50 protein-coding genes and 2 pseudogenes (1 of these 52 running past the window's edge) are annotated in these 57,671 nt (G+C 60.3%); 28 read left to right on the top strand and 24 right to left on the bottom strand.

Annotated elements, in window-relative coordinates:
- Nucleotides 1–898 carry the 3' portion of an MFS transporter gene (locus tag HMPREF2878_RS07740; protein WP_070653212.1) on the top strand. Its footprint begins 344 nt before the window's first position, so 898 of the gene's 1,242 nt are visible here — the last part of the coding sequence; its start codon lies beyond the left edge, outside the window; its stop codon occupies nt 896–898.
- Between the two features lie 146 nt (nt 899–1,044).
- Nucleotides 1,045–1,929, top strand: coding sequence for a hypothetical protein (locus HMPREF2878_RS07735; RefSeq protein ID WP_070549903.1), 885 nt, complete (start codon nt 1,045–1,047; stop codon nt 1,927–1,929).
- A 99-nt stretch (nt 1,930–2,028) separates the two neighbouring features.
- Here HMPREF2878_RS07735 and HMPREF2878_RS07730 read toward each other — a convergent pair whose 3' ends face one another.
- Entirely contained in the window at nt 2,029–2,523 is a 495-nt protein-coding gene (locus HMPREF2878_RS07730) for a 2'-5' RNA ligase family protein (RefSeq protein ID WP_049189371.1), read from the bottom strand.
- Between the two features lie 322 nt (nt 2,524–2,845).
- Here HMPREF2878_RS07730 and HMPREF2878_RS11525 point away from each other — a divergent pair, with 322 nt between their 5' ends.
- Entirely contained in the window at nt 2,846–3,169 is a 324-nt protein-coding gene (locus HMPREF2878_RS11525) for an amphi-Trp domain-containing protein (protein WP_049189370.1), read from the top strand.
- A gap of 16 nt (nt 3,170–3,185) precedes the next feature.
- Here the strand turns inward: HMPREF2878_RS11525 and HMPREF2878_RS11520 are convergent.
- Nucleotides 3,186–3,284 (bottom strand): annotated as a pseudogene (locus HMPREF2878_RS11520) (YtoQ family protein); the annotation flags it as partial.
- Nucleotides 3,285–3,478: 194 nt separating this feature from the next.
- Between HMPREF2878_RS11520 and HMPREF2878_RS07720 the strand changes: the two are divergent.
- The 9 genes and pseudogenes from HMPREF2878_RS07720 (at nt 3,479) to arfB (ending at nt 11,872) form a co-directional block, all read left to right on the top strand.
- Nucleotides 3,479–3,787, top strand: coding sequence for a hypothetical protein (locus HMPREF2878_RS07720; protein ID WP_005510705.1), 309 nt, complete (start codon nt 3,479–3,481; stop codon nt 3,785–3,787).
- Nucleotides 3,788–4,075: 288 nt separating this feature from the next.
- Nucleotides 4,076–5,788: a SulP family inorganic anion transporter gene (locus HMPREF2878_RS07715; protein ID WP_049189369.1), complete on the top strand. Its 1,713-nt coding sequence runs from the start codon at nt 4,076–4,078 to the stop codon at nt 5,786–5,788.
- A 189-nt stretch (nt 5,789–5,977) separates the two neighbouring features.
- Entirely contained in the window at nt 5,978–6,520 is a 543-nt protein-coding gene (locus HMPREF2878_RS07710) for a DUF488 domain-containing protein (RefSeq protein WP_049171224.1), read from the top strand.
- A 361-nt stretch (nt 6,521–6,881) separates the two neighbouring features.
- A pseudogene (locus tag HMPREF2878_RS07705) lies at nt 6,882–7,948 on the top strand (LLM class flavin-dependent oxidoreductase).
- Between the two features lie 82 nt (nt 7,949–8,030).
- Nucleotides 8,031–8,390 (top strand): Cd(II)/Pb(II)-sensing metalloregulatory transcriptional regulator CmtR, encoded by a 360-nt coding sequence (locus tag HMPREF2878_RS07700; protein WP_012359887.1) that lies wholly within the window; start codon nt 8,031–8,033, stop codon nt 8,388–8,390.
- Complete coding sequence (locus HMPREF2878_RS07695; protein WP_049189368.1) at nt 8,387–10,279, top strand: heavy metal translocating P-type ATPase; 1,893 nt, start codon at nt 8,387–8,389, stop codon at nt 10,277–10,279. The genes HMPREF2878_RS07700 and HMPREF2878_RS07695 overlap by 4 nt, the downstream gene beginning before the upstream one ends.
- Before the next feature lie 205 nt (nt 10,280–10,484).
- Complete coding sequence (locus HMPREF2878_RS11315) at nt 10,485–10,649, top strand: hypothetical protein (RefSeq protein ID WP_160310014.1); 165 nt, start codon at nt 10,485–10,487, stop codon at nt 10,647–10,649.
- A gap of 157 nt (nt 10,650–10,806) precedes the next feature.
- A complete protein-coding gene (locus HMPREF2878_RS07690; RefSeq protein WP_180950653.1) occupies nt 10,807–11,397 on the top strand; it encodes a putative glycolipid-binding domain-containing protein in 591 nt (196 codons plus the stop codon).
- A gap of 31 nt (nt 11,398–11,428) precedes the next feature.
- The gene (gene arfB, locus HMPREF2878_RS07685; RefSeq protein WP_010187974.1) at nt 11,429–11,872 is read left to right on the top strand and encodes an alternative ribosome rescue aminoacyl-tRNA hydrolase ArfB; all 444 of its coding nucleotides are present in this window, start codon (nt 11,429–11,431) and stop codon (nt 11,870–11,872) included.
- A gap of 54 nt (nt 11,873–11,926) precedes the next feature.
- Here the strand turns inward: arfB and HMPREF2878_RS07680 are convergent, their stop codons facing one another.
- On the bottom strand, nt 11,927–12,187 hold the full coding sequence (locus tag HMPREF2878_RS07680; RefSeq protein WP_049189394.1) for a HigA family addiction module antitoxin: 261 nt from the start codon (nt 12,185–12,187) through the stop codon (nt 11,927–11,929).
- A gap of 34 nt (nt 12,188–12,221) precedes the next feature.
- Nucleotides 12,222–12,503, bottom strand: coding sequence for a type II toxin-antitoxin system RelE/ParE family toxin (locus tag HMPREF2878_RS07675; RefSeq protein ID WP_049189367.1), 282 nt, complete (start codon nt 12,501–12,503; stop codon nt 12,222–12,224).
- Nucleotides 12,504–12,790: 287 nt separating this feature from the next.
- Here HMPREF2878_RS07675 and HMPREF2878_RS11395 point away from each other — a divergent pair, with 287 nt between their 5' ends.
- On the top strand, nt 12,791–13,114 hold the full coding sequence (locus HMPREF2878_RS11395) for a type IIL restriction-modification enzyme MmeI (RefSeq protein ID WP_049189366.1): 324 nt from the start codon (nt 12,791–12,793) through the stop codon (nt 13,112–13,114).
- A gap of 219 nt (nt 13,115–13,333) precedes the next feature.
- Here the strand turns inward: HMPREF2878_RS11395 and erm are convergent, their stop codons facing one another.
- The 3 genes from erm to ychF all read right to left on the bottom strand — a co-directional run bounded on the left by erm (nt 13,334) and on the right by ychF (nt 15,937).
- The gene (gene erm / locus HMPREF2878_RS07665) at nt 13,334–14,188 is read right to left on the bottom strand and encodes a 23S ribosomal RNA methyltransferase Erm (protein WP_070653209.1); all 855 of its coding nucleotides are present in this window, start codon (nt 14,186–14,188) and stop codon (nt 13,334–13,336) included.
- A 153-nt stretch (nt 14,189–14,341) separates the two neighbouring features.
- Entirely contained in the window at nt 14,342–14,785 is a 444-nt protein-coding gene (locus HMPREF2878_RS11515) for a recombinase family protein (RefSeq protein ID WP_223845690.1), read from the bottom strand.
- 72 nt (nt 14,786–14,857) lie between these two features.
- On the bottom strand, nt 14,858–15,937 hold the full coding sequence (gene ychF, locus HMPREF2878_RS07660) for a redox-regulated ATPase YchF (RefSeq protein WP_070653264.1): 1,080 nt from the start codon (nt 15,935–15,937) through the stop codon (nt 14,858–14,860).
- Between the two features lie 94 nt (nt 15,938–16,031).
- On the opposite strand from ychF, the gene HMPREF2878_RS07655 reads away from it, so the two are divergent.
- The 4 genes from HMPREF2878_RS07655 (at nt 16,032) to HMPREF2878_RS07640 (ending at nt 20,511) form a co-directional block, all read left to right on the top strand.
- Nucleotides 16,032–17,582 (top strand): AI-2E family transporter, encoded by a 1,551-nt coding sequence (locus tag HMPREF2878_RS07655; RefSeq protein WP_070605729.1) that lies wholly within the window; start codon nt 16,032–16,034, stop codon nt 17,580–17,582.
- Between the two features lie 79 nt (nt 17,583–17,661).
- Complete coding sequence (locus tag HMPREF2878_RS07650) at nt 17,662–18,816, top strand: DUF6542 domain-containing protein (protein WP_070653207.1); 1,155 nt, start codon at nt 17,662–17,664, stop codon at nt 18,814–18,816.
- 107 nt (nt 18,817–18,923) lie between these two features.
- Nucleotides 18,924–20,159, top strand: a complete 1,236-nt coding sequence (gene xseA, locus HMPREF2878_RS07645; protein WP_049181635.1) for an exodeoxyribonuclease VII large subunit — start codon at nt 18,924–18,926, stop codon at nt 20,157–20,159.
- 61 nt (nt 20,160–20,220) lie between these two features.
- Complete coding sequence (locus HMPREF2878_RS07640; RefSeq protein ID WP_049181637.1) at nt 20,221–20,511, top strand: exodeoxyribonuclease VII small subunit; 291 nt, start codon at nt 20,221–20,223, stop codon at nt 20,509–20,511.
- A gap of 118 nt (nt 20,512–20,629) precedes the next feature.
- Here HMPREF2878_RS07640 and HMPREF2878_RS07635 read toward each other — a convergent pair whose 3' ends face one another.
- A complete protein-coding gene (locus tag HMPREF2878_RS07635; RefSeq protein ID WP_083309521.1) occupies nt 20,630–21,259 on the bottom strand; it encodes a DUF4245 domain-containing protein in 630 nt (209 codons plus the stop codon).
- A gap of 374 nt (nt 21,260–21,633) precedes the next feature.
- Here HMPREF2878_RS07635 and glpX point away from each other — a divergent pair, with 374 nt between their 5' ends.
- The 5 genes from glpX (at nt 21,634) to HMPREF2878_RS07610 (ending at nt 28,222) form a co-directional block, all read left to right on the top strand.
- Nucleotides 21,634–22,659 carry a class II fructose-bisphosphatase gene (gene glpX / locus HMPREF2878_RS07630; protein ID WP_005510610.1) on the top strand — a complete coding sequence of 342 codons (1,026 nt, stop codon included), beginning with the start codon at nt 21,634–21,636 and terminating at the stop codon, nt 22,657–22,659.
- 163 nt (nt 22,660–22,822) lie between these two features.
- Nucleotides 22,823–24,223, top strand: coding sequence for a class II fumarate hydratase (locus tag HMPREF2878_RS07625; protein WP_016423173.1), 1,401 nt, complete (start codon nt 22,823–22,825; stop codon nt 24,221–24,223).
- A 227-nt stretch (nt 24,224–24,450) separates the two neighbouring features.
- Complete coding sequence (locus HMPREF2878_RS07620) at nt 24,451–25,746, top strand: TIGR01777 family oxidoreductase (protein WP_242458682.1); 1,296 nt, start codon at nt 24,451–24,453, stop codon at nt 25,744–25,746.
- A gap of 192 nt (nt 25,747–25,938) precedes the next feature.
- Nucleotides 25,939–26,634 carry a TetR/AcrR family transcriptional regulator gene (locus tag HMPREF2878_RS07615; protein ID WP_049172273.1) on the top strand — a complete coding sequence of 232 codons (696 nt, stop codon included), beginning with the start codon at nt 25,939–25,941 and terminating at the stop codon, nt 26,632–26,634.
- Nucleotides 26,624–28,222, top strand: a complete 1,599-nt coding sequence (locus HMPREF2878_RS07610; RefSeq protein WP_049172271.1) for an MDR family MFS transporter — start codon at nt 26,624–26,626, stop codon at nt 28,220–28,222. The genes HMPREF2878_RS07615 and HMPREF2878_RS07610 overlap by 11 nt, the downstream gene beginning before the upstream one ends.
- Before the next feature lie 30 nt (nt 28,223–28,252).
- Here HMPREF2878_RS07610 and HMPREF2878_RS07605 read toward each other — a convergent pair whose 3' ends face one another.
- Both HMPREF2878_RS07605 and HMPREF2878_RS07600 read right to left on the bottom strand, forming a co-directional pair.
- Nucleotides 28,253–28,885, bottom strand: a complete 633-nt coding sequence (locus HMPREF2878_RS07605) for a GNAT family N-acetyltransferase (RefSeq protein WP_016423177.1) — start codon at nt 28,883–28,885, stop codon at nt 28,253–28,255.
- Between the two features lie 64 nt (nt 28,886–28,949).
- Nucleotides 28,950–29,702, bottom strand: a complete 753-nt coding sequence (locus HMPREF2878_RS07600) for a type 2 periplasmic-binding domain-containing protein (protein ID WP_049172269.1) — start codon at nt 29,700–29,702, stop codon at nt 28,950–28,952.
- Nucleotides 29,703–29,742: 40 nt separating this feature from the next.
- On the opposite strand from HMPREF2878_RS07600, the gene HMPREF2878_RS07595 reads away from it, so the two are divergent.
- Both HMPREF2878_RS07595 and HMPREF2878_RS07590 read left to right on the top strand, forming a co-directional pair.
- On the top strand, nt 29,743–30,135 hold the full coding sequence (locus HMPREF2878_RS07595) for a DUF5997 family protein (protein WP_042389451.1): 393 nt from the start codon (nt 29,743–29,745) through the stop codon (nt 30,133–30,135).
- A 53-nt stretch (nt 30,136–30,188) separates the two neighbouring features.
- Nucleotides 30,189–30,962, top strand: coding sequence for an alpha/beta fold hydrolase (locus HMPREF2878_RS07590; RefSeq protein WP_070653202.1), 774 nt, complete (start codon nt 30,189–30,191; stop codon nt 30,960–30,962).
- 172 nt (nt 30,963–31,134) lie between these two features.
- Here the strand turns inward: HMPREF2878_RS07590 and rplO are convergent, their stop codons facing one another.
- From rplO to rpsH, 6 genes are read right to left on the bottom strand one after another with little or no spacing between them, the layout of a single operon-like run.
- Nucleotides 31,135–31,581 (bottom strand): 50S ribosomal protein L15, encoded by a 447-nt coding sequence (gene rplO / locus HMPREF2878_RS07585; protein ID WP_012359606.1) that lies wholly within the window; start codon nt 31,579–31,581, stop codon nt 31,135–31,137.
- Nucleotides 31,582–31,583: 2 nt separating this feature from the next.
- Complete coding sequence (gene rpmD, locus HMPREF2878_RS07580; RefSeq protein ID WP_048733820.1) at nt 31,584–31,769, bottom strand: 50S ribosomal protein L30; 186 nt, start codon at nt 31,767–31,769, stop codon at nt 31,584–31,586.
- Between the two features lie 3 nt (nt 31,770–31,772).
- On the bottom strand, nt 31,773–32,414 hold the full coding sequence (gene rpsE / locus HMPREF2878_RS07575; RefSeq protein ID WP_012359604.1) for a 30S ribosomal protein S5: 642 nt from the start codon (nt 32,412–32,414) through the stop codon (nt 31,773–31,775).
- Nucleotides 32,415–32,454: 40 nt separating this feature from the next.
- The gene (gene rplR, locus HMPREF2878_RS07570; RefSeq protein WP_035004242.1) at nt 32,455–32,865 is read right to left on the bottom strand and encodes a 50S ribosomal protein L18; all 411 of its coding nucleotides are present in this window, start codon (nt 32,863–32,865) and stop codon (nt 32,455–32,457) included.
- On the bottom strand, nt 32,865–33,401 hold the full coding sequence (gene rplF / locus HMPREF2878_RS07565) for a 50S ribosomal protein L6 (RefSeq protein ID WP_035004244.1): 537 nt from the start codon (nt 33,399–33,401) through the stop codon (nt 32,865–32,867). The genes rplR and rplF overlap by 1 nt, the downstream gene beginning before the upstream one ends.
- Nucleotides 33,402–33,415: 14 nt before the next feature.
- Nucleotides 33,416–33,814, bottom strand: coding sequence for a 30S ribosomal protein S8 (rpsH, locus tag HMPREF2878_RS07560; RefSeq protein WP_034986964.1), 399 nt, complete (start codon nt 33,812–33,814; stop codon nt 33,416–33,418).
- Nucleotides 33,815–34,338: 524 nt separating this feature from the next.
- Between rpsH and HMPREF2878_RS07555 the strand changes: the two genes are divergently transcribed.
- Genes HMPREF2878_RS07555 through HMPREF2878_RS07545 form a run of 3 tightly spaced genes read left to right on the top strand, consistent with a single transcriptional unit; the run spans nt 34,339 to nt 37,384 of the window.
- Entirely contained in the window at nt 34,339–35,457 is a 1,119-nt protein-coding gene (locus HMPREF2878_RS07555) for a FecCD family ABC transporter permease (protein ID WP_005325331.1), read from the top strand.
- Nucleotides 35,457–36,551 (top strand): FecCD family ABC transporter permease, encoded by a 1,095-nt coding sequence (locus tag HMPREF2878_RS07550; protein WP_005325330.1) that lies wholly within the window; start codon nt 35,457–35,459, stop codon nt 36,549–36,551. Before HMPREF2878_RS07555 ends, HMPREF2878_RS07550 begins: the two co-directional genes overlap by 1 nt.
- A 50-nt stretch (nt 36,552–36,601) precedes the next feature.
- Complete coding sequence (locus HMPREF2878_RS07545; protein WP_019176090.1) at nt 36,602–37,384, top strand: ABC transporter ATP-binding protein; 783 nt, start codon at nt 36,602–36,604, stop codon at nt 37,382–37,384.
- A 10-nt stretch (nt 37,385–37,394) separates the two neighbouring features.
- On the opposite strand, the gene HMPREF2878_RS07540 is transcribed toward HMPREF2878_RS07545, so the two are convergent.
- From HMPREF2878_RS07540 to HMPREF2878_RS07530, 3 genes are all read right to left on the bottom strand, one after another.
- Complete coding sequence (locus HMPREF2878_RS07540; RefSeq protein ID WP_005325329.1) at nt 37,395–38,033, bottom strand: DedA family protein; 639 nt, start codon at nt 38,031–38,033, stop codon at nt 37,395–37,397.
- 173 nt (nt 38,034–38,206) lie between these two features.
- Nucleotides 38,207–39,223, bottom strand: coding sequence for an iron-siderophore ABC transporter substrate-binding protein (locus HMPREF2878_RS07535; RefSeq protein WP_005291893.1), 1,017 nt, complete (start codon nt 39,221–39,223; stop codon nt 38,207–38,209).
- A 65-nt stretch (nt 39,224–39,288) separates the two neighbouring features.
- Nucleotides 39,289–40,233, bottom strand: a complete 945-nt coding sequence (locus tag HMPREF2878_RS07530; RefSeq protein ID WP_005325328.1) for a methionyl-tRNA formyltransferase — start codon at nt 40,231–40,233, stop codon at nt 39,289–39,291.
- A 77-nt stretch (nt 40,234–40,310) separates the two neighbouring features.
- Between HMPREF2878_RS07530 and HMPREF2878_RS07525 the strand changes: the two genes are divergently transcribed.
- Nucleotides 40,311–41,297: an alpha/beta hydrolase gene (locus tag HMPREF2878_RS07525; protein ID WP_224784305.1), complete on the top strand. Its 987-nt coding sequence runs from the start codon at nt 40,311–40,313 to the stop codon at nt 41,295–41,297.
- 2 nt (nt 41,298–41,299) lie between these two features.
- On the opposite strand, the gene HMPREF2878_RS07520 is transcribed toward HMPREF2878_RS07525, so the two are convergent.
- From HMPREF2878_RS07520 to HMPREF2878_RS07500, 5 genes are all read right to left on the bottom strand, one after another.
- On the bottom strand, nt 41,300–52,156 hold the full coding sequence (locus tag HMPREF2878_RS07520; RefSeq protein WP_011274123.1) for a non-ribosomal peptide synthetase: 10,857 nt from the start codon (nt 52,154–52,156) through the stop codon (nt 41,300–41,302).
- A 100-nt stretch (nt 52,157–52,256) separates the two neighbouring features.
- Entirely contained in the window at nt 52,257–53,675 is a 1,419-nt protein-coding gene (locus tag HMPREF2878_RS07515) for a lysine N(6)-hydroxylase/L-ornithine N(5)-oxygenase family protein (RefSeq protein ID WP_011274124.1), read from the bottom strand.
- A 79-nt stretch (nt 53,676–53,754) separates the two neighbouring features.
- The gene (locus HMPREF2878_RS07510; RefSeq protein WP_011274125.1) at nt 53,755–55,482 is read right to left on the bottom strand and encodes an ABC transporter transmembrane domain-containing protein; all 1,728 of its coding nucleotides are present in this window, start codon (nt 55,480–55,482) and stop codon (nt 53,755–53,757) included.
- Nucleotides 55,475–57,292, bottom strand: coding sequence for an ABC transporter ATP-binding protein (locus HMPREF2878_RS07505; protein ID WP_011274126.1), 1,818 nt, complete (start codon nt 57,290–57,292; stop codon nt 55,475–55,477). Before HMPREF2878_RS07505 ends, HMPREF2878_RS07510 begins: the two co-directional genes overlap by 8 nt.
- Nucleotides 57,293–57,520 carry an MbtH family protein gene (locus HMPREF2878_RS07500; RefSeq protein ID WP_011274127.1) on the bottom strand — a complete coding sequence of 76 codons (228 nt, stop codon included), beginning with the start codon at nt 57,518–57,520 and terminating at the stop codon, nt 57,293–57,295.
- Nucleotides 57,521–57,671 lie beyond the last annotated feature (151 nt).

Genomic DNA, 57,671 nt, shown 5'->3' with positions numbered 1-57,671 from the left:
CTTCCCATCACTTCTGGTAGGACGTCTTATCATCGGCATTTCGATGGGCATGGTAATGGCCGCCGGTGCCTCGTGGATCAAAGAAATTGCGCCCGTCGCACCTCAAATTTCTGCCCGGCGCGCAACCGTTGCACTCTCCGCCGGATTCTCCCTCGGCCCCCTGGCTTCCGGGTTGGTCGCAGAATTCACCCCGCGCCCTGATGTCATCCCCTATCTTGTTCATCTCGCACTGCTGCTTTTTATCGCACCAATAACATGGAACGCTTCCGGAGGACTTCCAAACGCAGCGCACAACGACTCTCCGCAACGGTTCTTCTCCTCCGCCACGCTTAGCCCGAGGTTCCTGTGGGCAGTCGCCGCTTGGGCACCGTGGGTCTTCGGCGCTGCGTGCACATCCTTCGTCGTCCTGCCAACAATCGCCGAATCCCGCTACCCCATCGCCTTCGCCGGGCTCATCGCCTGTATCACGATGGGCACCGGCGTTTTGGTGCAACCACTGGTCACTCGCATCAGTTCCAGCAGCTTTATCCCGCCAGCTATTTTCGGTCTTGGCTTAACGACGGTCGGAATGCTGCTCAGCCTCATCGTCGTACTCACCCAGAATGTGTGGAGCGTTTTCCCCGCTGCTCTGGCCCTCGGTGCTGCGTACGGCGTAATGATGGTCTCCGGCCTCCGCGAAGTGCAAATTATCGCACCGCCAGCCGAGCTGGGCGCTGCGACTGCTATCTACTATTCGCTGACCTATGTTGGTTTCTTCGCTCCTTTTGTTATTTCTTTCGCGGCACCGAAATTCGGTTTCGTGCCCGTTTTCATCTTCGGTGCGATTATTGCGTTGGTATCCACGTACCCCGTGGCAAAGGTTGCACAGTCTGCGGTGAGGTCCGACGGAGCGTCGTAAAGCAGACGCGACTGAAATTCTTGTTTTTGGGAAGCGTGCCGAGGCGAGCTCTTGTATTCTTTCTTTCACAAAATATTGGCTCCGGCTCAGGACATCTGAGCAGGTTGCATAGGTTGTTGAAATTCAGCTCGATGGAATGAGGAATCATGAAGCAGCGCAGCTCTGGAATGTGGAAGAAAATTGCGACAACCGTCGTCGCAGGTTGTACAAGCGCCGCCCTGCTCACCGCATGCGGCTCGGGGGAAGAAAGCAGCAATGCCGGTGGCGAGGCAGGCAAAGAGTCGACCAGCAAGATGACGAAGGCAGACGGGTCAGCTCCAGCTGCAGCCGAAGATCAGCTCCTGCTCACTAATGAAGTTCAAGGTGTGGACTTCTCCGGAAACAAAATCACCGGGTTCAAAGATGCCATGGAGATGTTTTCGGAAGACTCAATGAAATTTGAACCGGCCGAATGCGCCACTTTCACCAACTCAACTGAGGAATTGGAGAATGCTGCCGGTGCTTACACGGACATTAAGGAAGAGAACGTCGCTGTCAGCGTCTCAGTATTGAAGAACACTGATGCGTACCAGAAGTACGAAGACAGCCTCGAAAAGTGCTCCGACGTGACAGCTACGATGGATGCTTCCGACATTCTGAAAGACTCCATGGAAGGTCAGGAGATTTCTCCTGAGATGCAGGACATGTTTAATGACATGGACATGACGACCACAATGAAACTGCACCGAGAAAAGTGGGAGCCAAATCTTTCCGTCAAGCCAGCTGAATTCACTGCACACGAGACCAGTGCGAACATCAACGCCGGTGGCACGGATACTACGGCCACCAGCTACGACATTGTCGGCATCGTCAACGGCGTAATGGTAATGGTGTCCGCCGCCCCGACTCCGGATGCATCAGCTGGCAACATGGAAAACACGACGGATCCCATGCAGATTCCAGAGGCGACCCCAGAGTCCAAGGAAGCGGCAAAGAAGCGCGCCTTGGAGGTCTTCGATGCCCAGGCAAAGAAGATTATGGATGCCGCTTAGTTTTTCTTCTTAGGCTACTGTTTTCTGAAACCACAGTTTTTGTGAAGTAGCGGGGACGTAATCGCTGAGGCACAGCAGCACACAAGTACTGGAGTCTCCCTAGAACTCCGTTAATTCCTGCACTTTGGGACTCCAGAACGCAGCGCGTGGTGCACTAAGAGTTTTGAAGTGCGGGCTTGTTAGTTCATCAAGAGCCCGGACGTAACCGGGAACCATATCCCGCGGGATTCGCAGCCCCATAGTCAGGTGCGGAATCCAGCGGGAGCCGCGACCTTCAGGGTTAAGACGACTGATCTCGCGAGCAGCTTCTTCCAGCTCATCGCTTGTTTCTAATAACCATGCGACAGTCTGTTTACTCTTTGTCCCGAACACCACCGTTCCTACCCTGCGAAATTCCGCAGGCATCAGCGGTGGGAGAATTTCGGCTGCTCGTTGGATTACCTCCGGGCTCATGGTCGGTGCGAAAGTAACGGTGATGTGGGGCTTTTGATTCTGCTGCGGGAATCCACGCTCTGCCAGTTGCACAAAGATCTCTTTAATCTGCGCCTCTTGCTCAGGCAGAAGGTACATCAGGATGTTGTCGGGTGACACCATGTGACGTTTACTCCTCCCCTATTGCTGTCGGTCGACACGTTTGAAGCACTTTCCAAGGGCGCCGTTACTAAAGCTCCTCACCTAAGGCACTTAGGACCTTGCACCCCAGAGCATAGCGTAGGGATTTTCCACAATTTATAACCTACCTATAGACATTTCTAGCCTCTTATTATTTCTCCTGGTAATAACTACTTTTATTGGGATAATGGAGATGGATAAGCTTCCTGAAAGCTTTCTAGACCATCTTCAAAGACAGTGTGGAGTGACGGCCAATTCTCCGCACTGCACAAATACCGACACGGCTGGAAAGGTAAGTAAAGACATGGCACCGAAACCTAAAAAGATTACGCCCCCGAAGAATCAAAAGCTGGTGAAGAGCAAGGCAAGCTTCAACCGCGATGAGCTCGCGGATCTACTGGAGACGCTGGCAGCTCGCATCCGCGCCGGGGAAATGACTCTCGGCACTGGCGAGTCCGCGGTGACGATGACCATGCCGACATCGTTTAATACCACGATGGAAGTCGTCGATTCTCGAAAGCGTGCTGGCATCGAGCGCGAGCTGGAGCTGGAAATTGACTGGATGGTCGACGAGGCTGGCGAGCCCGTTGAAAAACCTGGACCAGCATCTGGCTTCGCAATCTCCTAGCGGGCTTGTTGCTGTCCGGTTTGTTCCGCGCAGCACAGTAACCTGCATCGAAGGCGGCGTTCCACTGTTTGTACTGGTCGCCGAAACAACTCACTACCGCTCGCCATTTCCGCAGGTCACAGTAAACAGACCTGAGTCGTTTTGGTCGGTTTTGCGTCCTTTGGCTGTCATTTACCGCTGCGGCACTGGCCGACAAGCAAGCCGTCGTCAAGCAACACCCAATTACACCCGTCAGGCACCCACGCCTCCCCACATCGCATGAGGTGACGCTAACCTAATTCAGGAAAATTCGCGACGAAGGGAACGCGCATGGCCAAGGGCAAGAAAGGCGACAAGGGCAAGAAGAAGGACGCCGCCAAAGCCAAGAAGAAGGCTGCGGCAACGACCTCGCTACGCCTGCCCGAATACTCGAAGGCCGAGGCCAAAGCCGCGAAAAAGCTCGCCGGCAAGGACCCCTTTAAACTGGCTGCGATGACGCCGAAGAAGAAGTGCTGCAAATCCGGCATCCGCTGCCTGCGCTGCCCCGTGGTGCTACACAAGCTCAATCGCGAGATCAAAAACGGCGAAGTCGACCATGCCGCCCTGCTGCTCGTCGCCGCGAAAGCCCGAATCCGGTAGCCGGTCCTCGGCCCCCCCCCAGCCCGCCGTCGGGCCCGTCCTATGAGCAGTGGTGTCGCGCACTGTATGGCACTGGTACCGATTCTCCCGGGCTGTCTGCTCTTCGGACACCGGCTCACACGCGTCACTCCAAGCACCGCGACAACGCTCCAGCGAACTCCCGCCAGGTCAGGAAGTTTTATTCCGTCGACATGAGGCCTCGGCCAGAACCGGGAATGCGGCCGTCGGAGGATGATACCTTGTGTATCCTTTGAGTGTCATTGAGCCCTGAAGGAGCAAGAAAGTAGCATGACCCGCCCCTCCTCCGCCGCCTCTACGGTGGGCTTCCAATCTCGTGCCCTGCGTTTCGCACCGCGCCGCTCGGACTGGTCCCGCGCGACGATTGGGCGCGACCTCTCGGCAGGCCTCATGGTGGCCCTCGTCGCACTCCCTCTCGCGCTCGGCTTCGGCGTTGCGTCCGGTGTCGGCGCGGCGGCCGGAATTACGACGGCCATCGTTGCGGGTATCCTGGCCGCGATCTTCGGCGGTAGTAACGTCCAAGTAAGCGGCCCGACCGGCGCAATGACCGTCGTGTTAATCCCCATCGTGGCCAACCATGGTGCCGATGGGGTTCTCGTCGTCGGCGTGCTGGCAGGGCTCATGCTGCTCGTACTGGCGTTCACCGGCGCTGGCCGCGCGATGAAGTACATGCCACTACCTGTCGTCGAAGGTTTCACCGCCGGTATTGCGTTAATCATCGGCTTACAACAGCTGCCTGCAGCACTTGGTGTTGACGTGGAGGGCGAGAAAGTCCTCGGGTTGGCGTGGGGCTCAATCAATGCTTGGTTAGATACTCCGGCATGGCAGGCGCCCGTGATGACCCTTGCAGTAGCGGCTGGAATCGTGCTTGCTGCGCGCGTCCGTAGTGGCTTCCCCGCGGCGCTAGTGTTGGTAGCTGCAGCAACGGCCATCAACATGCTGGCAGACAGCGGCCTGAAGACAATCGGCTACATCCCGTCGACATTGCCTGCTCCGCGCTGGCCAGAGATTCCGTGGGAGCACCTGGATTCCTTGCTGTTTGCAGCGGTCGCCGTCGCAGCTCTCGGTGCGCTGGAATCGTTGCTGTCTGCGACGGTTGCCGACGCAATGACTGTCGGCGACCGGCACGATCCCGACCGCGAACTCTTCGGGCAGGGCGTGGCCAACGTCGTCGCGCCCCTGTTCGGCGGGATTCCCGCAACCGCCGCGATTGCCCGAACTGCCGTCAACGTGCGTGCAGGCGCAGGCACACGCCTGGCAGCGGTGTTCCATTCGCTGCTCCTGCTCGTGGCCGTGCTCGTCGCGGCCCGGTGGGTGGGCGAGATTCCTCTCGCCGCGCTCGCCGGCGTGCTCATCGCCACTGCGATTCAGATGATCCACCCGCGGAACCTCCGCTCGGTGATACGCGCCACCAAGGGCGACGGGGCGACCCTGCTCATCACAGCTGCCGCCACCGTCGTGTTCGACCTTGTCGTCGCCGTACTCATCGGCCTTGTAATGGCGGGCTTCTTCGCACTGCGCGAGACCGCCCGCACTGCGGTGTTGGAAGCCGCCCCACTAGACGAGGGAGACCACCGCGACAAGGAACGCGAGCTCCTCGACGAGCACATCGCCGCCTTCCGTATGGAAGGCCCTCTCTTCTTTGGCGCAGCGCACGATTTCCTCCTCGAGCTCGCTGATGCCTCGTCGGTCAAGGTTGTCGTACTCCGCATGCGCTACGTCACGACGATCGATGCCACCGGCGCCCAGATGCTCGCCGACACAATCGGGCGCCTCGAACGCCGCGGTACCAGAGTCCTGCTCGCAGCCACGAAGCCCGAACATTTTCCGGTGTTGCGCGAACTCGGCGTATTCGACCAGCTTGCACACGAGAATCACGTCTTCGACAACACCCCTGACGCCATCGCCCACGCCCGACTGCATGCCTCACGCATTCAGCACGAAGAGTCTGATGGCACATCCGCAGCATCGCAGAGTCAATAGCTTGGCTGAGCCAGACAATGGTCACTCCGTCGCAGTCGACCCTGCAATCGTGGGTCCACGTCCCCATCGCGCGATGCTTGAAAAACCTTTACACGTTGCACTTAAACTCCACGACGTGTCGTTGCAAAGTCACCTTCTCATTCGTGAAGCCGATGTGGGTGTAACCGCTTGGCGCGTAGCATTGGCGACATGCGCATTTTCACCGTGGGCCACTCCAACCTCGAGTTCGAGGACTTCGCTGAAATGATCAAAGCTGCCGGTGTGGCATCCATCGTGGATGTGCGCAAGCTGCCCGGATCCAGGAAGTACCCGTGGTTCAACGGCGACTACCTTGCCGAACACCTTCCTACATGTGGCATCACTTACAGCAGAAGCGAGGGCCTCACCGGGCGGCGCAACGTGTCCCACTCGGTGCCGTTTGAGGTTAACGGCAACTGGCGTAACCGCAGCTTCCACAATTACGCCGACCATGCGCTGGGCGAGGAGTTCTCCGACGCAATCTCGCAGCTACGGGCGAACGCCGCGGAAACCCCCACCGCAATCATGTGCGCCGAGGCGGTGTGGTGGCGCTGCCACCGGCGTATCATCGCCGACCACCTCATCGCCCACGGTGACGAGGTTGGCCACATTATGGGTCTGGGTGCAGCCGGGGCGAAGGTGAGCGAGGCAACGCTCAACGACGGCGCAGTCATCGGCAACGATCTCCTCGTGCGCTACCCCGAGCGGGGCTAGCGCGTACACCAGAGGCCAGTGGGTGCGGAAACTCGGACTACGACCCAGTGAGCCACGGCATCCTCCTCGGCCTGACCTAAGGCGCGACTTACGCCTTGTATTCATGGAGCGCCCACCACCTTATGAGCAGCAGCATCGGAGGCACACCAGCGGATAGCACGCTCAAACGAGCTTTAGGTTAGGAAATCTGAACCGCGCAATCTAAGAAGAGCACCGGCAACCCCGGTAGTGTGCCCCAAAGCGTCGAATCGAAAAACGTACTACCGACTTGCCACGGCCCTAGACGTCGAGCTTGAACTCCACGGCATCTCGTTGCAAAGTTACCCCCTCTCGTTAACACCATCAAAAGGAGTGTTATCCAATGAAAGCGTTCGGCTTCTTAAGCTTCGGGCATTACGCCTTCGGCAGCTAGCGCGGGCCATCTGCAGAAAAGATCGCCAAGACTCATCTGGAGATCACCCAGGCTGCGGACGAAATCGGCGTGAACAACGCGTCCTTTCGTGTCCACCACTTCGCGCCGCAGGCCTCCGCCCCGATGCCGCTGCTGGGTGCTGTCGCGGCCACTACCAAACACATCGAGGTGGGCACCGGTGTCATCGACATGCGCTATGAAAACCCGCTCTACCTCGCCGAAGAGGCCGCGTCGCTGTACCAAATTTCCGGTGGCCGCGTGGCCCTGGGCATCTCGCGCGGCGCCCCCGAGGTGGCTGACCGCGGCTGGGAGGCCTTCGGCTACTGGGGTAAAGCGCCCAACGGCGCGGACGTGGCGCGAGCCCACCTCGAGGCGTTCATGGCTGCAGTGGACGGCAACGGATTCGCCACCGCCGCACCGCTGGACCGGCAGTACCCCAACATATTCCAACCCGGCTCCGCCCTGCCGGTCTTCCCCATGGCGCCCGAGCTGCGTAAGCATATTTTCTACGGCTCCGGCACCCACGCTTCTGCCGAGCAAACCGCCAAGGACGGGCTCAACCTGATGTCCTCCACCCTGGTCTCCGAGACCACCGCCGAGACTCTGGGCGAAATCCAGGCGGATCAGATCAGCCGCTATCGCGCCGCGTGGAAGAAGGCGGGCCACGATTGGACGCCGCGCGTGTCGGTGTCCCGCTCTATCTTCCCCATCGTCGACGGCGCGGACATGCAGTTGTTCGGCATGCAGGCCTCCGGCTCCGATCAGGTGGGCATGCTTCCCGACGTCGGCGCCTCCACCTTCGGCCGCACCTATGCCGCCGAGCCGGACAAACTCATTGAGCAGCTCAAAGCCGACGCCGCCGTCATGTCCGCCGACACCCTGCTCATCACCATCCCCACCGGGATGGCGTCGACGTCAACGTGAAGATCTTGGACAACTTCGCCACGCATGTCGCCCCCGCGTTGGGTTGGCAGCCGAATCACGAAGGCCCAGTTACCGGCTATCTCATCGACTAATTCCTGCAGTTCGCAAGCTCTTCGCTTCAATGTCAGTTCAGTGCGTGTTGAATAGTTCAGTAATTGCTGTATAGTTCAGTATATGCTGACTATTGCTTCACGCCTCGACGTCATGAACCGGCTCGGCCGGGCCATGGCGGATCCGACGCGCTCCAGAATCCTGATCACCCTACTCGACGGCCCGAGCTACCCGGCCGTGCTTTCGCGCGACCTGGACCTGACCCGCTCGAACGTCTCGAACCACCTGACCTGCTTGCGTGACTGCGGCATCGTCGTCGCCGAGCCGGAGGGCCGCAAGACACGCTACGAAATCGCCGATCCGCACCTCGCGACAGCGCTCAACGCACTAGTGAACGCGACGTTGGCTGTCGACGAAAACGCCCCGTGCATCGACCCTGAGTGCTCGGTGCCCGGCTGCGACGGAAAAGGAGCGGACGCATGAGTTCAGCATGTGGATGCGAACACGAACCAGCCACGGAGATCGAAGATCTCGATCGGCCATGGTGGAAGGACCCCGAGTTGCTACTGCCGATCTTCTCCGGCGTAGCCCTCTGCATAGGTCTGGCGCTGGACTGGTCCGGACTAGAGACACCCGCGACAGTTCTGTTCTGGATCGGCCTGCTGCTAGGGGCGTATACGTTCACGCCCGGCGCTATCCGGAACCTTGCCACGAAGCGCAAGCTCGGCATTGGTTTGCTGATGACGATCAGCGCGGTCGGCGCGGTAATCCTCGGTTACGTCGGAGAGGCGGCGGCGCTAGCGTTCCTGTACTCGATCGCCGAGGCACTGGAAGACAAGGCGATGGACCGGGCCCAGGGCGGACTGCGGGCACTGTTGAAATTGGTACCGCAGACCGCGACGGTGCTGCGCGACGGTACGACGGTCGAGGTCGCAGCGAAGGATCTCGTGGCTGGCGAGCTGATGCTCGTGCGCCCCGGAGAGCGGATCGCCACGGACGGCATCATTCGGTCTGGGCGCTCCAGCCTTGACACCTCAGCGATCACCGGAGAATCCATTCCGGAGGAGGTTGCGCCCGGCGACGAGGTGCCCGCGGGAGCAATCAACTCCGCCGGCGTGCTGGAGGTCGAGACGACCGCAGCTGGAACGGACAACTCGCTGACCACACTCGTGGACCTGGTCGAGCAGGCGCAGGCGGAAAAGGGCGACCGCGCCCGGATCGCCGACCGGATTGCCCAACCCCTAGTGCCCGGGGTGATGATCCTGGCGGTGCTGGTCGGCGTGATTGGCTCGCTGCTGGGCGACCCCGAGACGTGGATCACCCGCGCGTTGGTGGTCCTGGTCGCAGCATCGCCGTGTGCGCTGGCAATCTCGGTGCCGCTGACGGTCGTGGCCGCGATCGGCGCGGCCAGCCAGTTCGGCGTGGTCATCAAATCCGGCGCGGCGTTCGAGCGACTCGGCGGCATCCGCCACCTGGCGGTGGACAAGACCGGAACCCTTACCCGCAACCAGCCCGAGGTTACCGACGTGGTCCCGGCAGACGGATTCGATCGGGCTCAGGTGCTTGCTTTCGCGGCGGCAGTTGAGCAGCAATCGACGCACCCCCTCGCCGCTGCGATCGCGGCAGCGGGGCCCGAAGCGCCCGCTGCCTTGGACATCAGCGAGGAAGCCGGGCATGGCATCGGCGGCACCGTCGAAGGTCGACGGGTACTTGTGGGCAGTCCCCGGTGGATCGACGCCGGGCCACTGAAGGCAGACGTTGAGCGCATGGAGTCCGAGGGCCAGACCTGCGTCCTTGTCACCGTCGATGACGCTCTCGCCGGGGCGATCGGGGTCCGCGACGAGCTGCGGCCCGAGGTACCCGAAGCTGTGCAGACCCTGCACGCCAACGGCGTGGAAGTGAGCATGCTCACCGGCGATAACGCTCGCACCGCCCGGGCTCTGGCTGAAATCGCCCGAATCGACGATGTGCGCGCTGAGCTGCGCCCGGAGGACAAGGCAAGCATCGTCGCCGAGCTCTCCTCCAAGACGCCGACGGCGATGATTGGCGACGGCATCAACGACGCTCCTGCGCTGGCGGGCGCGACGGTGGGCATAGCAATGGGAGCGACCGGCTCTGATGCCGCAATCGAGTCCGCTGACGTCGCCTTCACCGGCCACGACCTCCGGTTGATCCCGCAGGCGCTGCAGCACGCCCGTCGAGGCAGCAGGATTATTAACCAGAACATCGTGCTGTCTCTGGCCATCATCATCGTGTTGATGCCGCTGGCGATCAGCGGCGTGCTGGGTCTGGCCGCCGTCGTATTGGTTCACGAGGTCGCTGAAGTTATCGTGATCTTGAACGGCCTGCGGGCTGCGCGAGCGAAGCGCTGAGGCGCACCTTCGCCCAGCGCGCTGGCTCTCCAGCGCGGATCTTTGAAGGATCGAGCTGCTCAGGGACCAAGCGTCGTCTCAAAACTTTTGATGCCGCGCTTCATCGACACGACCCGCGACTACCTAGGCAGCGTATTTAGCAAAAGGACCCGACACCTATCAGGGTTGCCGAACCGTCGCCGGTCCAGTTGCCGTAACCAACTAGATGGAGATTCTTCACCGCGGTTTCGCGGTCGCGCATGAGGTGGCGGAATGGGCCGAGGGCCGGACGGAAACCAGTGCACCAGATCAGATGGTCGTGGTCGAGCTCGCTCAAACTATCGAAGATGGGGGCAGCGGTGAGCTGGCCGGAATCGCGGAGCTCACGTAGATGAGGAAGCGCGAGAATGTCCCCGAGGTTCGGGCCGGAATCGCCACCGAGAATCCGGCGGCGGCTGCCCGCGTTAAACGTTGAATTTGAACTCGACCGAGTTTCAGTCGAAAGCTACCTGCCTTTTCGCACCATCAAGCGTGGTAAAATCCTCACCATGGAGCGCACGTATAAGTGGGAGCATGTCAAGACTCCCCTCATCCGGAACGAGGCCGCAGTTCATTTTTTAGGAGCCGGTTTGACCGCTTCCGGAGTGCAATACGGCGATGGATACAAGGCCACGTGGGAGCTGCGCGCCGCGGAGAACTGGGTGACCGAACGTGTGTCGGTGAACGTTGAAGGCGACGGATGGGGGCGAAGCCTCGAGCTGTTTAGGTCCGAGCAAGGCGTGTGGTCGGCGGAAACCAATGAAGAGGGCGCCCAGCCTGAAGATCTGCCCTCCCCCGGTATCGTCCAGTCAGCCGACCTGAAAGCCGCACTCGATTGCGATCTCGGTCTGTGCCCTCTCACCAACACAATGCCTATTCGTCGCTTGACGCTGCTTGAGACTCAGGTCCCGAAAACGCAGCTGATCATGGCTTGGATTGATATACCGTCCCTCCAGGTGATCGCATCAGACCAGTACTACAGCTCCGTCGATGCTGAAACTGTCCGATACAAAAGCGGAACACGGGGAGTCGACGTCGAGTTGGAGGTCGACGGTGACGGCGTGGTCGTACACTACCCTGATCTCGCACGGCGGGTCTGATCCGGAAACAACTCTAACTAAGCTGGGCGGTATGAACGACCTGACCATCGCGCCTGGCCCAGGGATCCCCGGGGGTCTGGTCATCGTCGCCGCCGACCTGACGGAGCGGTTCGCGAAGTCGTCGGGACCAGGCGGCCAAGGCGTCAATACTACGGACAGCAAAGTGCAGCTTTCCGTCGATATCGCTACGTGCTCATCGCTTTCCGACGCCCAGCGTCGCCGCGTCCTCCACAACCACGAGCACCGCCTAGACGGCACCGTCCTTACCGTTACCGCATCGACCCAGCGATTGCAGGTACGCAACCGCGCCGAGGCACGCGAACGCATGGCCGCCCTCTTGCGCGAGGCGCTCGCTCCGCCTCCTCCCCCGCGGCGCAGGACCAAGCCGACGCGGAGCTCGGTGCGACGCCGTCTCGAAGCGAAAAAGCGGCGCTCGGAACTCAAGTCCACGCGACGGCGGCCCCAAATTCCCTAGTTCGAACCATCCGCATGCATATCCTCACGCTGACGGACCTGGTTCGGGTAACCGCTACGCTGAGACAGCTTGGACCGGTTGAATCCGCTCGATTTCCGAGAGGATCTTGTCTTCCGCAACGTCCAAGTCATATTGAGTCTGTAACCCGAGCCAGAACTGGGGGCTCATTCCGAAGAACTTAGCCAAGCGAAGAGCAGTGTCCGCGGTTACAGCCCGCTTACCGTGAACAATTTCGTTGATCCGGCGGGGCGGAACGCCGATGGAGACTGCGAGCTTGTGCTGGGTGATCCCCATTTCCTTGAGAAAGTCCTCCATGAGGATCTCACCGGGGTGAACCGGAGGGAGCTTGTCAGTGGTAGTCAACGATCTCAACCTCCTCTGGCCCCGCGGCGGACCAACGAAAACAGATCCGCCACTGGTCGTTGATTCGAATGCTGAACTGACCCCGCCGATCACCTTTCAACGCCTCGAGCCGGTTTCCCGGGGGAATCCGTAACTCATCAAGAGTCTGCGTGTACCCAAGCTGGCGAAGCTTGCGCAGCGCTACTGAGTGAATGCGGGAATCGATCGAGCGAACTCGCTCTCGATTCCACAAACGCTCAGTGTCCTTGTCAGCGAACGACTGGATCATGCTTCACCCTATCCCCCATAACGCGAAGCGTCAATAACGCTACACGTTAAATTTGAACTCCACGGAGTGTCGGCGATAAATAACCATTTTATTCGCAAGTGCGGAAGTAGCAACGAAATACCGCTAAAACGGACAACATGGGGGTGCACAGAAATACATATAGGTTCTGCGGAAAACCTATAGGGATCGTCGCTATAAACCGCTGTGCGTGGAAAACATAAAGGGTTTACGGACCCGGTCCCAGCCCCCTCAATACTCTGAGCCGGGAGAATGGAAAATGGAAGTCGATGTATCCCCACTATTCATTTTTCCGTTCTTCGGAGTACACCGGGAGCTACTCCTTCGGACCAGCTCCGTGTGAACTAGATGAGAAAGCGCAGCAGCGAATCATCGACGCTGGACAGTTGGTACTGCGGGCCCGCGAGCGGCACCCCGAGGGGTCACTCGCGGAGCACTACAACCCGTTAGCGATGGACCAAACTCTGCTCAAGGCTCACGACGAAATGGACCGAGAAGTAAATAAAGCTTTCGGTGTGGCACGCAAACTCACCAACGAGCGCCAGCGCCAGGAGCTACTGTTCGCCAGCTACGGGGAGTTGTCGAGGGGCTAATCTCCTCGCTTCCATCAAAATCGAAACCACCAGCAGGGTCGTTCCCCGTGCGGGTAATTTTGATCGGCCCCGCTGCTGGGTATAGAACCCTGTCGCCGGCAACGCCGGGAACTATGACTGTGCCCGACGAGAACACGTCACTGTCATAACCCGGCTCACGGTAGACCAGCACTGGTCGTCCACTACTACTGGTGGATTTCGGTTTGGGTGGCGGGGAGATTAACGCCGCCGGCCTCGTTTTTTGCGTTGAGGAGGGCGTTGACTACTTCCCGATTGTGAAATTGGCCGATGGTGCGATGGAGAGGAACCAGTCACCTGAAAGAGATCGATCCAGTCGCTGGTGCGCAATCTGGGGGGTAGGGTTGCGGGGTCGATTCCTCGCGAGCGCAACCATGATTGTGTATCTGAACGTGATGAAAACAACCCTGCCCTTCGGAGAATTTCCCCTATCCCGCGTCCCCGGGCGGTGAAAACGGTGTGCACCATAGCCTGAAAGGCTTTGCGTTGCTCTATCGGGATCTTCGGGTCACCCACCCGGCGGATCACTAAGATCCCCCCGTCAACGTTAGGCTGTGGACGGAAAGCAGACCTTGGTACTCGGGAACCAAGGTGAAACGTGAACCATGGGGACCACTGAGCCGTCATCATCGTGCTTGCGCCTACCCCGGCCCGGCGGCGAGCGACTTCCCACTGCATGAGGAGTACAGCGTCAGTCCATGCCGGCGCATGCAACAACTTTCGAAGAATGGCAGTGGTGAGGTGAAAGGGAATGTTTCCCACAATGACGCAGGGAGTGGCGGGTAACGGGGAGTTAAGGAAATCATCATGGACCACTTCGACCGACGCCGAGGCGGTCTTTTTTGTGAGTTTGGCAGCTAGTTTTGCGTCTACCTCAACTGCCGTTATTGCCCTCCCCAAGCGGGATATCGGGTGAGTGAGGGCACCGCTTCCCGGCCCGATCTCGATGATGGGGCCGGTGGTTTGTTTTACAAGATCGACGATGGTGTTGATGATCTTTTGGTCTGTGAGAAAATTTTGGCCATGTTCGTGACGGCCGTATCCGTATGTAGACATCAGGTGTGCTCCGTGGAGTTGAAACGGAGCCGGGCATGGCAAATGGCCGCCCGGCTAAAGGACCGGAGCGGTTTTTGACCCGCGGGAGGGAGAAAACCGCCTTAGCGGTTGGTGAGCGGCCGCATGAAAACGGAACCTGAAATCAACATGGTTCTATCGTATCCAATTAATTTCGCAGGGTGCAATACGGTGAGAAAGAAGACAACCGCACCGCAACAGTGCAAGACCTCTCTGGATTGGAATTTGTCCTACCTTCGGGGCGTCATACAGACGCCACTGGCGTATTTTGTCTCTGGGCAACGAGGGGGAGTTACCCCCACCTCCGAATGTTTTTAAGGTGCACCCCTGATTACGCTGGGGTGCGGGAGTAATTCTGTCCGACCGATCGGACTGTCCAGCGAGGTCCCAGCAGATGATCGCGTCGATTTCGCCGCGTTCGAGGGATGCCACCATGGCGTCGTAGTTGGGGCGAGCCACATTCTTCTTTGACGCGGAAATGGACTGATCGACGTCGTTATGTCCTATGTCCAACGTGCAAGCCACGCTGCTTTGCAATGACTTCACAGTCCTGAGGCTGCAGGTCGATGGTGCGGCCATCCACGTCAGCGTCTCGTGAGATACGACGGCAAATAGGAGCGCGTGTTGTCAAACGCTATTAATAAGGCCTAGCTACACATTGAACTTAAATTCAACCACGTCGCCGTCGTGCATGATGTAGTCCTTGCCCTCCTGGCGGACCTTCCCCTTAGCCTTTGCCTCGGCAATCGAACCGGCCTCGACCAGATCACTGAAGGACACAATTTCAGCCTTAATGAAGCCACGCTCAAAGTCAGTGTGAATCACGCCGGCAGCCTGCGGGGCCGTAGCACCCTTCGGAATGGTCCAGGCGCGAGACTCCTTCGGGCCAGCGGTCAGGTAAGTCTGCAGACCAAGAGTGCGGAAACCAGCGCGAGCAAGCGAATGCAGGCCCGGCTCAGTCTGACCAATTTCGGCCAGCAGCTCATTGCGGGATTCCTCATCCAGCTCCAGCAGGTCTGACTCGGCCTTCGCATCGAGGAATACACAGTCCGCCGGTTCCACAGCAGCGGCCAAATCCGCGCGGCGGTCCTCGTCGGCAAGCACTTCCTCGTCAGCATTGAAGACGTAGAGGAACGGCTTTGCGGTGAGCAAGTGCAGCTCGCGCAGAGCAGAGAGCTTCACATCATCAGAAGCAGCGAAGAGAGTGCGCCCCTCTTCCAGCACGGCAAGAGCCTGCTTGACGGCTTCAACCTCGCCGACCTTGTCCTTATCCTTCTTGGCTTCCTTTTCCAGACGCGGCAGCGCCTTCTCAATAGTCTGGATATCAGCCAGAATCAGCTCGGTTTCAATCACACCGATGTCAGAGGCCGGGTCGACCTTGCCGTCGACATGCACGACGTCATCATCATTGAATACTCGCACGACCTGACAGATAGCGTCAGCCTCGCGGATGTTGGCGAGGAACTTGTTACCAAGACCTTCGCCCTCCGATGCACCCTTGACGATGCCGGCGATGTCCACAAACGACACCGTAGCCGGAAGAATACGCTCGGAGCCGTAAATTTCGGCGAGCTTATTCAAACGTGGATCGGGAAGCTCCACAACGCCGACGTTCGGCTCGATGGTGGCGAACGGATAATTCGCAGCCAGCACATCGTTGCGTGTCAAGGCGTTAAACAGGGTTGACTTTCCGACATTGGGCAGACCGACGATTCCAAGTGTAAGACTCACATTGCCCATCTTACGGGCTTGGGGAGACAGATTTGAACTCGCCCTAGCTTCGTGAAGTTGCCCCCTATCCCCTGCGAACCCCCATAATGAATATGTGAGCAATAAACCCAATGAAGGCGAAGAGCGGACTGCGCAGTCCGAAAAAGACGCTATCGATCACGTAATGGGATCGGAGCCTCTGCGTATAGAACAGTCTCTGTCTATACCCTCCGACGCCCATAAGTCAGCGGCAACGCAACCGGATTTGCCGGAAGATGCTGAAAACCTCGATGAGCTTATGAGCGAAAACGACTCCGAGTCCATCGACCGCGCCGACGTCATCGGCGAGGGCGCCCGGTGGTTCGCAGGTTGGTGTCTGCGCTTCCTCATCACAGCAGCGGCGCTGTACGTCAGCGCTATGATTCTGGGAAAGATTTGGGCTGGCGTTCTGCCGATTTTGTTGGCCCTGATTGTCTCCACGGTGCTGGCCCCGCCCGCCGTGTTCCTGATGAAACACCGCTGGCCCCGCGCACTCGCCGCACTGACGGTCATCCTAGGCGCGGTGGCGGTGCTTGGCGGCGTTGTCGCGTTCCTCGCCCCGACTGTGCAGTCGCAGTTCCCAGAATTGCGTCGCCAGTTCACCGACGGCATTCAGGAAGTCCAGAACATCATTCAGGCCCCGCCATTTAACGTCAAGGATGAGCAGATTCTCGATGCTCTGGACCAGGGGTCCACATGGCTTCAGGAGCGCTCCGGCGATATCGCCAACACAGTCTTCCAAGGCATCTCGGTGGTCTCCTCGGCCGCCGTAACCTTGATGGCAATGTTGGTTCTGACGTTCTTCTTCATCAAGGACGGCCAGGACTTCCTGCCATGGCTCCGCCGCCTGACCGGACGTCGTCTCGGCTGGCACCTCACCGAGGTGCTCACCCGCTCCTGGAACACGCTGTCGGGCTACATCCGCACGCAGGCTATCGTTTCGCTTATCGACGCGGTCTTCATCGGTGCCGGTCTTGCAATTTTGAATGTGCCGCTGGCAATGGTTCTGGCCGTGGTGACTTTCTTCGCTGGCTTCATTCCTATTGTCGGTGCGTTCACCGCCGGCTTCATTGCAGTGGTAGTCGCACTCGTCGCCAACGGCCTGACTACAGCAATCCTCGTATTGCTCATCATCATTGCTGTCCAGCAAATCGAGGGCAACATCCTCTCCCCAATCCTGCAGGCCAAGGCTATGGACTTGCACGCCGCAATCGTCCTGCTGGTCGTTCTGCTCGGTGGCGGTATCTTCGGCATCATCGGCGCCTTCCTGGCGGTGCCAGTCACCGCAGTCGTCGCGGTCTGGTTCCGCTACCTCGGCGACCTCACAGATTTGCGTACGGGCGACAAGACCGCAAAGGACATCGAGTTCGCCACGGACGCCGGATCGATCTCGGGTATTCAAATTGAAGCTGCCGGCCGTGCGATGCGCGACCGACTGGCTTCGTTCCGCCTGGGCAGTGACGACTCCGACAGCTCTGCAGAGAGCGCCGTGAAGGCAGATGCTCGCACCGCCGGTAAGGTTTCCCCCGATGCTGGTCCGACCAAGCAGGAAGAGGGAACGATGACCAAGGCCTTCCATAAAGTCTCTGAAGTGGTCTCCGGGTCTTTCTCTAAGAAAAAGAAGTAAGGCGAAATTTTAAGACACGGGCGAGCCCACATACCGGGCTTGCCCGTATTATCACTAATAACCGGTAGGATACGCATTCGTGTCGAACAGATCAGCAATAACCCGTAAAGGCAGTGGAAACAAACCCCTGCTTCCACGCGTGCCAATGTTTGTGCCGCCGTTGCTGATGCTTCTAGCTGGCGTTATTGGTTTGCTCTTTTCTGTTCCCAACGGTTCGATTGGCAAGCCCTACTTCATTGCTTTTGCCGTGGCTGCTGTGGCCGGAACACTGTTGGTGGTTCCTCGCGGTCTGGTAGTTACCGTCGCTCAAATCCCCATTTTGTTCGCGCTTGTCACCTTTTTCACAGCGTGGTTTACCGGTTCTCTCGCCGATCCTGAAAATGGTGGCGCGACCGCGACAACCTCTAAACGCGCTCGCCTGGTGACCTCGGCATATCCCATCATCCAGCAGTTCCCGTGGCTGCTGGTCTTGATGATTATCTGTGTCATCATCGCAGTGTGGCGTTACCTCGAAATCACCCGCACCCAGGAGAAATCCCTCAACACCCAGCGCAAGGTCGCTAAACAACGCCAGCACCGTGACGAAGCCGCTGTCGAATCCAGCTCTCAGGTTCGCCGTCGTCTCGCCGAATCTGATCGCCGGGTCGCCTCTCGCACCCAGGAACGTCCTGCTTCACGACGTCCCGCTGCGGACATTATCCGAGATGCCGAAGCTCGCCGCCAGGCGCGCCAGCAAGCTGCACGCTCTCGGCAGGAGACTTCTCGTTCTGGTGCCCGACCTGCAGCGAACGCCAACTCGGCATCGCGCAACGCCGAGCAACTGCGTAAGCGACCAGTTGACCGTTCTGGGGAGCGTGCCCAGCAGCGCTCGAATTTCGCACAGCGGGCTCAGCAGCCAACCTCCCGTTGGCAGTCTCGCTCGCATCCGGGGCAGGCGCAGTTCACTCAGGATTCCACTTCGCCGAACTCGACTAGACAGCAGCCTCGTCGTCCGATTGAAAGGCCAAACGCACCGCAGCGGCCAACGCCAGAGTTTCCCCGTCGTCAAACTGAAGGAACGGCACGGATGTGGGGAGAACAGTCCTCGCCGGAGTCTCCGTCCGAAAAGTCTCAACAGAGCCCCGCACGCCAAGTGGGCAACCACCGCCGCACCGAGGAGTGGCCACCGCGACAGCAGCGCCCTCGCCAGGAGCGGATAACCGGCCACGATAGCAGGTCTCGTTACCGCAAGTAACTCGGGCTTGCACCTTTACCGTCACAGTTGCCCACAGGCAAATTTAGCCTGTGGGCAACCTGCGTTTATTAGCAGGGCGATCCGCCCCATCGTGTAAGTGTTGATGTATGTCGAAATTGGAAACGTCGGCCGAGAAACCGGTTCAGGTTCGGCGCCTGAACCAGTTAGTCAAGGACTATATTGAGCGCCTTGGACAGATTTGGGTCGAGGGGGAAATCGCCCAGGTCAACTCCAAGCCGAGTTGGAAGCTCTCCTACATCACTCTGCGTGACACCTCCGCGGAGTTTTCGGTGTCGGTGACTTGTTCTACTGCGGCACTGCGTAATAATCCGTTGCGCAACGGCGACCGCGTAGTGGTTTTGGGCAAGCCTGCGTTTTATGCCGGGCGGGGGCAGTTTTCCCTGTGGGCTACGGAGTGGAGGCCCGTAGGTTTGGGGCAACTATTGGCACGGCTGGAACAGCTGCGCCAAGCGCTAGCGGCGGAAGGCCTTTTTGATCCACGGCTGAAACGCCCTCTGCCCTACCTCCCCAACAAGATCGGGTTGATTACCGGTCGCGGTTCGGCAGCTGAACGCGATGTGCTTTCGGTTGCGGGTGCCCGCTGGCCTGAGGTGGATTTCCGGGTAATCAACACAATTGTGCAGGGAGCCAAGGCTGTTCCGGAGATTATTGAGGCTCTGGCACAGCTCGACGCCGACCCGGAGGTCGACGTCATCATCGTCGCCCGTGGCGGTGGCAGTGTCGAAGATTTGCTGCCTTTTTCAGATGAGGCGCTGATTCGTGCGGTGAGTAAGGCGACAACACCGGTGGTTTCTGCGATCGGACACGAGCCGGATACTCCACTGTTGGATTATGTCGCTGACTTACGTGCTGCCACACCGACGGATGCAGCAAAGAAAACAGTGCCCGATGCTGCTGAGGAACGCCGCCTAATTGCACAGCTGCGTGAACGCACCTCGGCATCCCTGCGGCGATGGGTTGACCGTGAAGTAGCTACTCTGCGGGATTTGACGTCGCGGCCGGTACTGCGCGATCCGCTCACTCCCATCCGCGTGCGTGAAGAGTTTGTCACGGCGCAGGTCGATCGGCTGCGTTTTCTCATCCACCGCAGTCTGGAACGCGAGGAAGCAGTGGTATCGGGATTGCGCGGCAAGGTTTCAGCACTTGGCCCCTCTGCCACACTCGCTCGCGGCTATGCCATCGTGCAGGCACAATCGGCTACTCAGCCAGAACCACAGATTGTGACCTCTATTGCAGATGCTCCGATGGGTTCCCAACTGCGAATTCGCGTCAGTGACGGCTCCATCTCTGCAGCAACGCTCGCTACGAAGCCAGCGAATTAATAAGCACTGACTTTTCCAACCTTGAAGCTTTAATTACTAGATGTGAAGGACGTATTCGCTAATGAATGACAATGTTTTCGGCGCGGGTCAGGCTCCCTCTTCGGAGGAACAGGTACCGGTGGAGAACCTGAGCTACGAGCAGGCGCGAGATGCGCTGGTTGAGACCGTCAAGCTCCTAGAACTCGGACAGATGAGCCTGGATGAATCCCTGGCGCTGTGGGAGCGAGGCGAGGCGCTGGCCCGCCGCTGCGAGGAACATTTAGCTGGCGCACGGGCAAAAGTTGAAGCCGCCTTGGCCAGCAAGAATCAGGATGCCGCGGCTTCGGCCGAGAATGCGGGCGGTGAGGAATAAAAAGAGACGAGAAACGATCGTCAGTGCACGTCGTTTCTCATCTCGTGGCCGATAGTTGAGTTCAGCTATTTTATCGCGCTAGTTGGAATTATCGACCCAGGCGACCTCTCAACTCAGCTTACTTTGCTGGTGCCGACGGCGTCTCGGACGCAGTCTGCTGCGGCTGTGACGGATCCGGCATTGTCGCGTCCGGATCGATTGGCTCGGCCTTCTGCAAAGCCGCCGCCAACTGTGTGAACTCCTCGTCGTTGGCAGTGCCCTCGATAATTGCGCGGGAGTCACCGAGGTTCCCAACCCATACGCGACGCACGTTGTCCTCAGCCGGCACATACTTAGTCCAGGTTGTACCTTCCACGTCAGTGGTACCGTCGCGGAGACGATTCTTACCGTCATCCGGCAGCTGACCTGCTTCCGCATCTGTTTGCGTGACCTGGGCGAATGCTCCGCTAGCGGTGACATAGCCAATAATGGTCGTCTGCTTCCCCGCCGCCATACCCGCGCGGGTCGAGTTTGAAGTCCAGCCCTCAGGCACCTTCGGCAGGCGAACTGGATAGTCCACGCGCCGAGCCTCCATGTTCACGAATGGGGCGGCATCGACCTCGCGCACCGGACCGTTTTCCGGCTTCCCGGGGTTAAAACTGCACAGGCCGGTAAAGCCGATGGTGACAGCCACCGCAAGAAACATCACCACGAGGGTGAGAATCATGTCTCGACTGTCCTGCAAAATCCTAGGTTTCTCATTCGCCACGCGCTCAAGTATGCCAAAGGCCCCGCAACGAACCTAGTCATCAGTCGCATCCGCACAGCTGCGGCTAGCAATACTTGATGACGGACGCTGTCGACGTCGTCAAGCGAACGGATTTCAGAACAAAATACTGATACTCACGTGATGTGGGAGTTTAGCCCTGAAGCTCCCCCCACTTTGGCGCTGCGTCCACCCCCGAAGATGAAAAAGGTGGAACACTAGTAACAGATGCAATGGCGCTCAAAAGGACGCGCCAAACATCGATAAATAGAAATTGTTGCAGCGCCAAACCCCAGTTTCCTGGCGTGGCGTCTCCCAGCACATTCTCAAACCTCAAAAGAGTTCCTAAAAAAAAACGACGGAAGGGCCAGAAGTCAATGAACGCCTCGAATCCTGAAGCACCAGATCGCAACCTTGCGATGGAGCTCGTCCGAGTTACTGAGTCCGCTGCACTGGCGGCTGGTCAGTGGGTCGGTCGTGGTCAGAAGGAAAAGGGCGACGGCGCTGCCGTCGATGCCATGCGTCAGCTCATCAACACCGTGGCTATGAACGGTGTCGTTGTTATTGGCGAGGGCGAAAAGGACGAAGCCCCGATGCTGTTCAACGGCGAAAAGGTCGGCAACGGCCAAGGCCCGGCCGTTGACATCGCGGTTGACCCGATTGACGGCACGACTCTGATGGCAGAGGGCCGCCCGAACTCTATCGCTGTTCTTGCTGCTGCAGACCGCGGCTCCATGTACGACCCGTCGGCTGTGTTCTACATGGATAAGATTGCTGTTGGCCCGGAGGCTGCCGGCAAGATTGACATCGAGGCTCCAGTTGAGCACAACATCAAGGTCGTTGCTAAGGCCAAGGGGCTGCGTCCGGAAGATGTCACTGTTGTCGTGCTGGATCGCCCGCGCCACGCTGACATGATTCGTGACATCCGCGAAGCTGGCGCCAAGGTTCGACTGATTGGCGATGGTGACGTTGCTGGCGCTGTTGCCGCAGCTCAGAACACGAACTCGGTCGATATCATGATGGGCGTCGGCGGCACCCCAGAAGGTGTCATCACCGCATGCGCCATGAAGTGTATGGGCGGCGAAATCCAGGGCAAACTGCACCCGCGCGATGAGGCCGAAATTAAGAAGGCTCTCGACGCTGGGCACGATCTTTCTCGTGTTCTGACCACCGATGACCTGGTCGCATCCGACAACTGCTACTTCGTTGCCACTGGTGTCACCAACGGTGACATGCTGCGCGGTGTCGCTTACCGCGGTAACGGTGCATGGACCCGCTCGCTGGTTATGCGCTCCAAGTCCGGCACCATTCGTCGCATCGAGGCTTTCCACTCCCTGGAGAAGCTGCGCAAGTACGCCAGCATCGACTACGGCAAGGGCGAGATGCCTGACATCGATCTGTAAGTAACTACCCCTTTAGTGGTGCCCTCAGGGCACCACTTTTTTAACAAACTGATTCATACTTGAAGACGAATGCGCTAACGGTTCTGCATCGCATGAAAATTGCATGCGCAATGAGGGGTCGTTCTGCGCGCACTCAAGTTCCCCTAACTGAAAGAGGCAACGAATGACAGAGCAGCAGTTCCGCATCGAGCACGACACCATGGGCGAGGTTAAGGTTCCGGTTAACGCCCTGTGGCGCGCACAGACTCAGCGTGCAGTTGAGAACTTCCCGATTTCCGGCCGTCCGCTGGAGTCTGCACAGATTCGCGCTATGGGTCTGCTGAAGGCAGCTTGCGCCATCGTCAACAAGGAGCGCGGCCTGCTGTCTGCTGAGCAGGCAGATGCCATCGTCGCCGCTGCCAAGGAAATTGCCGAAGGCAAGCACGATGCTGAGTTCCCGATTGACGTCTTCCAGACCGGTTCGGGCACTTCTTCCAACATGAACACCAACGAAGTCATTGCGTCCATCGCAAAGGCCAACGGCGTTGAGGTTCACCCGAATGACCACGTCAACATGGGTCAGTCTTCCAACGACACCTTCCCGACTGCCACTCACGTCGCAGCAACCGAGGCAGCTGTCAAGGACCTCGTCCCGGGACTGAAGGTTCTGCAGGAGTCCCTGGCTAAGAAGGCCAAGGAATGGGAGACCGTTGTTAAGTCCGGCCGCACTCACCTGATGGACGCTGTCCCGGTGACCCTGGGTCAGGAGTTCTCGGGTTACGCTCGCCAGATTGAGGCTGGCATTGAGCGCATCGAGGCCACCCTGCCGCGTCTGGGCGAGCTGCCAATCGGTGGTACCGCTGTTGGCACCGGCCTGAACACCCCGGCGGACTTCGGTGCCAAGGTCACCGCTGAGCTCGTCGAACTGACCGGCATCAAGGAGCTGCGCGAGGCTCAGAACCACTTCGAGGCTCAGGCTAACCGCGATGCCCTGGTCGAATTCTCCGGCGCTATGCGCACCGTCGCAGTCTCCCTGAACAAGATCGCTAACGACATTCGCTGGATGGGCTCCGGCCCGCTGACCGGCCTTGCTGAGATTCACCTGCCGGATCTGCAGCCGGGTTCCTCCATCATGCCGGGTAAGGTCAACCCGGTTCTGTGCGAGACTGCCACCCAGGTCGCAGCGCAGGTTCTGGGCAACGACACCGCTGTTGAGTTTGCTGGCGCTAACGGCGCATTCGAGCTGAACGTCTTCATCCCGGTCATGGCACGTAACGTGCTGGAGTCCGCTAAGCTGCTGGCGAACACCGCACGCGTCTTCGCCGAGAAGCTGGTGGACGGCATCGAGCCGAACGTTGAGCGTATGAAGACTCTGGCTGAGTCCTCCCCGTCGATTGTGACCCCGCTGAACTCCGCCATCGGCTACGAGAACGCAGCTAAGGTCGCTAAGACTGCTCTGAAGGAAGGTAAGACCATCCGTCAGACTGTTATCGACATGGGCTTCGTCGACGGCGAGAAGCTGACCGAGGAAGAGCTGGACAAGCGCCTCGACGTGCTGGCAATGGCCAACACTGATCGTGACTAGTTCTTTCTGAACTCGAAGGTGTGAGAGCACCTTACGCATAAGACCCCGTAGTCTCACTTCGCTGAAAGACTTCGGGGTCTACTATTTTTCCTTAACGTCGGACAAGTTTCAGAGAGTGACTAACTATTCCCACCTATCGCCACACCATCGCATTTCCTCGCCGTTGCGTCGCCGAGTGGTTCTCCCGCCCAGGCGCTGTCACCCGCCTAACACCGGGGCTTCTCCCGATGTCACCGAAATCCGAATCCGCCAACCTCGCCGACGGCACGACCGTATTCTCCATGCCGGCTGGCCTCAAATGGATTGCACGTCACGACCCGGCCGGTTTCCTCCCCGGCCAGAGATTCATTGACGAAGTCACCAGCGAGCCCTTTCGCCGCATCACGGGGTGGAAGCACACCCACGTTCTCTCCGATACTCCGCTTGACGACGGCAGCGCTGGCACGGTTTTAGAGGACACCGTTGACACCAAGGTTCCGGTACCCGGGTTGGATTCGATGTTCGCCTACCGTGCTACGAAGGTTGCTGGAGACCTTGCGGCCGTCGATAGGCTTTCGGAGTATTTGGGGCATGTGCCGGAGCCGCTGACAGTGGCGATCAGTGGAGCTACGGGGACCGTCGGAACGCAGCTGCGCGCGCTACTGACCACGGCCGGACATGAGGTGATTTCGCTGGTGCGCTCACGTGAACAGACGGGTGTGGACAAGCGATATTGGGATACTGCGGCACCCGCAGCTGATTTGCTGGAGGGAGTCGACGCGGTCATCCATCTGGCCGGCGCACCGATTGCGGGGCGCTTCACGGAGGCGCATCTTCGAAAGGTTCGCCATTCCCGTGTCGAACCAACGCGAGCTCTGGCAAAGCTCGTTGCATCTACTGACAGCGTGAAGGTCGCGGTTGGAGCGTCGGCGGTGGGGTTCTACGGTGCGGATCGTGGCCCAGAGGTACTCACCGAGGACGCTGGCCCTGGCGTGGAAGCGCAGCGTTACGACGGCAGCGCCGCCGCGGACAGTCTCTCGGCTATTGTGCGCGATTGGGAAAATGCATGGGATCCCGCTCGCGATGCAGGCAAGCGGGTCGTAAACGTCCGTACTGGTCTCGTGCTTGCTGGTGGCGGCGGTCTCTTGCCGCTACTAGCGGGCGTGGTGTTCACCGGACTTGGAGGAAGATTGGGGTCGGGCGAGCAGTGGTTCCCGTGGATTGCTTTGGACGACCTGTTGGACATCTATCACCGGTCGTTGGCAGATTCCGGCCTTGCCGGACCTGTCAATGCGGTGGCGCCACTGGCTTCCGGAGTGAATAATGCGGAGTTCACGAGGGTATTGGGAGAGGTCTTGCACCGCCCGACGGCGGTTCCGATTCCTTCACTGGGGCCTGCAGTACTGCTGGGCAAACGCGGTGCTGCGGAGTTGGCTCTCGCGAATCAGAGAGTAGAGGCAGCAGCGCTGCAAAAGGCGGGGCACAGGTTCCGCTTCACTTCGCTTAACGACGCCCTGCGCCACGAGCTATTGAAGGAGACGTAGCCTTCCACCGTGCCTACACAAAACACGAAGGTTGTGTAATTGAATGGCGCGTTGCGACTATCAACAACCCGCCCCCTGCGCCTGAGTCCACGGCATCCTGAACAACCCAAAGATGCTCTCTGCATAGGTACTTAAACACCTGTTGACTCATCAACTTGCCATCACATTGCACTCGGTGTAACTTTGCACCTCGTGCAAATTGATGAGAATACCTATCACAGATTGGATCCGGGCCAACACCCCGAGTGCGGTCTCCGGGAGCTCAAAAGGTTTCAAACACACTGCGCTTTGGCCGATGCCGCGACCGCCCTTGTGTTGGATCGCGGATACGACCAAGTCAACATCGAAGACATCTGTCAGCGGGTCAATATCAGTCGACGCACATTCTTCAATTACTTCGACTCCAAGGATCAAGCCATCTTCGGCAACGGCATCATGTCATTCGATGCTGACGATGAAGAGGTATTCCTCGCCCAAATTCACCAAGACCCCATCGCGGACATGCTCGATTTCATCGAGAAAAAGCAGCAATCCCAGCTACTCCGATATAAAGAGCTGGGGGCAACCGAAGAGTTTCACCGTCTGCTCAAGGAGCGTATCCGCGAGATTTTGCGCAATGAGCCAAAGCTATCGACGGTTGTCATTTCGAATTTTGGCAACTCAATGCGCCGCGTCCGTTCTGCCTTTGAGCGCTATTTCGAGATGAATCCACAGTCGCGCACGCACCCCGAGCTGCCCGTCGGGCACGAGGTAGCACTGTCGGTCGGTTTCGTCCGCGAATGCGTGCTGTACTCATCGGCTCATCGGGACGAATTCACAACAGATACACCGCTTCACGACGCCGCCGACGTCGTTAAAAATTTCTGGAGGAGGAATAGTGACAGCTAGCAACACCACTGCTCAAGATCAAACCGACACCACGGTTTCTGACAACAAGTCCCACTTGGGAATCATTTTCTTCGCGCTCATTCTCACTATGCTGATGAGCTCGCTGGGGCAGATGATTTTCGCCACCGCCCTGCCGACCATCGTCGGCGAGCTCGGCGGAGTTGACCACATGTCGTGGGTTATTTCTGCATTCCTGTTGGCACAGACTGTGGCAATGCCGATTGTCGGCAAGCTCGGTGACATGATTGGGCGCAAGGGCCTGTTCATGATGGGCATCGCGCTGTTCATGGTCGGTTCCGTCATGGGTGCAATCACCAACTCCATGAGCCTGCTCATCGCCGCCCGCGCTTTTCAGGGATTTGCTGGCGGTACATTGATGGTTTCCTCACAGGCCATCCTGGCCGAGGTTATTCCCGCACGCCAGCGCGGTAAGTACATGGGCATCATGGGTGCTGTGTTCGGTCTGAGTTCCGTGCTGGGACCAGTGCTGGGAGGCTGGTTCACCGACGGCCCGGGCTGGCGCTGGGGCCTGTGGATCAACGTCCCGATGGGCGTGGTTGCACTATCGGCAGCTGCGGCCTTCCTGAAGCTGCCCCGACGCCAGAGTGAAGGAAACTTCGACTACATCGGCACGATGTTCTTGACTGCCGCTGCCTCGACGCTAATTCTCACCACCACGTGGGGCGGTACACAGTACGACTGGAACTCCGGGGTCATCATCTCGCTTATCGTTGCCTCTGTCGTTTCCTGGGTGCTGTTCTTCCTCACCGAGACTCGCGTTTCCAACCCACTGATTCCGACGCACTTGTTTAATAACCGGAACTTCGTGCTCACGACTGTGTCGGGTCTCATTCTGGGTATCGCGATGTTCGGCACTATGGCCTATATTCCGACCTACCTGCAGATGGTGCACTCAATGTCACCGACCGCTGCAGGTTTGATGATGACGCCGATGATGGTCGGCATGCTGCTCACCTCAATTGGCGTTGGCCAGATTATTTCGCGGACTGGTAAGTATCGCTTCTACCCCTTCGTCGGCCTGATGATTATGGCTGTCTCCCTCTACTTGCTGTCCACGCTGGAGACCACCACCCCGCTGTGGCAGGTTGGTGTGTACCTGTTCATCATGGGCTTCGGCCTGGGCACCGGCATGCAGGTTCTAGTTCTCATCGTGCAGAACTCCTTCCCGGTCGCGATGGTCGGTACCGCTACCGCTGCGAATAACTTCTTCCGCCAGATTGGTGGTGCGGTCGGTTCCTCCATTGTGGGTTCGATTTTCATCCACCGCATGAAGGACCTGGCAGGCGAACGCGTTCCGGCTGCTGTCGAACAGATCAAGGCCGCATCACCGGAGGCTGCAGCAGAGTTCGCAAAGCAGATGGGCCCGGAGGGCTTTTCCTCTAAGTCGATTGGTTCACTGACGCCGCATGTGCTGGATAGCATGCCGGCGCCAATCCATGAAGCGCTGATCTCCAGCTACAACGATGGTTTGACGCCGATCTTCTTGGTACTAATGCCAGTGATTATTCTGGCAGCAATCATTGTGTTCTTTGTTCGCGAGGATCCGTTGAAGGAAACCGTCGAATAATTAATTCGCGGGAGCCGCGGCTCCCGGCAGCTATGCCCCCACCTGGCCGTCGGCGCGGTCGAGCTTGTCCAGAATCGGACGGTTCGGCTCACCGGCGGCTTCTGCTTCTTCCTGGACGCGCTTCAGTGCGCGCTCCTCTGGCTTTTCCAGGAGCTTTTCCAAAATAATGACATCGCGCCACTGCCCCGCCATTGGGCCGTAGGTCATCTTTGCCATGTGGTGGTAAATCCCCACTTCACGGAAGCCGAGCTTTCGATGCAGCTTTAACGATCCCACATTCTCCGGGAAGACCCACGAGTGAATCGACCAGCAGTCGAGCTCCGTGGCATCGTCGATAAGCTTCTGCAGCAGCGTCGCCGCCAGCCCCATGCCCTGCCCGTCAGGATGGACGTAGATGGAGTCTTCGATGACGCCATTGAAAATCGGGCGCTTGGATACCGGCGCTGCCGATGCCCAAGCCAGAATCTTGTCCGGGTTTTCTGCGTCGACGGCGACGTAACACAAATCCACTCGTTTGAGTGCGATGAATTCGTCCCACTCGGGAGCGGAGTGCTCCCAGGACGCGTGCCCCGTATCCAGGCCAATCTCGTAGATCTCTTGGATCTGTGGATAGTCCTCTTCACGCATCATTCGAATCGTGAAATCGCGCTTCTTTTCAGCCATAACTACAAGTGTGGCTAATTTTTCCGCGCACGTCGAACGAAACGGCAAAAATATTGTAAAAAGATTACTTTCGCCTGCGCGGTCGACCGCTTCCACCGCTGCTTCGACGCCCGCTACGGCTACTACGCGCATGCTTTACGACGGCCCCAGCGCGCTGCCGGCGGGCTTGCTTAGCAAGCGTCTTTTCTCGGGCCGACAACTTCTTTGGAGCTTCATCAGCCTTCTTGCGCCCCAACTGCGTGCGCGTCGAGCCCTCCCTGCGCCCCTGGACAATGCCGACGAACTCCTGCCGGAGCTCGTCGTCCTCTACTTTCGGCCACACCAACCAAATAGCTGTCCGAGACAGCGGTTCCGTGGCGCCTTCCTCGGCCACCAAGTTCGATGAGGCCACCGCCTTCTTCGACAGCGCCTTCAAAATCGTGCGAGGTCCCACCACGACACCTGCACCAGTGGCCGCAACGGGCAGCATCTGTCGCAGCTCATCCGGATCCACGGAGGTCAACAGCACAGTTTCGTCCGCCAACAGCTCCTCCGGCACGGACTCTGTGAGGGAGAACACGTGCTCTTTCTCGAAGGCCACGCCCCAGGCTTCGTCGTAAAGCCGGATGCGATGGAGCGACTCGGGCAGCGAGCTTTCGGACTCTAACCGAACCAGCGCCATGTCAGCGGCGCCGCCGACCAGGTCGGACATCGGATCGTCGGCGGCGTGGGTGTGCAGTGTTGCCGGAATTCGATCCCTAAAGCGGCGAAACCACTTCTCGGGACTGGTGCCGGTGGCGAACACGATGCGCAGGACGGCGGGTTCAGGAGTCGACATACTCCGCAAGGTTACTCGAATGGGTGCTAGCGTTGAACCCATGAAACCCCTAACCGCAGCCAAAAAACTTGGCATTTTCCTCCCGGCCACACCCGAGGAATTTCGCACTGGTGAGATTTCGCACGCGCAGTTTGCCGAACTGCAATCCAATCCGCCGGAATGGCTCGCTGAGCTACGCCGCAACGGACCGCACCCGCGTCCAGAAGTTGCCCGCAAGCTGGGCATCACTATCACGGCGTTGAAGAAGAACGACATGGACAAGCCGCTGACAACGGCGGAGATTAAGGATTTGCTCGAGCAGATGCCGGAGTGGCTGGAGGCTGCTCGTGAGTCCATGGCGAAGCAGCGCGTGGAAGCCGCTGAGGCAGAGGCCAAGAAGGACGACGGCCCTGGTCGGGCTGCCGCTGAAGCTGCTCGCAACGCCGAGAATTAGCAGACACAGCTGACACAGCTGACACAGCCAACACCTTCAAGGAGGATTCTCCCGTGGCCATCGACTACACCGCACATGCAATCAACCACAAGGGCAACGGTACGGTTGTCCTGATTGGCTCGCTGGGCACCACACAGGAGATGTGGGAGCCACAGGTAGCCGCTTTGAGCGAAAAGTACCAGGTCATCACGCCAGATGTCCGCGGCCATGGCGATTCCCCTATCCCCGAGGGTGAGTGGGACATGAGCCACTTGGCCGCCGACATCATCGAGGTCCTCGATGAGGAGGATATTGACCGCGCACATTTTGTGGGACTATCTCTCGGCGGCGCTATCGCCCAAACCATCGCACTAGAACACGCCGATCGCGTGGTCAGCCTGACACTGTCGTCGACGGCGCCGAAATTCGGCACACCAGAGGCCTGGCAGGAAAAGGCCCAGCTCGTGCGCGACAAGGGCACGGTCGCACTCGCCGACACTGTCGTCCGCAACTGGTTTACCGACGAGTGCTTCGACACTACCCCTGAGCTCCCCGCCCGCTTCCGCGACATGATCGCAGATTGCCCCGATGACGGCTACATCGGCGCCTGCGGAGCACTCTCTCGCTTCGACACCCGTGAGCGCCTCGCCGAGATCACCGCTCCGACGCTGGTCATCGCCGGCAAGCAGGACACCTCTACGTCTCTCGACGTCGTCACTTCGCTTCACGACGGCATCGCGGGCTCGACCATGGTCGTCATTTCGCCGGCCAAGCACCTGCTTAACCAGGAGACCCCGGAGTACTACAACTCTGCTCTGCTGGCGCACATTGATGGGATTGCCGACTAGGGGTTAAGTAAAGAAAAGACACACTTTTCTTTACTTAACCCAAGTTTCCGGCCTGCTAGGCGCGCAGGTCACAGAAAGCAGAAGACCCCGCCGGTGCGTGATGCACCATGCGGGGTCTTGCTGCGACGCTACCGGGAGGGGAAAGCCCCTCGCCGGGTGGCGTTGATCAGGCTTAAGCCTCCGTGACGGAGCCGCCTGCCTTCTCGATCTTCTCCTTAGCGGAGCCCGAGAACTTCTGTGCGGTGACGTTCAGCTTGACGCTGATCTCGCCGTTGCCCAGAACCTTGACCGGCTGCTTAGCGCGGACCAGGCCAGCTGCGACGAGGTCGGCAACTGCGACGTCGCCGCCGTTCGGGAAGGCCTTCTCGAGGTCGGAGACGTTCACGACCTGGAAGATGACCTTGTTGTTGTTCTTGAATCCCTTGAGCTTCGGCAGACGCATCTGCAGTGGCATCTGGCCACCCTCAAAGTATGCAGGAACCTTGTTGCGGGCCTTGGTGCCCTTCGTACCACGACCAGCGGTCTTACCCTTGGATGCTTCACCACGACCCACGCGGGTCTTGGCCTTGTTTGCACCCTTGGCCGGACGGAGGTCGTGGAGCTTGATTGGATCGCTCATTTTTACTCCCCTGCCACTTCTTCAACCTCGACCAGGTGGCGAACGGTGTGGACCATGCCGCGGGTGACAGCGTTGTCTTCGCGGATGATCTCCTGACCGATGCGCTTCAGGCCGAGGGAACGCAGCGTGTCACGCTGGTTCTGCTTCCTACCAACAGTGCCCTTGATCTGACGGATCTTCAGTGCCATGGGTTATGCCCCCTGTCCTGCAGCACGAGCGCGCAGCATGGCTGCCGGAGCAACCTCTTCGAGGCTCTTGCCACGACGTGCGGCGACCTCTTCTGGGCGCACGAGCTCCTTGAGGCCGGCCACCGTTGCGTGAACAACGTTGATGGCGTTCGGCGAGCCGAGCGACTTGCAGAGAATGTCCTGGACGCCAGCGCACTCCAGCACCGGGCGGGCTGCGCCACCGGCGATAACACCGGTACCTGGTGCAGCCGGACGCAGCATGACGACGCCTGCTGCGGCCTCACCCTGCACCGGGTGGGTGATGGTGCCGTTGATCATCGGGACACGGAAGAAGTTCTTGCGAGCTTCCTCGGCACCCTTCTGGATAGCAGCCGGGACTTCCTTGGCCTTGCCGTAGCCGACACCGACCATGCCCTGGCCGTCACCCACGATCACCAGAGCGGTGAAGCTGAAGCGACGACCACCCTTGACGACCTTGGACACACGGTTGATGGTGACGACGCGCTCGATGTACTGGTTGCGCTCGTCCTGCTGGTTGTTGCGACGATCGTTACGGCCACCGCGGTCGTTGCGGCCGCCGCGCTCGTTGCGATCGTTGCGGTTGTTATCGGCGGAGCGTCCGCCGTTACGGTCACGTTCCGACATCACGCGTTCCTTCCGTTGGAGTTCATGGTGTTGGTGGTCATTAGAACTTCAGACCACCTTCGCGGGCGGCGTCAGCCAGAGCGGCGACGCGGCCGTGGTACTGGTAGCCAGCGCGGTCGAAGACGACTGCCTCGATGCCAGCTTCCTTCGCACGCTGTGCGATCAGTTCGCCAACCTTGGCGCCACGTGCCTTCTTGTCGCCCTCGACTCCACGGACCTCTGCTTCGAGGGTGGACGCAGCGCACAGGGTGTGACCGACGGTGTCGTCGATGACCTGAACGTGCATGTGACGAGAGGTACGGTGCACAACGAGACGTGGAGTCTCTGGGGTGCCGGACAGGGTCTTGCGGATACGGAAGTGGCGACGTGCGCGAGCGTTGCGACGGCGGGTGGAGATGTCCTTGCCCACCGGCAAACGCTGGCCTTCCTTGTTCGTTGCGTTGTTGCTCATTACTTACCCGTCTTTCCATCCTTGCGACGGACCTGCTCGCCTTCGTAACGGATGCCCTTACCCTTGTATGGGTCATCCTTCCGCAGACGGCGGATGTTAGCGGCGATCTGTCCAACCTGCTGCTTGTTGATGCCTTCGATGGAGAACTTGGTGTTTCCGTCGACGGCAAACTTGATGCCCTCAGGCGCCTCAATCAGGACTGGGTGAGAGTAGCCCAGTGCGAACTCCAGGTTCTGGCCCTTGAGCTGCACACGGTAACCCACACCGAAGATTTCCATCTTGATGGTGTATCCAGTAGTAACGCCCACGACCATGTTGTTGATCAGGGAGCGGGACAGGCCGTGCAGGGAACGGTTCTTGCGGCGGTCATCGGGGCGGGAGACGACGAGTTCTTCGCCTTCCTGAGCCACGGTGATTGGTGCCGGAATCTCTTCAGCCAGGGTGCCCTTAGGACCCTTGACTTCAACGTTCTGGCCGTTGATGGTGACGGTGACGCCAGAGGGGACGGTCACCGGTGCCTTGCCAATACGAGACATGGTTAAACCTCCTCTTACCAGACGTAGGCGAGGACTTCTCCGCCCACGCCCTTGTTGTTGGCCTCACGGTCAGTCAGCAGACCCTGGGACGTGGAGATAATAGCCACGCCCAGGCCACCGAGAACCTTTGGCAGATTAGTGGACTTTGCGTAAACGCGCAGACCCGGCTTGGAAACACGACGCACGCCAGCGATGGAACGCTCGCGAGATGGGCCGTACTTCAGGTTAAGCTCCAGGGTCTTGCCGACGGTCTCGTCGTTAACGGAGTAGTCGGCGATGTAGCCTTCCTGCTTCAAGATTTCGGCGATGTTGGCCTTGATCTTGGAGGATGGCATAGACACGGTGTCGTGGAACGCATTGTTTGCGTTGCGCACTCGTGACAACATGTCCGCAATCGGATCAGTCATGGTCATGTGAAGTGACCTGTTGCCTTTTTCGTTACGGTTCCCGTGCTCACCCTTGATGAATCGCGTGTACCGCACGATCGCTGGCTACTCACGCTCCGCCTAACTCAGTAGTTAGGGGTGCTCGCTGCCTTTATCCGTGCGGCCGCTTCGGGCGAGGGGCCTGTAACAAAGTGGATGTACAGTTTTTCTCCCTTGTAGCGGGAGACTCTTTCCGCAGGTCATGTGGCATTCCCGGGATTTTGACGCGTTAGCGTCGAAAAAAAGAACATGGGGGTACCTACCTACGGCAAGACCTGACTAGCCTAGCAACCAGCTAAAACATGTCCAAATCCCTGCTCAGAAGCATAGAGCTGAGGTGTAGGGTCGGCGCCATTCAGGGCCGACCGACCTCACTAGCCGCACCTGCTGGCTCACACACTCACCTGCACAGCTCCACAATCCCTCCTTGTAGTACTTTGATTAGGCTTACCTTGTTCATATAAGCTTGCTCCCGTTAAGATCATGGACTTTCACGCGTCAAGGAGGGATGCATGGCTATCTCTACCCCGCATGCGCAATCCCCTTCTCAATCACACCTGGGGTCTCGCGCGGACGCTACTGCGGACGCTTCTGCCAGCGCTCCATCAGGTAAAATCCCGCGTCGCCTCGTCGGCCTCGGCGTCCTTTTCCTCCTATTGCTCGCCAGCATCGTTGCCAGCATCGTGTTTGGATCACGGCAGATCCCTTTTGGAGAAGTGTCCGCCGTGTTCCGCGATCTCGGCACGGCGTTCGGCCACGCGGAGGGGCTGAATGTGGATCAGCGCGTGATCGTCGAGCTCCGCATTCCCCGCACCCTGTTGGGCCTAGTCGCCGGTGCTGCCCTTGGCGCCTCCGGTGCATTGATCCAAGGGCACACGCGCAACCCTCTCGCGGACACGGGCATTCTCGGCATCAACTACGGTGCGTCCCTGGCCGTGGTTGCCAGCTTCTCCTTGCTGGGTGTGACGTCCGTGTGGGCTACCAGCATGTGGGCGTTCGGTGGGGCCATCGCTGCTACTGCGTTGGTGTTTAGTTTGGCGTCCATAGGAGGAGGACAGGCCAATCCAATGACGCTGGTCCTCGGCGGCGCGGCTTTGTCCGCGGTCCTCAGCGCCATCATCAGCGGTTTTATCCTCACTGACGATGCCAATCTGGATCGCATGCGCTTCTGGACCGTCGGCTCCATCGCGGGCCGGGATCTCACCGTGTTCTACGGCGTGCTGCCGTTTATCCTGGTGGGCCTCCTGCTGGCGTTCATCACGGCACCGCAGCTAAACCTCCTGAATCTGGGCGATGACATCGCCTCCGGACTGGGCATCAACACCCAGCGCGCCCGCCTGATTGGCATGGCTCTGATCGCACTGCTGGCCGGTGCCGCGACAGCTGCCGCCGGCCCCATCACCTTCATCGGCCTGGTGGTCCCGCACCTCGTGCGCGCCATCACGGGCCCTGATTACCGCTGGATCCTCCCTTACTCTGCCCTGACGGGTGCGGTGATGATGCTGTTCGCAGACGTGGTGGGCCGTCTGATCGCTCGTCCGGGCGAGTTGCAAGTAGGCATCATCCTCGCGTTCGTGGGCGCGCCGTTCTTCATCGCCCTTATTTATCGACGCCGGGTGGTGGCCATTTAATGAGTTCCCTCCTTGCCCGCCCTACCTCTTCCACTATCCCTGGGCGCCCGCCATTCCGCGTGGGCTCATTTTCTGTGGTCTGGCGCCCTCGCGCGTTGACGGTGTCTCTATTGCTGCTCGTGGCGATCGTCTTGCTAGCGGCGGTCTCCATCGGCCTGGGTGACTATCCTGTGTCCCCGGCTCGTGTGCTGGAGGTGCTGTTCACCGGCCAGGGCACCCGCATTGAGCGTCTGGTGGTTTTGGATTGGCGCATGCCTCGTGCGCTGACGGCCATTCTGGTGGGCTGTGCGCTGGGATTATCCGGAGCCCTCACTCAGTCCGTGACTCGCAATGCGCTGGCCAGCCCGGATATCTTGGGCTTCACTACGGGCGCGTCCGCGGCCGCGGTCACCGTCATCACTCTGGGTGGTGGCGCTGGTGGTTTCCTCGGCTGGCTCAGCAGCATCGGCATTCCCTTGGCCGCGGTGCTTGGTGCGGCTGTCACCGCAACGGTGATGTGGGCTCTGGCGTGGAGGAGATCGACTGATTCCTTCCGGCTAGTGCTGTTCGGCATCATCATCTCTGCTCTGTTGACCTCGTATATCAACTTCCTGATGATCCGCACGGAGTTGCGCGATGCCGCGGCCGCGCAGTTCTGGCTTACTGGCTCCCTGAGCACTGCGGACTGGTCCAAGATGTGGCCCATCGCCATTGTTGTGTTGGTGTTTACACCGCTGCTGGCCTGGATTGGTCACCAACTTTTAGCCACCTTGCTGGGCTCGGATACTGCACGGGCTTTGGGACAAAACGTCCAGGGTGTGCAGGTGCTTCTGCTCGCCGCTGCCGTGGCTTTGGCAGCAGTGGCGGTCTCGGCCGCTGGCCCCATCGGGTTCGTCGCCTTCGTGGCCCCACAGGTGGCGCTGCGCTTGTGCAACTGCTCTGCACCACCGCTTCTGGCCTCTGCGCTGACCGGCGCTGCGCTACTCCTGCTGGCAGATATCAGCACCCAAACTCTTCTGCCCGTAGAGCTGCCGGTGGGCATTCTCACCTCGGCAATCGGCGGTGCGTTCCTTATTTATTTGCTGGTCCAACGGAATAGGTCAACCACGGCATGAGAAAAGATCCCACCCTGGAAGTTAGCAGTGCCGCGAACAAAGAAGGACACATGACTCAGAAGCACAGCATGAGCGCACGCGGCCTCGCCGTGGGCTACGGCGACCGGACGGTCATCGAAGGCTTGGACGTGGACTTTCCTCGCGGGCAGATCACCACAATCATCGGCCCCAATGGCTGCGGCAAATCCACGTTGTTGCGAGCCATGTCTCGTCTCCTTCCGGCGAATGAGGGCGAAGTGCTGTTAGACGGCGCCGATATCTCATCCATCAGGCGCAAGGACCTCGCACGGACCATCAGCGTGCTGCCACAAACCCCTACCGCCCCGGAGGGACTCAACGTGGCTGATCTCGTCTCGCGCGGTCGGCACCCACACCAATCGTGGATCCGTCAGTGGTCGTCCACGGACGAAGCCGAGGTGCACAAGGCGCTGGAAATGACTGGCTCGATGGGGCTGGCGGAGCGCACCCTGGATTCTCTGTCCGGAGGGCAGCGGCAGCGTGTGTGGATCTCCATGGTTCTTGCGCAGAACACGGACATCCTGTTCCTGGACGAGCCCACCACCTACCTGGATCTGGCCACGTCGGTAGAGATTTTGGAGCTGGTGCAGCGTCTACGCCGAGAGCTGGATCGGACTGTGGTGATGGTGCTGCACGATCTCAACTTGGCTGTACGCTACAGCGATAATCTCGTGGTGATGAAGGATGGACAGGTCCTCGCCACCGGGCGTCCCAGCGAGGTCATTACCCCAGAGCTACTGCTCGAGGCGTTTGCCCTCAACGCGCTAGTCATCGAGGATCCTGTCACCGGCGGTCCGCTGATCGTCCCCAAGTGACGATCAGGGCTTAGTCCTCCATCAGCTCCTGGGCGGGAGTCTTCTTGGACTTCCGCCAGTTGATCATCGCGGAAATCACCACCGGAGTCACAGACACCAGCACGATGACGATGGCGATCATGTCGATGCGATCCGCAATGCCCGGGATATCCCCCAGCAGCACGCCAATGCCGACCATGCTGACAATCCACAGCACTGCACCCGTGACGTTCCATCCCACGAACTTCTTGTACGGCATCTCCGCGGTACCAGCGGCCACGGGAATGTAGGTACGCACGATCGGGATGAAGCGCCCCAGTACCAGAGCCAACGGCCCGTACTTCAGGAAGAAAGCCTCGGCTTGTTCGAGGTGCTCGGTTATGAGGATCTTGGCGTCGGGCTTAAACAACTTGCGGCCAAAGCGGTGGCCGAGCCAGAAACCTACCTGGTCGCCCAAGAACGCCGCGACGATGGCCACGCCCACCAGAATCGGAACGTTCAAGCCCAGCTGATCGCGCAAGATTGCCGCGGTGACCAGCATGGAATCGCCGGGGAGGAACGGGAAGAGCACGCCGGATTCAATAAAGATAATCAGCGCAATGCCGCCGAGCGCCCAGCCGCCAAAGTTCTGGAGCAGGGTGGTGGCGTCCATGAGGTCGCTTAAGTGCACAGGGAATCCCTTCTAGAAAACAACTGGTCTATTCTTACCCCGGTTTCTGACCGGAATACAGGCAGCTCGCCCCTAGCGTGCATCCGTTATCCCCATGAGTGCCCGTCCCCTAGCCAGCAACAGCAAAACCGCCCCAGCACGTTCATGCGGGGCGGTTCGGCAGTTGATTCAGACTACTTCGTGGCGTCTGCCAACGGCTGCTCGATCTTGTCCAGCAGGTAGTTCAGGCTCAGCACGGTCTGCCATCCGAAGGCCTTTTCCAGGTCGCCTTCCAGGTAGACACTGTGTCCGTCCTTCACGGCGGGCAGCTTGCCCACGATCGGATCCTCGGTCACAGAAGCCTTGCTCTGCTTCGGAGAGTAAGACAGTTGATCCCACACCAGCACGTCAGAGTTGATCTGGTCTGCGTTTTCCTTGGAGACCTCACCGTAGAACTTGTCCTTGGTGATGCCCGCGTAGGCCGGGTTGATCTTGAATCCCAGCTCGGTGAAGAAGCGGCTACGCGGATCGCCCTCGGCAAAGACAGCCAGGCTCTCGTCGGAGACAGTGGCCACGCCGAGTTCCTTTTCGGCCCATTCTGGGTGGCGGCCCTTGAGCTCTGCGAACTTCTCCTTGACCTGCTCCACCTGGCGCTTTGCCTCTTCAGGCTTGCCCACGGCCTGCCCGATCTCTTCCGTGGTCACGTCCCATGGTTGCTGTAGTTCTTCGTATTCGCCCTTTTGTACGACGACAGGGGCGATCTCAGACAGCTTCTTGTACGTGTCTTCATCGATGTCCGAGTACACGGCCACGATGAGGTCTGGATTGTCCTTGGCGATGGCTTCCGCGTTGACTTCTGTGTCCTTGTCGATCCGAGGAGTGTCGCCCTCGATCTTGTCATTGGACCAGTTGCCCGCAGCCTGACCATCCGGGGTCATTCCGTCCCAGTACTTCACGGAGACAGGAGTAACTCCCAGCGCCAGCAGTGCGTCCTGATCCGTGTAGCCCAAGGAGACCACGCGCTGCGGGGCTTCCTTGATTTCGGTGGAGCCGTAGCGGTGCTCGATGGTGGTGGGGAATGCGCCCTGCTCGGCGTTGACTGCCTGGGAGTCCCCGGAATTTCCGGACTGGTCATCAGTCGAGCAAGCGGTCAGTGCCGCGCCCAAGGTCAGCACAGCAGCGGTGCTAACGAGAATCTTCTTGAGTGTCATTTTTCTCCGTTGTTACTGGTGACGGATTTCCGCGCGAGGCGTGGCCCGTACACAAAAGGGAAAGGTCAAACCTTTGGTTGGATATATCCAGCCCTATGTCCAAAGAATTCGGTGGCGGTCAGTTCCGAGTTGTCGTCGAGACGAACACGATCCAGAACAATCGCCGGCGCCGGCACGTTGGCACGGGGCGATCCACAGACCACCGCGATTCCTCCCTCGTGAGGGATGGTGACTCGGCCGGGGGTTCCGCCGAAGCGGCCCTGCGAGACGTGCGCGGAAAGCACGCGGACGCGCTGGCCTCGGAATTCAAAGTAAGCATTGGGGTACGGGTCGGACTGCGCCCTGACCAGCAAGGCGATATCTTCCGCAGGTTGGGTGAAATCTATGCGAGATTCCTGCTCGCCGCGCTTGTGGAAGTACGTAGCGCGGGTGGGATCTTGAGGTTGCGCAGTGGCGGTGCCTTGGGCGACGTCACTCAATGCGCGTTCCACGAGGGGCTCGATGAGGTCGATGGTCTTGGCCACGAGATCCGTGGTGGTGTCCTGCGGACCCACGGGGATCGCGCGCTGGGCAACGATGGGTCCGCCGTCCAGCACTTCATCCATCTCGTGCACAGTGACGCCCACGTGAGTTTCCCGGTTCAACAGCGCCCACAGGATGGGCGAAAATCCGGCGTACTCGGGCAGGAGACCATCGTGGACATTCAATGCGCCGTGCTTGGCCAGGCTGAAAACCTCGGGAGGAAGCCAGGTTCGCCAATTGTTGGCCACGATGATGTCTGGTGCAGCATCGCGCAACGCCTCAATGACGTCTTGACCCACGCGCTCAGTGACACACACCTGGAGCTCATGTTCGCTGGCGAGCTCCTCAACGGAGTCTGCCCACATTTGCTCATAAGGGTGATCGCTGGCAGGGTGCGTAACTACCAAAACTACTTCATGACCAGCATTGATGACCGCAGACAACGTCCGGTGTCCCCACGACTGATAGCCGAAAACAGCAACTCGCATGCAGGGGATGTTAGCTTAGGTTTACCTATGTAGTCAATGATGAAAGTGGCGCAATTTTCATGCCAGACTCCCCGGACGTGACCACCCTTCACCGAATCTCGGTGCCCGCGGATGCGGAAGCCCTCGTTTTCCCGGACCCCTACCGCTCGAACGTCGAGCTCACCGAATCGATGTCCACCGTCGATGTGCGCATCCCGGCGCACTCAGCAGTGACCTATAGCTTTCAATCCGGCGAGCTGAAATATCCCGATCCACATAACGCACACGGCGCAGGCCCACAGGCGAGCCTATTGAGCGGCGATTCTGTGGACCAGACACTCTGGCCGCCTCGCTCCCCAGAAGTCATCGCGGACTTGCCCGGCGCACGCCTGTCCATCGACCGGAAGGTATTCGGCAGGCGCTGCACCGCGCGCCTCGATGACCGCGGTGCGGATACCACCGTGGTGTTTTTGGATGGCGATGACTGGATCCATCTGCATGACCTCACGGGCGCACTGGACCGGGCAGTCACGGCAGGGCTTATCCCCCAGATCAACCGCGTCTTCCTGCCGGCAGCCAAAGACCGCAGCGAGGAGTACACCTCCCAAACATTCGCCAGCGCACTGGCCACCGAGCTTCCGCCGATCATCAACAGCAGCCACATAGTCCTGGTGGGGCAAAGCTTCGGCGGTCTCTCCGCCCTGCGCGCAGCTCTTACGGCTTCCACCGAAACCACGCCTGCAATCAAAGGAGCCATCGCCCAGTCCCCTGCCGTCTGGTGGTCCGCTGACCGTTCTGCAGAGCTCGCGGACACGCTCTCGGACGGGCCCGCAGGAGGCGACATTGCCGCACAGCTCACTGGCCCCTCACTCGAAAATCCTGCGGCTCACAGTGGCTCCGGTCTGGCACGCATCGTACTGACGTGCGGTGCAGAAGAGCCGCCCATGCAACGACACGTGGATGCAGTGGCCGATGCCCTGACACGCCGCGGCTTTCCCACCACCAATCACCGCACGCCCGGTGGCCACGACCCTGCGATGTGGCGCCACGGGATCATCCCGGCACTCGCCGAATTGCTGGGCTGAATCTACGAGCGCGCCTCCACAAACTCCGCCACGCGCTCGACTGTCCGCAGACCGTAGAATTCGCGCACGCCAACCTCCACTCCCAGCTCTCCACGCAGCAGTGCGCAGAGCTTGATGACCGCCATGGAGTGCCCACCCATGTCAAAGTAATCAGCATCCACCGGCACGTCCTCGGGCTCAATATCTAGCGATTCGGCAAACAGCTCCGCCGTGATCTCCTCGGTTTCGTTCGCCGGTTCGCGGCCCTTCTCCGTGATCCTTTCTCCCTCACCCAGTGCAGCAAGGTCGGTCTTTCCATTCGACGTCACCGGCAACTCATCCACGATCGACCATCGATCCGGGATCATGTAGCTGGGCAGTTCCTCGCGCAATGCATTACGCACGCCAGTCAGGAAACTCTGCCGCTCCCCCTGGTCCGCATCGCGCAGTTGTGGGGCCACGAGGTGACAGGCCAGGAGTGTGGCGTCGGATATACGAACAGGAACGGTCACGCAGTGGAGGATGCGGGGATCAACGCCGCGGGACACGGCGGCCGAGACGTCGCCGGGATCCACGCGGTGACCACGAATTTTCACCTGATCGTCGCTGCGTCCGAGGTACTCGAACATGCCATCCGCACGCACGCGGACGATGTCTCCCGTGCGATACATCCGCTCACCCGGGGCGCCCCACGGGCAGGCGACCATGGAGCTGGCGGTGCGCGCCGCGAGCCCATGATACTCCTGCGCTAAGCCGCTGCCCGCGAGGTAGAGCTCACCCGGCGCTCCTGTAGGAACGGGGCGCAACCACGGGTCCAAAACGAACGCCGCCGTGCGATCCACCGGCATTCCGATCACGGGCGTGGCGCTCTCATCCGTGCCAGCACCCAGGGCGTTGATGGTGTACTCGGTGGGTCCATAGAGGTTGTATCCGCGCACGTCATCGGCCTTTCGCAAGGTCTCCCACACGCCGTGCGAGACAGCCTCGCCGCCCAAGAGCACCAGCCGCGGGCGATGCGCGCCGGATTCCAGCATCCCCTCCGCGAGCAGCTGCTCGGCAACGGTCGGGGTGACGTTGATGACATCCACCTGATGCGCGCGAATGGCCTCAACCATGGCCGCAGCATCGCGTCGCAAATCCTCGGAGAAGATCCGCACCTCGTGGCCTTCCACCAGCCAAAACAGCTCTTCCCACGACATATCGAAGGCGAAGCTGATGGCATGCGCGATCCGCAACGTCCGCCCATCGGCAGCAGCTGGGGCGAAGATCTTGCGCCGGTGATTGTCCAGCATGTTGTGCAGCCCGCGATGCTTGATCACCACGCCCTTGGGCTTGCCGGTCGATCCGGAGGTGTACATCAGGTAGGCATCGTCCCCGGGCACCGCCGCAGGCGTGTGGGTGGTGGCGTGGGAATCGGCAGTGGTGACGTCGACGCAAGGAAGCGCACCGATCCGCTCCATGCGCTCCCGAGAACTCGAGTCCACCAGCGCGGCTGCGGGCTGGCTGTCCTCCACGAGGACCCGGAGCCGCCCATCGGGGTGCGTCAGATCAAGCGGCGCGTAGCGCACCCCTGCCCACAGGGCTCCCAGCAGAGCCACCACCGAATGCGCGGAGCGCTCCACCGCAATGGCGACAGTATCGCCGCTGGTCACGCCGCAATTCTTGATCTTTTCCGCAATGTCGGAACAGCGAGCAATCAGCTCACCGAACGTCCACTGCTGTGCGTCATCCGCTAGCGCGATGCGATCTGGGAAGCGCTGGGCGGTGTCCTTGAGCTCATCCGCAATGGTGCGGTCAATGCCTTCGGCCTTCTGCCAGGAAGCCATCTGCTCCGTCGTGCTTTGCGGGGAAGAATCCTCCGCTCGGGCTGGCGCCAACTGGGCCAGCTGAGCGAGCGGGACCTCTGGTGTGTCCACAAACGCGGTCAGGACTTCGGTCGCGGCCTTGAGCACGGAATGTGCGAGGGACTCGTCCACCACGTCGTGGCGGAATTCCAGCTTGATGCCCAGCTTCGGCCCCGGAGTGAATACCCAGGTCAGAGGGAAGTGCGTGGAATCTTCCGCGCGCTCCTCCACAACCCCGTGGCGTTCCCGAAGTTCCGCTGCTGCCTGCGGATCGAGGAAGTTCTGCACCACCACCATGGAATCGAACAGCGTGCCTACCCCCAGCTGCCGCTGGATGGCGCCGAGGTCCGCGGAATCGTGGTCCATATCCTCGATGCGCTGGCGATAAACATCCTGGACCAGTTCTTCTATGCTCTGGCCGGGCCGAGCTGTCACTCGCACTGGCACTGTGTTGAGCAGCACTCCCACCACATCAGACATGGCGGGGTCGCTCAAGGCATCGCGGCCACTGACAGACTGACCAAACACCACATCCGAATCCCCTGTGACAGCACCCAAGGCCACGGCCACGGCTGCGTTGACCACGGAGGTCAACGTCACGGCCTGCGCCCGGATCTTTTCCTGCAGTGCGCCGGTCAGCTGCTCGCTGACCTCGGCAAACACCTGGCGAGGCAACTCGCTACCAGCGTGCTCTGAAGAGATATCCGCGGCCTGCGGGGCAACGAGCGTGGGCTGAGACAACGTCTCTAGGCGATGTACCCAATAGTCGCTATCTGCCTGCTCTTTGCGAGTGTCAACGGACTCGAGCAGGGCGTCAGCAATAGAACAACCGCGAGGAACCAACTCTCCCGCACCCTGCGTGCGGGCCTGGCCGGACCTCAACGTCAGCCTCTCGAGGAAGGTTTGCAGCATCACTGCACGCGACCAACCATCGACCAGAACCAGGTGGTAGGTAAGAAGCAGCGTGTCGCCAGGCTGTCCGTCACTTCGGCCGGTGACGATGGTTGCCTTCGCCAGCGGCACGGATGCGAGATCGATGCCCGCGCTGCGATCAGCGTGCATGATCGCCTCGAGATCCCCTTCGGTGGTCTCGACGGGGAGGTCAATGCCCTGTCCACTCCACGGCAAGTTCTGCACGGGTTGGCCGGAAGCATCGGTGTGGAACTCCGCGCCCATGGCTGGATGCACGGTCACTGTGTCCCGGAAGGCTTCCACCACGGCCTCGGCATCCAGTCTCCGGTCAAACGTCAACGCAGTCTGTGCAACGTAGGCACCCGGTGCTGCCACCTGTGACTGGAACCAGATTCCGCGCTGCAGCACGCTCAGCGGAGCGCGGCGTCCTGAGGATTGCTCGCGGCTGACGTGCTCCTGCAACTCGCGAGCAACCTCGCCGATGGCGCTGCGCAAACGCTCGGCGGAAATCACCGCATTCACCACGGACAGCTCCATGCTTACGGCCCGCTCGCTAGACCACACATCGGCCTCCACCAGGTAATCCGTCCACTGGCAGGCGGCATCGCCCGGCGCGTGGAGGACAGCGCCAGTCTCTCCCCGTCCGAGGTAGTTGACCAGGATCTGTGCCCCATGGGCCAGGGTTCGCTGCCCTTGCGGGTGTGTGTATCGCAGTGCCTGATAAGTGCGGCGGTCCGGGGCTGTGCCGTCCTCGTGGAGCGCGCGCATTTCCGCTGCGGCACGTGCTGCATCCGCTGGATCAGCCAACGGGATTTCCACCGGCGCGATGGTGGTAAACCATCCGAGGGTTCGACCATAGGAATGATCAGCCGGACGTCCGTGGCCTTCTACGTCCACGGCCCAGCTCCGCGCGTCCGTGCCCATTGTTCGAGCCACCGCGACGGTCACCAGTCCTGCCACGAGGTCCTGAACGTCCACACCCATCACGTCGGGTGCAACGCTCTGCAGGACCTGCGCGGTCTGTCCGTCAATGTTCACTTCGAGCGTGCTCACATGATCCGTACTCCACTGGTTCGAGTCCTCGACGGGCCGTGGCAGCGTAGCCAGTTCACTCCAGTGCAGGGCATCCTGAGCTGCTGCGGTGTGAGCATCGTGCAGTTCTTGCAGGCAAAGATCCTTGTAGCTCGCCTGCCCGGAGAGAATCCTGCGCCCTGCGAGCGCATCGCGCAGATCGTCTTCCAGAATCATCCAACTGGCGCTATCGATCACCGCGTGATGAGCAACGGCCTTGACGTACCCATCCACACACCCGAGCACCACGCTACGACCAGCAGCAATATCGATGTGATCGATCAATGCATCCACGTCCAAAGCCCGCACAACCATAGGGCCGTCTCCCTCGGCACCAACAAAGTGCGCGAACGCAGAACTGGTGTCCACGCGCGTACGAAGCATCGGATGTGCCTGCGCTACCTGCTGCAGGGCCTGTTCCAAGTCCTCCACAGCGACTGGCCCCAGATCCAAGCGGCGCGCCTGCACAAAGCGGTCGCTCATGCCTCTTTCCATCTGCCTGCGCAGCATCGCCGGGATGGGGAAAGCCCCCGAGATCTCCTGGTGCCCGTCCTTGGGCAGGGCTTCTTCCTGGCTCTGCCTTGTTTCCTGGATTTTCTGCTGGGTGGCCTGCGGCGTGACCCGCTCGGCAATCTTGCGTGGCGTGCGGCCCAAGAAGAAGTCCCGCGGAGTCACGTTGAGATCAGCGCGCGCCAGCGCGTGAGTAACGCGGATGGCAAGAATACTGTCTCCACCTAAGCGGAAGAAGTCCGAGTCCGGCTCCACCTCGGCGCGGTCCAAGCGAAGTGCATCAGCAATTGCCTGCGAGATCGCCTCCACCAGATCCGAGGTGCCCGAAGCCTGCTGAGCAGCAGGAATCTCACCCAGAAGGTCCAGGATCGCGCGCTCATCCCGCTTGCCATTGATGGTCTGCGGCACCTGCGTACTCACCGCGAATAGCTGCGGAACCATGTAGGCAGGGAGCGCGTCTCGGGCCGCTGCGGCAGCTCGGGAGGTGATCGCCTTTGCGTCGGCACGAGAATCCGTAATCAACAACGCACCCGGCACCTGGCCTTCGGGCAGATCGACGACCACCACGGTGGCCTCCCGCACACCGCTGACCTTCTCCAGCGCGCTCTCGATCTCCCCCAGCTCCACGCGATAACCGCGCAGCTGCACCTGCCTATCGGCGCGGCCCACGTAATCCAGATGACCGTTGTTCAGCACCTTTGCCATGTCATTGCTGCAGTACATCCGCGCGCCGCCGCCAACGAAAGGATCGGCCACGAAGCGGGAGGCCGTGGTAGAAGCAAGCCCCCAATAACCCGCGGTGACCTGCGGCCCGGCAACGTACATCATGCCGGTCTCTCCAGGCTGCACCGGCTGTAATTGCGCGTCCAGAACATAGGTACGCAACCCGTCCATCGGGCGGCCGATCGGGCTGCGGGCCTCCCCTGCATTCTCGGAGCATTCGTGTGCTGTGACGTGCACTGTCGTCTCCGTGATGCCATACATGTTGATAAACCGAACATTCGGATGAGCACTGCAGTAGGCAGCCTCCGCGCGGGCCTCCAAGGCCTCGCCGCCGAAGATCACCGTGCGCACCGCAGAGTCCTGCCCGAGGTGCGGCTCCAACGCGGCAAAGGCGGTTGGGGTCTGGCTCAGCACCGTGATGGCTTCGGCACGCAACACCTCTGCGGCATCCTCGGGCGAGCGCATCAGCGCATACGGCATCACCACGGCACGCCCGCCGGAGCTCAGCGCTGCCCACATCTCCCACACCGAAAAGTCAAAGGCGAAGCTGTGGCTGATCGACCACACGTCCTCCTGCGAAAACTCCACGTGGCTGCGAGCATTGCCCAGCATCGCGGTCACGTTGGCGTGTGTGACGGCCACGCCCTTCGGCCGCCCTGTGGAGCCGGAGGTGTAGATCACGTAGGCGATGTCATTGGCACGGGCCACGCTTGCCGACCGGCCCGCAGGCGGCTTCGCTTCCCCGCTCATCGTCTGTTCACTGACCACGAGGACGGGACAATCTACCAGCTCAGAGACCATTTTTTCCGCGCTGGGAGACACCAGCACGGCATCGGGCTGGCAATCCTCCAGGATCAATTCCACCCGCGCTTGCGGGGACAACGGATCCACGGGAACGTAGGTGCCGGCGGACATCGTGGTCGCCAGAATGGCCGCAACCTGCCACGCATCGCGCTCCATGAGCAGGGCTACTCTCGGGGTGTGGATGGCAACCTTCCGGTCCAGCACAGCGCGTATACGCTGAGCGGCGTCGTCTAGTTCTTCGTAGGTCCAATGCTCCGCAGCACCGTCTTCTCCGATGCTGGTCAGGGCGGGCCGGTCGCGGGAGTGCTCGAAGCTGCGTCGCCACAAAGAAGGAAGCGTGTCCACACCAGATACCGCACCCAACGCCTCTGCAACCTCACCCACGGTCGCCACCGCACCGGATTCAGACAGCAAAGAATCCACACTCACCGCGAGCATCTGCGCGATCCTTTCGGCACGTACCTCGGTGATTCGCTGCGGATCGTAGATCAGGCGCAGTGGGTGCTCAGCGGAAGGGTTGACCACGACGGACAGGGGAAAGTGCGGCGCGCCATTGTTGCGCACGTCAGCAACCTGTAGTGGCGAGCCGGGGCAGCCCACGTCCTGTGGAGATAGCGGCACCTCCACCACCATCAACGTATCCAGCAGTTCGCTGGCGTTGGTTCCCAGGTCGCGGGCAATATCAGCCAGGCTGACGTGCTGCACATCGCGGACCTGATTGTTGTGATGGACCATGGCGTGCAGCATGCTGGTCACCGGCAGGGTGGGATCAGATTGCCCCGGCGCGACCACCGGGATGGTGTTGAGCTGCATGCCCACGGCATCGGCCACGCCAAGAACGGGAATGTCACGGCCGGAAACGGAAGTGGCAAACACCACGTCAGCCCCAGGTTCGCAGCCCACCAAGGTGCGAAGGACCAGCCCCCACGCCGCGTGCACCACATCCGGCAGGCCCACACCCGCTGCCCGAGCACGCTCAGACAAGCCAACAGTCCGCGGATCGTCTACCAGCAACTCCCGGCGCTCGAGCGAACTCGAAGGATTAGGGCACAGCACCGTGGGGCGTACCTCGCGCATTTCCTCGCGCCAGACGGACATATCGGCTTCCGCGTCTCTGCGCGCCACCCATCGCACGCTGCCGGCCATTCCGGCGTCCGGGTCGTAGCGCGGGATTCGGGCATCGTCATCCCGGTAGATCTCCAGGAGATCCCGCAGCATGATGGGCACGGACCATCCGTCGGCGATCAGGTGATGCACCGTCTGGATCACGGCGATGTCCTGGCCACACACCGCACCATCGACACTGGTCGGGAGCACAACGGTCCATCGCATGAGCGGCTCGGGCGCGGCATCACCGGGCGGCTGCAAGGAGATTCCCCGCGAGAGGTCATCAGCGGCAATCTCTTCCGTACGCTGCACGAGCCACCCGTCTAATCCAGGCCCAGCCAACTCGGCAGGCACCGTCACGTCCCGAAAGTCCACCCGCAAATGCTCGGCAATCCCCGGATCAATCACGGCAACCACATCGCCACCGTCAGTTTCCCAAGGGCGGGTGCTCAGTGCGGGGTGGCGTCGGATCAAATTACGCGCAGCGCGGGCGAATCGCTCCCGGTCAAACGGTTCGCTGCATTCCACCCGCAAGACCTGTTGCTCCACATACGAGCTGGCCGATTCCTCGAATAGCGAGTGGAAGTACATGCCGTGCTGCAGCGGGGTCAGCGGCAGCACGTCCTGCAGCTCCGCGGAGCTCTGCGCAGTGATTCGTGCCAGGTCCGCAGAGTTCACGGGTGCGGGGGCAACGTCGCCCACGGACAACACGCCGTGATCGGCAAGCGCTGCCACCTCGCGCAATGCCACATCCCAGTGCGCGACCAATTCGTCGATCCGTTCGGGGGAGATCCTGCCGCGCGCCCAGGAGATCGTGGTGCGCAGGACGTATCCCTCGCCGGTGTCTTCGGCGATCGCGTTGAACTCCAGCTCGCGGACCAACGGCTGGTCCGGGTCGCGTTGCTCGCCGAGTTGGCCGGTGGAACCCGCGGGAGCGAAATCTTGTGCTCCTGCGGATACGCGCCCCAAGTAGTTGAACAGCACCTGTGCCTGCGGAGGGGTCTTCGCGGACTGATGCAACCAGGTGTGGGCCTGGTAAGGAACGCCGTTGCCGGGGATGGCCGCGAGCTGGTCTTTCACTGCGTTGAGTGCCAGCGCTAGCGGGGCGATGCTGCCCTCGACCTCTGTGGAGGCCTCCTGCACTGCCGCCCGGGTGGGGTCGATCAGCATGGGATATAGGCAGGTGAACCAGCCCACCGTGCGTGAAAGGTCTGCTTCCCTGCCCTGTGGCCCGGGTACGAATCGGGTTTCGCGGCCGTGCCCCTCCATCTCCACCAGGGTCCATGTTTGTTTGTTTCGACGCCAACGCGCCAACGCCACGCTCAATGCCGTAAGCAATACGGAATTCGCCCCCGTGCGGAAAGCGTGGGGCACCGCACCCAGTAATTCGTCCGTGATCTGCACTGATGCCTCATGTACCACGCTGCGCTCCTCACGGACTGTGGGCGCTTTCTCGGGACTATCAGCAAGCGCTGGCACCTGCGGGTCCCGCAGAGGTTCATCTGCACTCGGCAATGGGGGCAGGGAACTATTGGCATCCTCCGCGAATTCGCCAGTATCAACGGCCTGTTGCAGCAGCTGCGTCCATCGGCGCAGGGACGTCCGCTCCGGCGCGAGCTGTTCCCCGCGATACGCCGCGGCGAGGTCCTCGCCGATAATGTTCCATGACACGCCATCGACCACCAGGTGATGCACCACAAGGCGCAATCTTCCGGGCACCAGCCCAGCCGCTACCACCACTCCGACTGCCGGATCCAGCAGTTCAGAAAGCGCAGCGATGTCCGTGGTGGGGTGGATCGCCACCGCTTCTTCGGCAGATTCCTCCGGGAGTTCCAGCCGCAAGGGATTCCGCTGCACACGGGCCCGCAGTGCAGGGTGCGCCTGCAGCACGTCAGCCACCATTCGCCCGGCCAGCTGCGCATCCACATCTTCTGGAACTGAAAACTCCACGGACTGAATGAAGCCGTCCACGTGATCAGTAATGGAATCGAACCAGCGCAGAATCGGCAGCGACTGCACCTCACCGGTTGGTTCATCGTCTGGATCCTGCACGAAGGTTCCGCGCTCTTCGGCGCACCGAGCCAGTTGCTGTGGAGTGCGCGCAGAGAAAATATCTCCCACACTCACCTCCACCCCGCGCCGTCCCAGAGCCGAGACCAGGGTGATGGCCCGCAGGCTATCGCCACCGATATCGAAGAAGTCCGTCTCCGCACCCACCGCGCTAACCCCCAATGCTTCAGCCATTGCCTCCGCGAGCAGAGCAACGGTTTCCCCGTCACGTTCAGCATCGGCCGGGGCATCAGTGAGCGAGCTCCAATCAGGTTCCGGCAGTGCCTTCCGATCCACTTTTCCGTTGGCCGTCCGCGGCAACTCATCCATGACGGTGATAATCGCGGGCACCATGTATTCGGGCAGTACCTCGGCACACCAACTACGGATCGCAGCACCCACGAGGCCCGCAGTCACCGTCACGTAGCCCAGCAGTCGCCCCTCCCGAGCAATCACGCTCGCCGCCTCCACATCTGGGTGTCCCACCAGCGCAGATTCCACGTCCTCCAACTCCAGACGCATGCCACGGATTTTCACCTGATTATCGGCCCGCCCCACGAATTCCAGCGAGCCGTCGTTGTGCCGGCGCACCAGGTCTCCCGTGCGGTACATCCGGGTTCCGTCCGACGCAAACACATCCGCAACAAAGCGGCTGGCCGTGAGTCCTGGGGCATTGATATACCCCTTGGCCAGCAGGAATCCGGCCACATAGAGTTCACCAATTTCTTGGTCTGGAACCACCCGCAGGTGCTCATCGAGCACATAGAGCCGACAGTTGGGATTGGCCACACCGATGCTCGTGTTGAGGCGATCCTCGTCGTCACGGTAGATGACGTGGGAGACACCGATGGTAGCTTCCGCTGGCCCGTACCCGTGGTACAGCGGGATGGCCAGCTGCTGGCGAAAGCGACGGAACAGCGCCTGGGTGAGCATCTCTCCGCCACACCAGACATGCCGCAAGCTGTCTAATAGATTCGTGCCTTCGGCCTGTTTGAGCATGACGTCGAGAACACTCGAAACCAGATACGCAAACGTCACGCCCTCGCGATGGATGAGGCGGGCCAAGCGTTGGGGGTCTTGCTCCACGCCCGGCGCGGCCACCACCACGCGGCCCCCGCAAACCAGCGGCAGGAAGATCTCATTGATGGAGATATCAAAGGCCAGCGGTGCCTTGAACAGGGAGGCATCATCGCGGCCGAAGAACAGGATCTGATCGCGCTGCCAGAGCAAGCGCTCCACGATCGCACCGTGGCGGATCATTGCGCCCTTTGGGCGGCCGGTGCTGCCAGAGGTAAAGATGACGTACGCAACGCTGTCCGTGGACGGCGGGGTGAACAGCTCGCGGGTGGCATCGAGGTCGAATAGCGCGTCTTCGGTGAGCGCGCAGTTGTCCGGCGTGAGTACGAAGCTCAGGCTGGCATCGTGGGTGACGGATTCCCGGCGCGCCTGCGGCCACGAGGGGTCTAGCGGGACAAAACTGCCACCGGCGAGCAACGTGGCGACGATACCCACCACCATCTCCGCGCTGCGCGGCAGGGAGATTCCCACACTCTGACCAGCGTCAATACCGTGTTCCCGCAAATTTCGCGCTACAGCAGTTGCATGGGCGACGAGCTGCGCATAGGTCAGTCTGTGCCGGTCATCCACCACTGCGAGCGCATCCGGGGTCTCCTGCGCATGCTGCAGGAGCAGGCTAATCAGGTCCGGGCGATCGCGATCCTGATCCGTGTCATTCCATATGCGCTGCTGGGCGATCCGATCCTGTTCACTGCGGCCATGACCGATGACGGCGCCGCCATCTCGAGAAGCAAGCGTATCGCCAGAGGAAAACGGAGTGTGAGCAGACGATCGGGTGGGCACAAAGAGCCTTTCGGTTGATGGGGAAACAGGGAATCAGACGCGGATGGCGGACGTCGGGCTAGGTGTCAGCCAACCTCAAGCGGAGCACGGCTCGGGAAAATCAGCCTGCGATCAGGTGCGAAGAATCCCGATGTTGCTCGGAGCGGAGATCTTCATCCGCCGGCGCACGATGCGTGCGTTGCTGACCCGTGATGGCCTCCACCAGTTCCCCGGAGCGGGTCGCGATGTTGGAGAGCAACGTGGAACCGAGTCCATGCGTGGCCTCAGTTGCTCCCTGCACGAAGAGTCCTGGCACGCGCTCGCCATTGAGCACGGCGCCGTAATCCCTAGTGACGGTGAATTCTTCACTGCCGTGACTATCAGCGTGAATCCCCGCAAGACCGCGAGATCGGAAGCCCGTGGCGCACACCACCACGTCAAAGTTTTCTGTCACCACGTCTCCGGTTACTCGGTGGCGAATGTCCACGTCGACGCTGCCGTCGGAACAATTACGCGCACCGAGCACCTCCGTGGTCCGGCGAATATCGAGCCGCTGACGCCCGGTGACGCTTTCCCGATACTGACGGTCGTGGAGCTCATCGAGGAGCTCAGATTCCACGCAGGCGTAATTGGTGTACCGGTGGCGGATCAACAGCTCGTTGCGGATCGCATCGGGCGCATGGAAGAAGTCATCAACGGCCTCCGGGTCGAACACCCGATTGGCGAAGGGGCTGTCATCGGCGGGGATGAAGCCGTAGCTGTTCAAGCTGCCCGTGACGGTATCGATATGCGGGCAATCGTGGAAGTACCGGATGGCCTCGGCTGCGGACTGGCCCGCGCCGATCACCAAAGCTCGGCGGATATCCCACCCACTGTTCAGCAGCTTCTTGGTGCGCGGGAGCAAATCGATGTTGTGGAAGATGCGCGAGGTGTCCAAGGAGCTGTCCTCTGCCCACGCAGGCATCTTGGCTTCCAGCCCGCGGGCAACCACCACGTTGCGGCAGCGAATGGACTCCGACTGCTGAGCTCGCTGCCCTTCGGACTCACCGCTTCCTAACTTCCTGCGGACGTGCACCACAAAACGAGCTCCGTCTGCGGCCAGTTCCGGAAGCGTCTCGATGGACGTCACGGTGGTGTTGTACTGCGTGTCCACGGTGATGTGATCCGCGATCCATCGGAGGTAATCGGCGAATTCCACGCGTTCCGGGGTGAAGGTTTGGCGGTTAATGAAATCAATCAAGCGGTCGCTGTGATGCAAGTAGTTGATGAAGCTGAAGCGGCTCTGCGGATTGCGCACCGTAACCAGGTCTTTAAGGAAGCTGATCTGCATGTTGGATCCTTCGAGGAGCATGCCTGGGTGCCAGTTGAATTCCGGGCGGGCTTCCACAAAGAGTGCATCGAGTTCTGGAGCTTGCTCTTCGATAGCTACCGCGAGCCCGAGGTTTCCGGGGCCGATGCCGATCCCGACGATGTCGCGGACGGAATTTTCGTGGGTACTGCGCTCTGCGGATGTCTGAGCTTGACGATCGATGATGGTCACTATGGCCTCTCTGTAGGATGCGCCAACCAACTTCTTAGGGTAGGCAATGCAAAGGGTAGGCTAACCTATCTTCTATTGCTCAACAACCCCCTAGCGGGAATTGCTCACCCCGCGTCCGCAAACTCCCAGCTAGAGGCTTCACATCAACTACGTCCTCGGCTACCGACTGGAAGGCCCTCCCCACACACAGGACCACCGTGGTACGCCCGCGGCGAATATCTCTCACCGCACGCGCCACTTTCATGCCCGTCATTGAATCCACTGACGAGACCGGATCAACCATCACCAACATCTCCGGCTCAGCCAGTAGCGCTCGTGCCAATCCCAGCCGCTGCCGCTGACCACCGGAAAGATTGCGCGCACCTTCGGTCAGCTCGTGATCCAATACCCCGGCTGAATGAGCCGCCCCCGGCGCCAGTTCATCGAGCCCTAAGGCGTTAAGAATGTCTACTGCATCCTCCGCCCTGCCCTCTCCAGAGCTCCGCAGCACCGCCTGCCCCACTGTGTCCCCAAACAATGCCGGCTTCCGAGGCTCGGCAAGCACAGCGGAACGCACATCGTCTACCGAGATCTCGCAAATATCGCGCCCCCGGATCCACAGTTGTTGAGTTTGTGGCCTAGTCAGGGAGCCAAGCTCCATCGACTCCCCCGCGACCAACGCATCCACCAGAGCATCTGCCCATGCGGCTGAACAGTGCACCACCGTCAGTCGCCCCTCTGCGAACGCCACGGAAGCCTGCTCTGATCCCTCGACCTCGCCGTCTCCTTCGGCCTCACCGTCTCCACCGCGCATGGAAATGGCAGGCGTGCCAATCTGAGCAGATGGCACGCCCTGCCCCTCACGCAGCCGCTGAGCTTCCGCCACGCGCTGCAGCCTCCGAACGGAAGCCCTCGCCAATCCAATGAAGCGCGGCATTCTGCTGCACTGCCGCATCGGCTCCGCGATAAATTGTGACAGCGCCACCACGGTGACCAACTCCCCCAACGTCACATCGCCGGAAATGGTTCGATAGCCCGCGTACAGGCCCACCGCACTCAGCAACAGCACATTGCTGCCCATCGCCACGGCTTCATAACCTCCGCTGACCCACGCGAGCTTCCGAGCATCCGCACACGCCTCTTCAGATTTACGCGCATATCCACGGTAGGCCGGATGCGCGCCAGCCACTCCCGAGATCACCGGCAGCCCCTGCAGAATGTCGGTCATGCGCGCGGTCACTCGCGCGAGCAGAGTTTGTTGCCGCTCCGCGCGGCGTTCAATGATCTGAGACAGCCGGTGCAGGACTATCAACACCACCGCGCTGAGCACCAACACCACCACTCCCAGTGGCAGATCAATCAGCGCCAGAACAATCGTGCAGAAAATGGCTCCCACCAGCGCACTGATCCCCACCGGGACCACTTCGATGATGTCTACCGCCTGCACCACGTCTTCACCCACCACCGTGGGCAATTCCTGGCGAGGCAGACTGTCCGCATCGTCGGAATGCCCACCATGGCTCACCACCTGCGAGGTGATGCCTGCCCGCAATTCACATACGTTCCGAGCCGACGTAGCCTGCAGTATCCGGAACCCTGTCTGCCAGCTCACAGACACCGTCGCCAGCGTAGCGCCTAAGGCTGCGATTCCACCCACCAGGTGCCACACATTCTCGCTAGCGATAAGACTGTGCGCCAACCATCCCAGTAACACCGCAATCATGGCTTCTGCCACGTGGTAGATGCTCAGCAACAAGCCACTCAGAGCCATCGCGCGAGAATTTTTTCTGACCAGCCCGCGCAGCGTCACCACCTTGTTGTCAGACACGCGCCTGCCTCCCCTGCTCATTCCAGGCGGTCCACATATCGGCATATGTTCCGTTTCTTGCTGCCAGCTCCTCGTGCGTACCTGTTTCCACCACGCGCCCGCGCTCCATCACCACCACGCTATCGGCGGAGGTTGCTTGGCTGAGCCGGTGCGCAATCACCATCGCCGTCCGTCCGCGGATCGCCGCGCGGGCAGCGTCCTCCAAGGACATCGAAAAGGCCTCGTGTGATTGCTGTGTTTCCTCGAGGTCACCGTCATCTTCGGCCGTTGATTCGTCAAGAATGACGACGCCAGCCCGAGACAATGCCACCCTGGCCAGCGCCAGACGCTGTGCCGCCACCGCATCTACGTGCAGGCCCCCTTCGCCCAGCATTGTGTCTAAGCCCTGCTTGTCGCCATGGGACAAGGATGTGCACCAATCTTCCGCACCGGTTCGGCGCAGCGCATCCCATATTTCTGCGTCGCTGGCACCTTCGGCTGCCAGCAGGAGATTATCGCGCAAACTCATCGCGAAGACGTAGTTTTCCTGGGAGGCAACGCAAAAGATCGAGCTTCTTTCTTGCGCACTCATTCCCACCACGTCGCACCCCCCAACGGTGATCACACCCGGCTCTGCCATCTCGAGGGTTCCAGAGACAATTTCCGCAACCGTGGACTTGCCAGCTCCCGATCCGCCGACCACGCATACCGTGCACCCCGCAGGGATGTGGAACGCCAAGTCATGCAAGATCTCTGGGCCATCCTCGTACCGATAATTCAGGCCCTTGACCTCTACAGCTGGACTCTGCCGATGCGAGGAGTAGTCATCAATCGGCTGTGGCGTATCCGCACCCGCGGAGCGAATGAGTCCCACGATGCGCCCCAAGGCCGCCCCGCTGCGCTGCAGTTCATCAAAGGTGAACAGAATCGTGCCGATCGGCACGAACTGACGGTGGAACAGAATCAACGCTGCCGAGATCTCGCCCACCGTCACCGCATCTTCGCGGAAGAGCAACCAGCCTACGACAGACAGGGCTGACAACCCCATGAACTCCGCGAAGTTCTCCCGCGCCACCAGCCCGGAAAACACACGAAACGCAGCGATTGATTCGTCCCGCGAAGCCTGCGCGTAGCGCCTGGTGAGACCTTGGCGGCTATCCACCAGCCGATGCGAACGAACCGAACGAATGCCCTCCATAGAACCTTGCAAGGAACCGATGACACCGGCTTCTAATTCGCGTTGGCGTCGATACAAAGGGGCAGAACGAGGAAGATACCATCGCAACCCCAGCGCATAGAACGGAATCCCGCACAGCCCCGCCAACGCGAGGCGCCAATCCAACCCCGCTATTCCAGCGCTGGCCACCACGACCATCACCAGCGCGCTGAGGGTCGATGGAACCGACTTGCGGGCACTGCTCACCAGCGCGGCGACATCCGCACCAACTCGGCCCAGCACCTCTCCCCGGCCCAGGGACTCCACCGTGGTGGAAGGCAGATTCAGCACCGCGGCGACGGCGCGCTCACGCAACTTCGCAACTACCTGGGCAATCGTCACACCCGTCAGCGCCTCCGCAAGGCCAGCGACAACGGCAGTACCAACACACGCCACGGCAGCCCACACAATCACCTTCAGCACGCCAGACTTGCCGTCACCGGCGGCTACCGCATCGATGACGCTGGCCAGCAGATAAATGGGCACCAGAGAGAGCAAGGCACCGGCGAAAGTGAACAGCACCGCACTAATTGCTGGAGTTGCGGTGCGACGGAGCAGGCGGCCAATCTCCGCAGCGGACTCACCAGGCAAAGCAGTGGGAAGTACGGCACTCACTTAAGCGTGAGACTTTCCTGCCGGTTGCAAGGTGGTCCACTCGCGGTCGATGAACTCCATCGCCTCGTCCCGCGATACCCCGCCGTCTACGCCACGGGAAGGGTCTCCCAGAGCCACGGTCCATCCGTCTGGCACGGCGGCGAACGTAGGCCACAACGAGTACTGTCCCTCGTCGTTGATAAGGGCGAAGAAGCTGCCCTGTTCGTCATCAAACGGGTTGCTAGACAACACGCGCTCCTTGTCTCATGATGCGGAAATAACGGGTTTATGGGCTGCGTTGGCCAAAGTGGTGGCACAAGTGCAGCAAGCGTGAATTAACTTAGCATAACCTAATATGCGGCTTTTGAGGGTTAAGTAAAGAAAAGTGTGTCCGCATGCC

Origin of the sequence: Corynebacterium sp. HMSC065H09 (assembly GCF_001812845.1) — a bacterium.
Classification (GTDB): Bacteria; Actinomycetota; Actinomycetes; order Mycobacteriales; family Mycobacteriaceae; genus Corynebacterium; species Corynebacterium jeikeium_D.
The sequence above is the reverse complement of the archived record's forward strand: the minus strand, read 5'-3'. Positions and strand labels throughout refer to the sequence as shown.

Excerpts from the sequence above, each read along its gene's own strand:
- HMPREF2878_RS07595 (WP_042389451.1), top strand. The coding sequence starts at position 29,743 with ATGAAACCCCTAACCGCAGCCAAAAAACTTGGCATTTTCCTCCCGGCC.
- HMPREF2878_RS07675 (WP_049189367.1), bottom strand. The coding sequence starts at position 12,503 with ATGATCCAGTCGTTCGCTGACAAGGACACTGAGCGTTTGTGGAATCGA.
- HMPREF2878_RS07600 (WP_049172269.1), bottom strand. The coding sequence starts at position 29,702 with ATGTCGACTCCTGAACCCGCCGTCCTGCGCATCGTGTTCGCCACCGGC.
- HMPREF2878_RS07690 (WP_180950653.1), top strand. The coding sequence starts at position 10,807 with ATGGAGCGCACGTATAAGTGGGAGCATGTCAAGACTCCCCTCATCCGG.
- HMPREF2878_RS07625 (WP_016423173.1), top strand. The coding sequence starts at position 22,823 with ATGACAGAGCAGCAGTTCCGCATCGAGCACGACACCATGGGCGAGGTT.
- HMPREF2878_RS11315 (WP_160310014.1), top strand. The coding sequence starts at position 10,485 with ATGGAGATTCTTCACCGCGGTTTCGCGGTCGCGCATGAGGTGGCGGAA.
- HMPREF2878_RS11515 (WP_223845690.1), bottom strand. The coding sequence starts at position 14,785 with ATGGCCGCACCATCGACCTGCAGCCTCAGGACTGTGAAGTCATTGCAA.
- HMPREF2878_RS07735 (WP_070549903.1), top strand. The coding sequence starts at position 1,045 with ATGAAGCAGCGCAGCTCTGGAATGTGGAAGAAAATTGCGACAACCGTC.
- rpsH (WP_034986964.1), bottom strand. The coding sequence starts at position 33,814 with ATGACCATGACTGATCCGATTGCGGACATGTTGTCACGAGTGCGCAAC.
- HMPREF2878_RS07640 (WP_049181637.1), top strand. The coding sequence starts at position 20,221 with ATGAATGACAATGTTTTCGGCGCGGGTCAGGCTCCCTCTTCGGAGGAA.
- HMPREF2878_RS07695 (WP_049189368.1), top strand. The coding sequence starts at position 8,387 with ATGAGTTCAGCATGTGGATGCGAACACGAACCAGCCACGGAGATCGAA.
- rpmD (WP_048733820.1), bottom strand. The coding sequence starts at position 31,769 with ATGGCACTGAAGATCCGTCAGATCAAGGGCACTGTTGGTAGGAAGCAG.
- HMPREF2878_RS07730 (WP_049189371.1), bottom strand. The coding sequence starts at position 2,523 with ATGGTGTCACCCGACAACATCCTGATGTACCTTCTGCCTGAGCAAGAG.
- HMPREF2878_RS07530 (WP_005325328.1), bottom strand. The coding sequence starts at position 40,233 with ATGCGAGTTGCTGTTTTCGGCTATCAGTCGTGGGGACACCGGACGTTG.
- xseA (WP_049181635.1), top strand. The coding sequence starts at position 18,924 with ATGTCGAAATTGGAAACGTCGGCCGAGAAACCGGTTCAGGTTCGGCGC.
- glpX (WP_005510610.1), top strand. The coding sequence starts at position 21,634 with ATGAACGCCTCGAATCCTGAAGCACCAGATCGCAACCTTGCGATGGAG.
- HMPREF2878_RS11395 (WP_049189366.1), top strand. The coding sequence starts at position 12,791 with ATGTATCCCCACTATTCATTTTTCCGTTCTTCGGAGTACACCGGGAGC.
- HMPREF2878_RS07715 (WP_049189369.1), top strand. The coding sequence starts at position 4,076 with ATGACCCGCCCCTCCTCCGCCGCCTCTACGGTGGGCTTCCAATCTCGT.
- rpsE (WP_012359604.1), bottom strand. The coding sequence starts at position 32,414 with ATGTCGGAACGTGACCGTAACGGCGGACGCTCCGCCGATAACAACCGC.
- HMPREF2878_RS07550 (WP_005325330.1), top strand. The coding sequence starts at position 35,457 with ATGAGTTCCCTCCTTGCCCGCCCTACCTCTTCCACTATCCCTGGGCGC.
- HMPREF2878_RS07680 (WP_049189394.1), bottom strand. The coding sequence starts at position 12,187 with ATGGAGGACTTTCTCAAGGAAATGGGGATCACCCAGCACAAGCTCGCA.
- rplR (WP_035004242.1), bottom strand. The coding sequence starts at position 32,865 with ATGAGCAACAACGCAACGAACAAGGAAGGCCAGCGTTTGCCGGTGGGC.
- HMPREF2878_RS07720 (WP_005510705.1), top strand. The coding sequence starts at position 3,479 with ATGGCCAAGGGCAAGAAAGGCGACAAGGGCAAGAAGAAGGACGCCGCC.
- HMPREF2878_RS07710 (WP_049171224.1), top strand. The coding sequence starts at position 5,978 with ATGCGCATTTTCACCGTGGGCCACTCCAACCTCGAGTTCGAGGACTTC.
- HMPREF2878_RS07605 (WP_016423177.1), bottom strand. The coding sequence starts at position 28,885 with ATGGCTGAAAAGAAGCGCGATTTCACGATTCGAATGATGCGTGAAGAG.
- rplO (WP_012359606.1), bottom strand. The coding sequence starts at position 31,581 with ATGAGCGATCCAATCAAGCTCCACGACCTCCGTCCGGCCAAGGGTGCA.
- rplF (WP_035004244.1), bottom strand. The coding sequence starts at position 33,401 with ATGTCTCGTATTGGCAAGGCACCGGTGACCGTCCCCTCTGGCGTCACC.
- HMPREF2878_RS07535 (WP_005291893.1), bottom strand. The coding sequence starts at position 39,223 with ATGACACTCAAGAAGATTCTCGTTAGCACCGCTGCTGTGCTGACCTTG.
- HMPREF2878_RS07620 (WP_242458682.1), top strand. The coding sequence starts at position 24,451 with ATGTCACCGAAATCCGAATCCGCCAACCTCGCCGACGGCACGACCGTA.
- HMPREF2878_RS11525 (WP_049189370.1), top strand. The coding sequence starts at position 2,846 with ATGGCACCGAAACCTAAAAAGATTACGCCCCCGAAGAATCAAAAGCTG.
- arfB (WP_010187974.1), top strand. The coding sequence starts at position 11,429 with ATGAACGACCTGACCATCGCGCCTGGCCCAGGGATCCCCGGGGGTCTG.
- HMPREF2878_RS07555 (WP_005325331.1), top strand. The coding sequence starts at position 34,339 with ATGGCTATCTCTACCCCGCATGCGCAATCCCCTTCTCAATCACACCTG.
- HMPREF2878_RS07700 (WP_012359887.1), top strand. The coding sequence starts at position 8,031 with ATGCTGACTATTGCTTCACGCCTCGACGTCATGAACCGGCTCGGCCGG.
- HMPREF2878_RS07545 (WP_019176090.1), top strand. The coding sequence starts at position 36,602 with ATGACTCAGAAGCACAGCATGAGCGCACGCGGCCTCGCCGTGGGCTAC.
- erm (WP_070653209.1), bottom strand. The coding sequence starts at position 14,188 with ATGTCTACATACGGATACGGCCGTCACGAACATGGCCAAAATTTTCTC.